Origin of the sequence: Acrocarpospora catenulata, assembly GCF_018476525.1 — a bacterium.
GTDB classification, from domain to species: Bacteria; Actinomycetota; Actinomycetes; order Streptosporangiales; family Streptosporangiaceae; genus Acrocarpospora; species Acrocarpospora catenulata.
Map to the genome: position 1 here is coordinate 114,370 of NZ_JAHCST010000012.1, position 55,246 is coordinate 169,615.

The 55,246-nt window shown below is 71.2% G+C and carries 57 protein-coding genes and 2 riboswitches (2 of these 59 running past the window's edge); of the genes, 23 read left to right on the top strand and 34 right to left on the bottom strand.

Going from position 1 to position 55,246, the window contains the following annotated elements; genetic code table 11:
• On the bottom strand, positions 1-412 hold the start of the coding sequence (locus KIP79_RS15080) for an alpha/beta hydrolase fold domain-containing protein (protein WP_214105419.1). The gene continues 554 nt to the left of window position 1, outside the view; the window shows 412 of its 966 coding nt (coding positions 1-412); it begins with the start codon at positions 410-412; the stop codon falls past the left edge of the window.
• Positions 413-550: 138 nt separating this feature from the next.
• Positions 551-1,147, bottom strand: a complete 597-nt coding sequence (locus KIP79_RS15085) for a helix-turn-helix domain-containing protein (RefSeq protein WP_214105420.1) — start codon at positions 1,145-1,147, stop codon at positions 551-553.
• A 79-nt stretch (positions 1,148-1,226) separates the two neighbouring features.
• Between KIP79_RS15085 and KIP79_RS15090 the strand changes: the two genes are divergently transcribed.
• Positions 1,227-2,201 carry an NAD(P)/FAD-dependent oxidoreductase gene (locus KIP79_RS15090; RefSeq protein WP_214105421.1) on the top strand — a complete coding sequence of 325 codons (975 nt, stop codon included), beginning with the start codon at positions 1,227-1,229 and terminating at the stop codon, positions 2,199-2,201.
• Positions 2,202-2,227: 26 nt separating this feature from the next.
• Here KIP79_RS15090 and KIP79_RS15095 read toward each other — a convergent pair whose 3' ends face one another.
• Positions 2,228-2,728 carry a MarR family winged helix-turn-helix transcriptional regulator gene (locus KIP79_RS15095; RefSeq protein ID WP_214105422.1) on the bottom strand — a complete coding sequence of 167 codons (501 nt, stop codon included), beginning with the start codon at positions 2,726-2,728 and terminating at the stop codon, positions 2,228-2,230.
• Positions 2,729-2,788: 60 nt separating this feature from the next.
• Between KIP79_RS15095 and KIP79_RS49440 the strand changes: the two genes are divergently transcribed.
• Positions 2,789-3,997 carry an FAD-dependent oxidoreductase gene (locus KIP79_RS49440; protein WP_214105423.1) on the top strand — a complete coding sequence of 403 codons (1,209 nt, stop codon included), beginning with the start codon at positions 2,789-2,791 and terminating at the stop codon, positions 3,995-3,997.
• A gap of 94 nt (positions 3,998-4,091) precedes the next feature.
• Here the strand turns inward: KIP79_RS49440 and crcB are convergent, their stop codons facing one another.
• The 6 genes from crcB to KIP79_RS15130 all read right to left on the bottom strand — a co-directional run bounded on the left by crcB (position 4,092) and on the right by KIP79_RS15130 (position 11,164).
• On the bottom strand, positions 4,092-4,478 hold the full coding sequence (crcB, locus tag KIP79_RS15105; protein ID WP_372453580.1) for a fluoride efflux transporter CrcB: 387 nt from the start codon (positions 4,476-4,478) through the stop codon (positions 4,092-4,094).
• Complete coding sequence (locus KIP79_RS15110; protein ID WP_214105424.1) at positions 4,475-4,828, bottom strand: DUF190 domain-containing protein; 354 nt, start codon at positions 4,826-4,828, stop codon at positions 4,475-4,477. The genes crcB and KIP79_RS15110 overlap by 4 nt, the downstream gene beginning before the upstream one ends.
• Entirely contained in the window at positions 4,825-5,301 is a 477-nt protein-coding gene (locus KIP79_RS15115) for a fluoride efflux transporter FluC (protein ID WP_308169732.1), read from the bottom strand. Before KIP79_RS15115 ends, KIP79_RS15110 begins: the two co-directional genes overlap by 4 nt.
• Before the next feature lie 154 nt (positions 5,302-5,455).
• A complete protein-coding gene (locus KIP79_RS15120; RefSeq protein WP_214105425.1) occupies positions 5,456-8,170 on the bottom strand; it encodes an RNA repair domain-containing protein in 2,715 nt (904 codons plus the stop codon).
• A 1-nt stretch (position 8,171) separates the two neighbouring features.
• Positions 8,172-9,848 (bottom strand): RNA ligase family protein, encoded by a 1,677-nt coding sequence (locus KIP79_RS15125; RefSeq protein ID WP_214105426.1) that lies wholly within the window; start codon positions 9,846-9,848, stop codon positions 8,172-8,174.
• Between the two features lie 200 nt (positions 9,849-10,048).
• Entirely contained in the window at positions 10,049-11,164 is a 1,116-nt protein-coding gene (locus tag KIP79_RS15130) for an LLM class flavin-dependent oxidoreductase (RefSeq protein WP_214105427.1), read from the bottom strand.
• Between the two features lie 227 nt (positions 11,165-11,391).
• Between KIP79_RS15130 and KIP79_RS15135 the strand changes: the two genes are divergently transcribed.
• A complete protein-coding gene (locus tag KIP79_RS15135) occupies positions 11,392-12,177 on the top strand; it encodes a hemerythrin domain-containing protein (protein ID WP_214105428.1) in 786 nt (261 codons plus the stop codon).
• A gap of 144 nt (positions 12,178-12,321) precedes the next feature.
• A complete protein-coding gene (locus tag KIP79_RS15140) occupies positions 12,322-12,696 on the top strand; it encodes a DUF2255 family protein (RefSeq protein WP_214105429.1) in 375 nt (124 codons plus the stop codon).
• 36 nt (positions 12,697-12,732) lie between these two features.
• Here KIP79_RS15140 and KIP79_RS15145 read toward each other — a convergent pair whose 3' ends face one another.
• The 4 genes from KIP79_RS15145 to KIP79_RS15160 all read right to left on the bottom strand — a co-directional run bounded on the left by KIP79_RS15145 (position 12,733) and on the right by KIP79_RS15160 (position 15,954).
• On the bottom strand, positions 12,733-13,518 hold the full coding sequence (locus KIP79_RS15145; RefSeq protein WP_214105430.1) for an ABC transporter permease: 786 nt from the start codon (positions 13,516-13,518) through the stop codon (positions 12,733-12,735).
• Positions 13,515-14,474 (bottom strand): ATP-binding cassette domain-containing protein, encoded by a 960-nt coding sequence (locus KIP79_RS15150; RefSeq protein WP_214105529.1) that lies wholly within the window; start codon positions 14,472-14,474, stop codon positions 13,515-13,517. Before KIP79_RS15150 ends, KIP79_RS15145 begins: the two co-directional genes overlap by 4 nt.
• A 2-nt stretch (positions 14,475-14,476) precedes the next feature.
• Positions 14,477-15,385, bottom strand: coding sequence for a DUF4097 family beta strand repeat-containing protein (locus tag KIP79_RS15155; protein WP_214105431.1), 909 nt, complete (start codon positions 15,383-15,385; stop codon positions 14,477-14,479).
• A 77-nt stretch (positions 15,386-15,462) separates the two neighbouring features.
• On the bottom strand, positions 15,463-15,954 hold the full coding sequence (locus KIP79_RS15160; protein ID WP_214105432.1) for a hypothetical protein: 492 nt from the start codon (positions 15,952-15,954) through the stop codon (positions 15,463-15,465).
• 277 nt (positions 15,955-16,231) lie between these two features.
• On the opposite strand from KIP79_RS15160, the gene KIP79_RS15165 reads away from it, so the two are divergent.
• Positions 16,232-17,122 (top strand): universal stress protein, encoded by an 891-nt coding sequence (locus tag KIP79_RS15165; protein WP_250213255.1) that lies wholly within the window; start codon positions 16,232-16,234, stop codon positions 17,120-17,122.
• Positions 17,119-17,274, top strand: a complete 156-nt coding sequence (locus tag KIP79_RS15170) for a hypothetical protein (RefSeq protein WP_214105433.1) — start codon at positions 17,119-17,121, stop codon at positions 17,272-17,274. The genes KIP79_RS15165 and KIP79_RS15170 overlap by 4 nt, the downstream gene beginning before the upstream one ends.
• A 243-nt stretch (positions 17,275-17,517) precedes the next feature.
• Here the strand turns inward: KIP79_RS15170 and KIP79_RS15175 are convergent, their stop codons facing one another.
• The 4 genes from KIP79_RS15175 to KIP79_RS48365 all read right to left on the bottom strand — a co-directional run bounded on the left by KIP79_RS15175 (position 17,518) and on the right by KIP79_RS48365 (position 21,643).
• Positions 17,518-19,914: an ATP-binding cassette domain-containing protein gene (locus KIP79_RS15175; protein ID WP_214105434.1), complete on the bottom strand. Its 2,397-nt coding sequence runs from the start codon at positions 19,912-19,914 to the stop codon at positions 17,518-17,520.
• A 295-nt stretch (positions 19,915-20,209) separates the two neighbouring features.
• On the bottom strand, positions 20,210-20,620 hold the full coding sequence (locus tag KIP79_RS15180) for a VOC family protein (RefSeq protein ID WP_214105435.1): 411 nt from the start codon (positions 20,618-20,620) through the stop codon (positions 20,210-20,212).
• A gap of 5 nt (positions 20,621-20,625) precedes the next feature.
• Entirely contained in the window at positions 20,626-21,081 is a 456-nt protein-coding gene (locus KIP79_RS15185) for a helix-turn-helix transcriptional regulator (RefSeq protein WP_372453584.1), read from the bottom strand.
• A gap of 70 nt (positions 21,082-21,151) precedes the next feature.
• On the bottom strand, positions 21,152-21,643 hold the full coding sequence (locus KIP79_RS48365; RefSeq protein ID WP_214105437.1) for a MarR family winged helix-turn-helix transcriptional regulator: 492 nt from the start codon (positions 21,641-21,643) through the stop codon (positions 21,152-21,154).
• A gap of 76 nt (positions 21,644-21,719) precedes the next feature.
• Between KIP79_RS48365 and KIP79_RS15195 the strand changes: the two genes are divergently transcribed.
• Positions 21,720-22,172 (top strand): nitroreductase/quinone reductase family protein, encoded by a 453-nt coding sequence (locus KIP79_RS15195; protein ID WP_214105438.1) that lies wholly within the window; start codon positions 21,720-21,722, stop codon positions 22,170-22,172.
• Positions 22,173-22,248: 76 nt separating this feature from the next.
• Positions 22,249-22,674 carry a YkvA family protein gene (locus KIP79_RS15200; protein WP_214105439.1) on the top strand — a complete coding sequence of 142 codons (426 nt, stop codon included), beginning with the start codon at positions 22,249-22,251 and terminating at the stop codon, positions 22,672-22,674.
• Between the two features lie 15 nt (positions 22,675-22,689).
• Here the strand turns inward: KIP79_RS15200 and KIP79_RS15205 are convergent, their stop codons facing one another.
• The 3 genes from KIP79_RS15205 to KIP79_RS15215 all read right to left on the bottom strand — a co-directional run bounded on the left by KIP79_RS15205 (position 22,690) and on the right by KIP79_RS15215 (position 25,206).
• Positions 22,690-23,433, bottom strand: coding sequence for an SRPBCC family protein (locus KIP79_RS15205; protein ID WP_214105440.1), 744 nt, complete (start codon positions 23,431-23,433; stop codon positions 22,690-22,692).
• Positions 23,434-23,506: 73 nt separating this feature from the next.
• Complete coding sequence (locus tag KIP79_RS15210) at positions 23,507-24,286, bottom strand: ABC transporter permease (RefSeq protein WP_214105441.1); 780 nt, start codon at positions 24,284-24,286, stop codon at positions 23,507-23,509.
• A complete protein-coding gene (locus KIP79_RS15215) occupies positions 24,283-25,206 on the bottom strand; it encodes an ATP-binding cassette domain-containing protein (protein ID WP_214105442.1) in 924 nt (307 codons plus the stop codon). The genes KIP79_RS15210 and KIP79_RS15215 overlap by 4 nt, the downstream gene beginning before the upstream one ends.
• Positions 25,207-25,262: 56 nt before the next feature.
• Between KIP79_RS15215 and KIP79_RS15220 the strand changes: the two genes are divergently transcribed.
• From KIP79_RS15220 to KIP79_RS15245, 6 genes are all read left to right on the top strand, one after another.
• Complete coding sequence (locus tag KIP79_RS15220) at positions 25,263-26,021, top strand: TetR/AcrR family transcriptional regulator (RefSeq protein WP_214105443.1); 759 nt, start codon at positions 25,263-25,265, stop codon at positions 26,019-26,021.
• A gap of 104 nt (positions 26,022-26,125) precedes the next feature.
• Positions 26,126-26,515 carry a VOC family protein gene (locus KIP79_RS15225; RefSeq protein ID WP_250213256.1) on the top strand — a complete coding sequence of 130 codons (390 nt, stop codon included), beginning with the start codon at positions 26,126-26,128 and terminating at the stop codon, positions 26,513-26,515.
• Positions 26,516-26,595: 80 nt separating this feature from the next.
• Positions 26,596-27,951, top strand: coding sequence for a hypothetical protein (locus tag KIP79_RS15230; RefSeq protein WP_214105444.1), 1,356 nt, complete (start codon positions 26,596-26,598; stop codon positions 27,949-27,951).
• A 169-nt stretch (positions 27,952-28,120) separates the two neighbouring features.
• On the top strand, positions 28,121-29,326 hold the full coding sequence (locus KIP79_RS15235) for an NAD(P)/FAD-dependent oxidoreductase (RefSeq protein WP_214105445.1): 1,206 nt from the start codon (positions 28,121-28,123) through the stop codon (positions 29,324-29,326).
• An 80-nt stretch (positions 29,327-29,406) separates the two neighbouring features.
• Positions 29,407-30,303, top strand: coding sequence for an RNA polymerase sigma-70 factor (locus KIP79_RS15240; RefSeq protein ID WP_214105532.1), 897 nt, complete (start codon positions 29,407-29,409; stop codon positions 30,301-30,303).
• Between the two features lie 139 nt (positions 30,304-30,442).
• Positions 30,443-30,604, top strand: a complete 162-nt coding sequence (locus KIP79_RS15245) for a hypothetical protein (protein ID WP_214105446.1) — start codon at positions 30,443-30,445, stop codon at positions 30,602-30,604.
• A 67-nt stretch (positions 30,605-30,671) separates the two neighbouring features.
• On the opposite strand, the gene KIP79_RS15250 is transcribed toward KIP79_RS15245, so the two are convergent.
• The 6 genes from KIP79_RS15250 to KIP79_RS15275 form a co-directional block, all read right to left on the bottom strand.
• Positions 30,672-30,866, bottom strand: a complete 195-nt coding sequence (locus KIP79_RS15250; protein WP_214105447.1) for a hypothetical protein — start codon at positions 30,864-30,866, stop codon at positions 30,672-30,674.
• A gap of 221 nt (positions 30,867-31,087) precedes the next feature.
• Positions 31,088-31,259: riboswitch (M-box (ykoK) riboswitch) on the bottom strand.
• Positions 31,260-31,403: 144 nt separating this feature from the next.
• Positions 31,404-32,219: a CHAP domain-containing protein gene (locus tag KIP79_RS15255; RefSeq protein WP_214105448.1), complete on the bottom strand. Its 816-nt coding sequence runs from the start codon at positions 32,217-32,219 to the stop codon at positions 31,404-31,406.
• A 13-nt stretch (positions 32,220-32,232) separates the two neighbouring features.
• Positions 32,233-32,412, bottom strand: a riboswitch (cyclic di-AMP (ydaO/yuaA leader).
• 136 nt (positions 32,413-32,548) lie between these two features.
• Positions 32,549-33,256 carry a CTP synthase C-terminal region-related (seleno)protein gene (locus KIP79_RS15260; protein WP_214105449.1) on the bottom strand — a complete coding sequence of 236 codons (708 nt, stop codon included), beginning with the start codon at positions 33,254-33,256 and terminating at the stop codon, positions 32,549-32,551.
• A 61-nt stretch (positions 33,257-33,317) separates the two neighbouring features.
• A complete protein-coding gene (locus KIP79_RS15265; protein WP_214105450.1) occupies positions 33,318-33,785 on the bottom strand; it encodes a hypothetical protein in 468 nt (155 codons plus the stop codon).
• Between the two features lie 80 nt (positions 33,786-33,865).
• Positions 33,866-35,245, bottom strand: a complete 1,380-nt coding sequence (locus KIP79_RS15270) for a serine hydrolase domain-containing protein (protein WP_214105451.1) — start codon at positions 35,243-35,245, stop codon at positions 33,866-33,868.
• A gap of 19 nt (positions 35,246-35,264) precedes the next feature.
• The gene (locus tag KIP79_RS15275; protein WP_214105452.1) at positions 35,265-36,830 is read right to left on the bottom strand and encodes a hypothetical protein; all 1,566 of its coding nucleotides are present in this window, start codon (positions 36,828-36,830) and stop codon (positions 35,265-35,267) included.
• A 114-nt stretch (positions 36,831-36,944) separates the two neighbouring features.
• Here KIP79_RS15275 and recD2 point away from each other — a divergent pair, with 114 nt between their 5' ends.
• Together recD2 and KIP79_RS15285 are read left to right on the top strand one after the other, a co-directional pair.
• Positions 36,945-39,140 carry an SF1B family DNA helicase RecD2 gene (gene recD2 / locus KIP79_RS15280; protein ID WP_308169733.1) on the top strand — a complete coding sequence of 732 codons (2,196 nt, stop codon included), beginning with the start codon at positions 36,945-36,947 and terminating at the stop codon, positions 39,138-39,140.
• A 204-nt stretch (positions 39,141-39,344) separates the two neighbouring features.
• Positions 39,345-40,550, top strand: a complete 1,206-nt coding sequence (locus KIP79_RS15285; protein WP_308169734.1) for a L,D-transpeptidase — start codon at positions 39,345-39,347, stop codon at positions 40,548-40,550.
• 49 nt (positions 40,551-40,599) lie between these two features.
• Here the strand turns inward: KIP79_RS15285 and KIP79_RS15290 are convergent, their stop codons facing one another.
• A complete protein-coding gene (locus tag KIP79_RS15290; protein WP_214105454.1) occupies positions 40,600-40,779 on the bottom strand; it encodes a hypothetical protein in 180 nt (59 codons plus the stop codon).
• A gap of 296 nt (positions 40,780-41,075) precedes the next feature.
• Here KIP79_RS15290 and KIP79_RS15295 point away from each other — a divergent pair, with 296 nt between their 5' ends.
• Together KIP79_RS15295 and KIP79_RS15300 are read left to right on the top strand one after the other, a co-directional pair.
• On the top strand, positions 41,076-41,630 hold the full coding sequence (locus KIP79_RS15295) for a DUF2243 domain-containing protein (protein ID WP_214105455.1): 555 nt from the start codon (positions 41,076-41,078) through the stop codon (positions 41,628-41,630).
• The gene (locus KIP79_RS15300; RefSeq protein ID WP_250213257.1) at positions 41,627-42,517 is read left to right on the top strand and encodes a cytochrome c oxidase assembly protein; all 891 of its coding nucleotides are present in this window, start codon (positions 41,627-41,629) and stop codon (positions 42,515-42,517) included. Before KIP79_RS15295 ends, KIP79_RS15300 begins: the two co-directional genes overlap by 4 nt.
• Positions 42,518-42,566: 49 nt before the next feature.
• Here the strand turns inward: KIP79_RS15300 and KIP79_RS15305 are convergent, their stop codons facing one another.
• Complete coding sequence (locus KIP79_RS15305) at positions 42,567-43,163, bottom strand: cadmium resistance transporter (protein ID WP_214105456.1); 597 nt, start codon at positions 43,161-43,163, stop codon at positions 42,567-42,569.
• Between the two features lie 105 nt (positions 43,164-43,268).
• The gene (locus KIP79_RS15310) at positions 43,269-44,285 is read right to left on the bottom strand and encodes a helix-turn-helix transcriptional regulator (protein ID WP_214105457.1); all 1,017 of its coding nucleotides are present in this window, start codon (positions 44,283-44,285) and stop codon (positions 43,269-43,271) included.
• 103 nt (positions 44,286-44,388) lie between these two features.
• Between KIP79_RS15310 and KIP79_RS15315 the strand changes: the two genes are divergently transcribed.
• Positions 44,389-44,814, top strand: coding sequence for a VOC family protein (locus KIP79_RS15315; RefSeq protein ID WP_214105458.1), 426 nt, complete (start codon positions 44,389-44,391; stop codon positions 44,812-44,814).
• A gap of 6 nt (positions 44,815-44,820) precedes the next feature.
• Positions 44,821-45,921 (top strand): winged helix DNA-binding domain-containing protein, encoded by a 1,101-nt coding sequence (locus KIP79_RS15320; RefSeq protein ID WP_214105459.1) that lies wholly within the window; start codon positions 44,821-44,823, stop codon positions 45,919-45,921.
• Positions 45,922-46,017: 96 nt separating this feature from the next.
• On the opposite strand, the gene KIP79_RS15325 is transcribed toward KIP79_RS15320, so the two are convergent.
• Together KIP79_RS15325 and KIP79_RS15330 are read right to left on the bottom strand one after the other, a co-directional pair.
• Positions 46,018-47,001, bottom strand: a complete 984-nt coding sequence (locus KIP79_RS15325; RefSeq protein ID WP_214105460.1) for a radical SAM protein — start codon at positions 46,999-47,001, stop codon at positions 46,018-46,020.
• A 320-nt stretch (positions 47,002-47,321) separates the two neighbouring features.
• Positions 47,322-47,492, bottom strand: a complete 171-nt coding sequence (locus KIP79_RS15330) for a hypothetical protein (RefSeq protein WP_214105461.1) — start codon at positions 47,490-47,492, stop codon at positions 47,322-47,324.
• 167 nt (positions 47,493-47,659) lie between these two features.
• On the opposite strand from KIP79_RS15330, the gene KIP79_RS15335 reads away from it, so the two are divergent.
• The gene (locus tag KIP79_RS15335) at positions 47,660-50,566 is read left to right on the top strand and encodes a hypothetical protein (RefSeq protein ID WP_214105462.1); all 2,907 of its coding nucleotides are present in this window, start codon (positions 47,660-47,662) and stop codon (positions 50,564-50,566) included.
• A 243-nt stretch (positions 50,567-50,809) separates the two neighbouring features.
• Here the strand turns inward: KIP79_RS15335 and KIP79_RS46970 are convergent, their stop codons facing one another.
• Positions 50,810-51,430 (bottom strand): hypothetical protein, encoded by a 621-nt coding sequence (locus KIP79_RS46970; RefSeq protein WP_250213258.1) that lies wholly within the window; start codon positions 51,428-51,430, stop codon positions 50,810-50,812.
• On the opposite strand from KIP79_RS46970, the gene KIP79_RS46975 reads away from it, so the two are divergent.
• Both KIP79_RS46975 and KIP79_RS15350 read left to right on the top strand, forming a co-directional pair.
• Positions 51,419-51,622: an LLM class flavin-dependent oxidoreductase gene (locus tag KIP79_RS46975; protein WP_250213259.1), complete on the top strand. Its 204-nt coding sequence runs from the start codon at positions 51,419-51,421 to the stop codon at positions 51,620-51,622. The two genes, KIP79_RS46970 and KIP79_RS46975, sit on opposite strands and share 12 nt — an antisense overlap.
• Before the next feature lie 202 nt (positions 51,623-51,824).
• Positions 51,825-53,180: a DNRLRE domain-containing protein gene (locus KIP79_RS15350; RefSeq protein WP_214105464.1), complete on the top strand. Its 1,356-nt coding sequence runs from the start codon at positions 51,825-51,827 to the stop codon at positions 53,178-53,180.
• Positions 53,181-53,714: 534 nt separating this feature from the next.
• Here the strand turns inward: KIP79_RS15350 and KIP79_RS15355 are convergent.
• Together KIP79_RS15355 and KIP79_RS15360 are read right to left on the bottom strand one after the other, a co-directional pair.
• Positions 53,715-54,758, bottom strand: a complete 1,044-nt coding sequence (locus tag KIP79_RS15355) for a tyrosine-type recombinase/integrase (protein ID WP_214105465.1) — start codon at positions 54,756-54,758, stop codon at positions 53,715-53,717.
• 133 nt (positions 54,759-54,891) lie between these two features.
• On the bottom strand, positions 54,892-55,246 hold the final stretch of the coding sequence (locus tag KIP79_RS15360) for an alpha/beta fold hydrolase (RefSeq protein WP_214105466.1). 464 nt of this gene lie beyond the right edge of the window; the window shows 355 of its 819 coding nt (coding positions 465-819); the start codon falls outside the window, past its right edge; it ends in the stop codon at positions 54,892-54,894.

Genomic DNA, 55,246 nt, shown 5'->3' on the forward strand with positions numbered 1-55,246 from the left:
TGTCCTCGACGGGCGCCGGGTGCGGATGGTCGGGCGCGAGCCGGTACTCCACCGAGACGATCGCGAGCTTCAGTTCCACGATCATGTCGACCAGCTCGGCGGGGATCATCCGGGCGTCGCCCATGATCATGCCGCCGCCGTGGATGTGGTACAGCGCGGGGACCGGGCCCGGCTCGCCCGCCGGGCGCAGGACGAGCAGGCTGATGTCCGGCTCGCCCGCCGGGCCGGGGACGGTCAGCTCCCTCAGTTCGACCGCGCCGTCGCGGCTGAGGTCCACCTCCGGCAGGCTGATCGGCGTCTCGCGCAGCGCGGGCAGCATCTCCAGCGTCAGGGACGGCGGGATGAACCCCGCCATCGCGGACAGCGCCGCGGCCAGTTCCGGGTCGAATGGGGGCGGGGCGGGTACGGCCATGATGGCTCCTGGATGTCGACAGTGTTACGCGCGGCTGACATCACCGGCTACCAGCATCGTGATCCCGGCCCGCCGCCCCGATCGAGCGCCACACGGCGGGAACCCCCCGCCAAATGGCGGGGGCCGTCCCTGAACAGGTCAGCCGGGTTGTTCCCGTGGCTTGGGGCGGGCGCGCAGGTGGGCGCGTTCGCCCTGTCGGCCGAACAGGCTGAGGAACTCGACCGGCTCGGGCCGGGCGGGGCCGAACCAGTGGGGCACACGGGTGTCGAACTCGGCCGCCTCGCCGGGGACCAGCACCAGGTCCTGCTCACCGAGGATCACGCGCAGGTGCCCGTTGAGAACGTACAGCCACTCGTACCCTTCGTGGGTCTTCGGCTCCGGCTCCCCGGTGCGGCTCCCCGCCGGGATCACCAGTTTGTACGCCTGGATGCCGCCGGCCCGGCGGGTCAGGGGCAGCATGGTCATGCCGTTGTAGGTGAACGGGCGCAGGTGGATGCGCGGATCGCCGGTGGGCGGGGCGTCCACGAGTTCGTCCAGCGTCACCCCGTGGGCCTTGGCCAGGGGGAGCAGGAGTTCGAGGGTCGGGCGGCGGGCGCCGGACTCCAGCCGGGACAGGGTGCTCACCGAGATGCCGGTCGCCGCGGACAGGTCGGCCAGCGTGGTCTCACGCCGTCGGCGCAGCGCGCGCAGCCGGGGGCCGACCGCGTCCAGGGCCCGGCCGAGGTCGTCGTCCATGCCCACCAGTTTGCCACCTTGGCAAGAAGGTTTGCCAGCCGGGCCGGTGGCTCGCAGGCTGGTCGCGGAGGTGGTCGAGATGACCGAACAGCTGCGAAGCGGCTATGACGTGGTGGTGGTCGGCGGCGGCGCCGCCGGGTTGAACGGGGCGCTGATGCTGACGCGGGCACGCCGGTCGGTGGTGGTGATCGACGCGGGCGCACCCCGCAACGCCCCGGCGGAAGGCGTGCACGGGCTGCTGGCCCGGGACGGCATGCCCCCGGCCGAGCTGCTGGAACGCGGCCGGGAGGAGGTTCTCCGCTACGGCGGCCAGGTGGTGTCCGGCGAGGTGGACGCCGCGGCACGCGAGGAGGACGGGTTCGCGGTGACGCTGGCCGACGGCCGGACGGTTCGCGCCCGCCGGTTGCTGGTGGCCACCGGCCTGGTCGACGAGCTGCCGGACCTTCCGGGGCTGCGGGAGCGGTGGGGGCGGGATGTCGTGCACTGCCCGTACTGCCACGGGTGGGAGGTCCGCGACCGGGCCATCGGCGTGCTGTCCAGTGGGCCGATGTCGGTGCACCAGGCGTTGATGTTCCGGCAGTTGAGCGCCGACGTCATCTTCTTCTCCCACACCGCGGCCCCGGCCGGGGAGCAGGCCGAGCAGCTGGCCGCCCGGGGCATCCGGGTGGTGGACGGCGAGGTGGCGGCCGTGGAGATCGCCCAGGACCGCATCACCGGGCTCCGGTTGCGTGACGGTACGGTGGTCGGCCGCGAGGTGGTGGCGGTCGCGTCCCGGCTGGTGGCACGCGCCGACTTCCTGGCGGGCCTCGGGCTGCGGGCGGTCGAGCACGCGAGCGGGACCGGTGAGCACGTCCCGTGCGACGCGACCGGTCGTACCGAGGTGCCGGGGGTGTGGGTCGCGGGCAACGCCACCGACCTGTTCGCCCAGGTCGGCGCGGCGTCGGCGGCGGGTGCCGCCGCCGGTGCCCATATCAACGCCGACCTGGTCGCCGAGGAGACCCGCGAAGCCGTCGCCGCCTACCGGGAGGCGATGCCGGCCGCGGCGGGGGCGTGAGCCGTACTCTCCCGATGCGACGACGATCAGCTGTCCGCGGCGGGGTCGGTGCGGAGGTTGGTGAGCATCCGCTGCAGCATCGCCGTCAGCTGGCCGACCTCGTCGGCGGTGAAGCCGGTCAGTAGCCGGCCGGTCACCCGCCCGAAGATCGGGGGCAGGACGGGGACGAGTGCGCTGCCCTGTTCGGTGAGTTCGATGATGACGGCGCGGCGGTCCTGCGGGTGGCGGCGGCGCTGAAGGAGGCCTTTGTCCTCCAGGCGGTCCAGCAGCTTGGTCATGCCGGCCGTGTCGGTGCCCAGCAGGGCCATCAGCTGGCTCGGGCCGCTGGCCTGCCGGCCCGCGTGCAGCAGCAGGGCCGCCTGCTGGGCCGTGATGCCGTGGGGGGCGAGCTGGCGTTCCAGCGCGGTTCCCAGTTCGCGGCCGACCTGATGGAGGAGTGATCCTCCGCCCAGGACCAACCCGATGGGGAGGCCCTGGGGGTGTCGCGGCTGCTCCGCCTGTCCGTCTGCGTTCACCTGTGCCGTCATCCGCCGATATTACCAGTCACGACCTTTACTGTCGCGACAGTTAACTGCTAGCGTGCGACCGTGACCGACCCCTCAACAGGAAGATCGAATTCGAATGCGTTCCACGTCCTCATCATCGGCGCCGGAATCGGCGGTCTCTGCCTGGCACAGGGCCTGACCCGATCCGGGATCAGCGTCGCGGTGTACGAACGTGACACCTCCGCCGAATTCCGCGACCAGGGCTACCGCATCGGCCTGAAGGAGGCCGGCGCCCAGGCCCTGCACCACTGCCTGCCGCCGCACCTGTTCGACCTCTGCGTGGCCACCTCCATCCGCCAGGCCACCCGGATGGTGTTCACCGACGAGCAACTGACCCCCAAGTTCGCCAAGCCCGTTCCGCCCGTCGAGCCCGGCCAGGCGGGATTCGGCGTCAACCGGCTCACCCTGCGCGAGATCCTGCTGGCGGGCCTGGACGGTGTGGTGCACTTCGGGAAGACCTTCCGCCACTACGAGCAGCTGGCCGACGGCCGGGTCCTCGCCCACTTCGCCGACGGCACGTCGGCCACCGCCGACCTGCTGGTGGGCGCCGACGGCACCAACTCCGCCGTCCGCCGCCAGCTCGTGCCGGACGCGGTCGTCGACGAGCTGCACTGGGCCGTCTACGGCCGGACCCCGATCGCCGACGGCACCCTCGACTGGGTCCCCGACGTGCTGGTCGACACCTTCAACCGGGTCATCGGACCGGCAGGGGCCGCGTTCGCCGTCGCGACCTGCCGCCCACGCGAACCGGTCGCCGCCGCGGCGGCCAGGCTCGCGCCGGGGCTGCGCCTGACCGACCAGCCGGGCTACTTCTCCTGGACGATGCCGCTGCTCGACGACAGCCTGCGCACGGCCGACGCCGCCACGCTGCACCAGGCGGCCCGCGCCATGGTCGACGGGTGGCATCCGGCGGTGCGGCGCCTGATCGCCGAGGCCGACGTCGCCGCGACCTTCCCGGTGTGCATCACCTCGGCACGCCCGGTACCGCCTTGGGACAGCGCGAACACGACGCTGCTGGGCGACGCGATCCACACCATGTCACCCGGCCGCGGCGAGGGCGCCAACATCGCGCTCAAAGACGCCCGCCTCCTGCGGGACGCCCTGACCGAAGTCGCGGCAGGCCGGGTTCCGCTCAGCCAAGCCAAGCAACACTACGAGGCCGAGATGCTCCGCTACGGCTTCGAGGCCGTCGCGGCCTCGCTCCACCAGCCCTTCGCGCCGGCCGCCCGGGGAGGTGCCAAACCGGCCTGACCCGTCCTGGCAGGGCCTCGCCCAGGGTGTCGCGGCCAGGCCATGTACCCCCAGCAGGTTCACCGGGACCGGCGCGTTCTCCGCGAATGTGGTCTTATCCGGTCAATGCGCGGGCCAGGACGAATCCGCATGCGCCCGCGCCCAGGCCGCCGGCCAGGCTGGCCAGCTGGTTGGCGACGGCGGCGAAACGGGCGCCGTCCTGTAGCAGCCGCAGCGTCTCGTAGCTGAAGGTGGAGTACGTGGTCAGCGCGCCGCAGAAGCCGATTCCGGCACCGGCCATCGCCACCTCGCCGGCCGGCAGCGCGGCCAGGAAGCCCAGGAGCGCCGATCCGCCCATGTTCACCGTGAAGGTTCCCCAGGGGAACAAGGTGTCGTGGCGGGCCTGGATGATCCGGTCGGCCAGGTAGCGCAACGGAGCGCCGATGGCGGCGCCGGCGGCCACCAGCGCCACGGTCAGCGGCCCGCTGAGCGTGCCGCTCATTGGGAGCTCCCAGTGGTGCCGCGGCCGACGTAGCGGATCACCTCGACCTCGTCCAGGATCACCATGCCTTCGCTGATCAGCTCATCCAGTTCGGGCAGGAACGCCCGGATCCGATGCGCGGTGTCGACGATGACGATCGCCATCGGCAGGTCCTCCGACAGCGACAGGATGCGCGTGGTGTGGATGTGGCTGGAGGCGCCATAGCCCTCCACGCCGCGGAACACGCTCGCCCCGGCCAGGCCCGCCGCGTGCGCGCGGTGCACGATCTCGTGATACAGCGGCTTGTGGTGCCAGACATCGGTCTCGCCGACGAACACGGTCAGCCGCAGCGCGGCCCCTTCCAGCTTCAAAGCCTGCTCCTTTCGCCACGGCGGCCCGACAGCGCCCGGGTCGCCGCGCTGCCGGCCCAGACGGCGGCCAGCGCCAGGATCGGAGTCGCGGCCAGGTACGCCAGCGCGGCACGGGCCTGCCCGCCGATCACCATCTGGCCGATGTCCACCACGTAGGTGGAGAAGGTGGTGAAACCGCCCAGCACGCCCACGCCCAGCAGCGGCCGTACCCACCCCGGAACCGACCAGACTTCGGTGATGGCCGTCATGAGCACCCCGATCAGCAGGCACCCGCTGAGGTTGACGGCCAGCGTGACCCATGGGAACCCCGCGGGCGGGTGCGGGAAGGCCAGACCCAGCCCGTAGCGGGCCAGCGCCCCCGCCATGCCACCCAGCGCGACCATCGCCAGGGTCGACCACGGCGCGCGACGCAACTCAGCCCGCTGGGCCGGCACTCGCAGATCGATATCGGGGTCGACAGGAGGCTCAGACACCTCGATCCTTCCTACCAGCAGCGCAACATCATCTCTGGTAGGGACCGTTGGCGGCCGGACGCCGCGGTTACCCGCCGCCGCCCGGCGGCGAGGCGGTGGGCCCCACCACCGCACACCTGCCGCCCACTATATCGATCGGAAAATCCGCGGGCGGTCAGCGCAGGGTGGGGATGTCGCCGCCGTCGGCCCAGGTGACGGTGACGCCGTGCAGGCCGTCCAGCCAGGGGGCGGTGAGCTCGGCGAGCTCGCTCCGGCCGGGCGGGGTACGGCCCAAGCCGATCGCGTAGCGGGATGTTTCCGGAGTGGACTGGTACGGGCGGGGCCAGGCGTGACAGTCGGCGACGCCCGCGTCCTCCAGGGCGGTGAGCAGGGCCCGCACGCGCCCCCGGAACCGGCCGGGGTCGCCGGTCACCTCGACCACGGCCCAGGCCCGGTGGCGCCGGTGCATCGGCGGAGGCGCGAGCAACCGGTCGAGGTCGCCGGATTCGGCGATCTCCCAGGCCGTATACAGCTCCTGGGTCAGCAGGTCCCGTCCTCCGGCGCCGACCTGTTCGGTGCAGAGCCGTACCGGCGCGCTCGGTGTGAGGATCGCGACCGGCGCCTCGAACCTCTCCCGCACCGTCCCGTGAAGATCGACCGGCGTGCGCCAGTCCCAGGCGGCCCAGTCGCCGAAGAAGCGCCCGGTCAGCTCCTCGGGGGAAACATCGCCCGCCTCCCGGACGGTCAGGGCCGCCAGCACGGTCCAGGCCAGCCCGGGCAGCCCCCCGAACGGGGCGGAGTCCAGACCGCGCGCCCGCGCCCAGCCCTTGACCTGCCGGGCCAGCCGGGTGAAGGCCGCCGGCCGGTCGGCCACCGCCGCCAGTACGGCGTCCGCGTCGCTGACCGCGCTCAACGCCACCGCCGCAGCCTCCCCCAACCGGGTACGGCAGGCCACCGCCTCCCCGGGATCGAGGTCGCCGGAACCCACCACGACCAGATCCACCGGCAGGCCTCCGGCCCGCAACCGCAGCCCGGGCACCCGTGCGCCGACCACCTGCCGCACCCCTGCCACCCCGGGCAGGGCGGCCACCCGGGAGGCGACCTCGGCCGGGTCCGGGCTTCCGGGCAGCACCAGCACCAGATCCAGGTCGGCCCCGGGTGGCGCGCACTCCATCCGCCGGGACCCGGCCACGTGCACCACCCCTTCGGGGACGGCCGCGCGTAGTTGTCCGGCGATGTCCGGCGCGGGGTCGGGGCGCGGCGGGGCGGGCGGGTCGTCGTGCCAGGTCAGTTCGCCGGTGCCGAGGGTGATCGTGGCGCGGGGTCGCATGGGTTCCCCGCCCCGGCGGGAGAGCAGGGTCAGTTCGCCGACGTGCGCGGACATGCCGGGCAGGCGGGGGGAAAGGTCGGCGATGAGCCGGTCGGGGGTGCGGGTCTTGGCCACGGTGAGGTGCGGGAGGCCGGCCCGGCAGCGGGGGAAGGCGCGCTGGAGGGTGTCGCGGAGCCGGGTCCAGGGTTCGGGGTCGCCGGCGGCGGGGTCGAGCCAGACGGTGGAGGTGTCGCGGTGGCGGAAGGCGTACAGGCCCTGGAGGGTGGCGGGGAACGGCGGGAGGGTCGCGGCGGCGGACAGCAGCGGGGCCGCCTGTTCGAAGGCGGCTTCGGGGACGAAGCCGAAGAGCAGGTTGACGTGCGGGGGCCAGCGGTCGAAGGACGGGTCGTGCCGGTGGCGGATCTCCTGGAGGGCGGGCCAGAGGCCGGCCGGGGGGATCCAGGCCAGGGCGGTCCGGGCGGTGGGGTGGAGGTCGAGCACCGGCCCGAGGCTGGCTTGTCCGGAAATTTCGACGCATAGGCCGTAGTGGTCGGAGAGGAAGAGGCCGTCCGGGGTGGCCGGGACGGTTCCCAGGAGGGTGGCGGTGGCCGGGTGGCGGCCGCGCAGGAGCACCCGGTCCAGGCGGCTCGGGCGGCCGGTCAGGGAGGCGAGGGCGGCCAGCGGGTTGGCCCGCGGATCGAAGGTGGGGGTCTGGTCGCCGGGGCCGTGCACCTCGCTCCAGGCGTCGCGCAGCCCGAGCGTCAGGGCGGGCGTGCCGGTGCCGTCGTTGAAGTCGCCGGCCAGGACCACCGGAACGTCGAGGTCGGCCAGCGCCTGGGCGAGCGCGGCGAGCTCGGTCTCCCGCCGGGCGGCGCCGTTGTCGGTGTGGTCGCTGGTGAGATGGGTGGCGGCGATCACCACCTGCCCTTCCGCGGTCTCGGCGGTGATCGCGGTGACGGCCTTGTGCGGGCCGAGGACCAGGGTGCCCACCTCGCGTACGGGCAGGCGGCTGAGGATCAGCAGGCCGAACTCGGTGGCGTCCAGGGTGGTGACGGAGTAGCGGGCGCGCACCCAGGGGGCGGCCAGGAGCATCGCGAGCAGCTCGTTCTCGACCTCCTGGAGGGCGATGACGTCGGCGTCGGCTACTTCCAGGGCGGTCAGCAGCAGCGGCCTGCGGCGGGCGGTGTGGACGCGGTCGGCGTCGTACCGGTCCCAGAGGGTGTTCCAGGTGAGCACGCGCAGGGTCCCAGCCTGCCCGGTCGTGCCCGGCCGCCAGCCTCCGGCGGGGTCCCAGGCGTACGGGGTGCCCGGCGTGAAGTGCGGGGCGCGCAGCAGGCGCGGGTCGCGGGCGAGACCGGCGTCGGCGACCGCGTCGAGGCCGGTGGCCCGGTCCCACACCAGCTCGCCGTCGGCCTCGACGAACATGATGCGATGCCAGGGAATGTCCCCGCCCGGCACGAACGCCGGCAACGGCACCCGCTTGGGCGCGGCCCCGCGCACGTTGATCCCCAGCACGAACCTGGACGGGTCGAAACGCGGATCCCAGCGGATCCAGTGGTAGACCTCCTCGCTGGTGCGCACCTCAGCCCCCGTCCCGGTCCTGCACGGCGCCGTCGTCGCCGAGGTACCAGGTGCGATGCCCCTCGCCCGGATAGGGCGGGTCGAACCGGCGCAGCTGCGCGTCCAGCACCCCGGCCGGCACCGGATCGGCGCGTACGGCGTTGCGCCTGGCCAGGGTCTCCTCCGGCACCAAAGCGACCGCGTGGGTGATCAGCGCGTCCCGGCCGCGGGCCACCGCCTGTACCAGGGAGCGCTGGTGCCGGTTGAGCGCGGTGGCGTCCCAGACGACCGTGCCGCCCTCGGCCAGCAGGGCGTCCAGCCGGCGCAGTCCCTCGTTGAGCACGGCCGGGTTGTCCCGCTGGTTGGCGCGCGAGCCCCGCTCGCCGCGCAGGTCGTCCAGGGAGACCACCCGGGGGAAGCGCCGGGCGAATGTGCTCTTGCCGCTGCCCGACGGCCCGACCGTGATGATCACCTGCGGGAAGTCGCCCGACCGCCAGCGCCAGGTCAGCGCGATCGCCTCCGCGGCACTGAAGACCTTCCCCCGCGCGTACGCCTCCCGCGCCTCGCCCCAGCACCGGTCGGCGGCCTCGGGTGAGCCCGGCCCGGCCGAAAGCAGGCCGGTGCGCAGCTCGTGCAACGGCCTCTCCCCGAGCAGCCCTTCCTCCTCGGCGTGCAGTTGCGCCCATTCGACCGGCTCGCGGGGGCCGGGCCCGGCCAGCGCCACCGCGTGCAGCACCCCGAGGTCGGCCGCCGCGCAGTACCGGATGAGCGTGCCGCGGATGCTCTCCTCCGGGAGTGGCCTGGCCAGCGTCGGGGCGAGCCCGACCAGGTCGGCGACCCGGCGGGCCAGCGCCATCCCGAGCGGCGCGACCAGTTGGGGGCCCAGCCGGGATCGGTGCCGGTCGGCCAGCAGGACGGCGAGCACTCCCGCCAGGCGGGCGTCTCCGGTCCGGCCGATCTGGTCCAGACGTGCGGCGACCTCCGCGACCCGGCTTTCCGCGGATTCGCCGGTCAGGCCGATGGCCTTTTCCAGGGCGGGGATGTCGGGGGTGGCGCCGGAGCGGGTGTCCCAGAGGGCGGCGGCCGGGCTGAGGCCGTTCTCGACGACGGGGCCGAGCATCCAGTGCCGGTCGGTCCGCACGTGGCGGGGGCGCACCCATTTGGCGACCAGGGCGGGGAACTCGGCGCGGGTGAAGGCTGCGGCCGGGCGCACGACGTACCCTTCCTGGCGGCCGACATCCAGCCGCAGGGCCCGGATGGCGCGTTCGTCGAAGACGCCCCGCCAGAGCACCGGCGGCACCGGCAGGCCCAGCCGCCGGGTGAAGTCCACGGTGGCGTCCCAGTCCAGGCAGAGGTCGCCGTTCCAGACGGAGAAGGCGGAGAACCAGCTGTCCAGCGACGGGTAGGCGATGGAGTGGCGGGCGTAGAGGTTCTCGCCGCAGATCCGCCAGCCGTCGGGGATGAACCGGGCGATCCTGCCGTGCAGCGCCTTCAGCCAGGCCCGGGATGGGTGGTGGCCCGAATCCAGGGAACGGGCGTGCAGGCCGTCGCCGTACAGGGTGGTGTTCTCGCCGTCGAGTTTCTCGGTGACCACAACCTCGCGCCCGGCCAGCCCGGCGACCCCCTCAGCCCGTACGTCATCCGCCGACAGGCCCGGTGACCAGGGCAGATGCGGGGTACGGGGGTAGTGGACGCGCATGATCCCCCCTTGATCGACCTTGCGGCGAATCTAACGGGCAGGCCGACAGGGTTCCACCGAAATATCCTGCGGCGACCTGCCGCGGGGCGGCCCCTACGCCCCGTGCTCGACCGGCTGGAACGCGACGGCCGGCTGATCTCCGGAATGCCGCTCCGGAGCCACCCCGCGGGCGGGTAGCTCCCCGCCCGCGCCACGATCTCCTACGCGGCCCGGCGGAGCACCCCCCGCCGCCGCAGCTCGGGCAGCACGCCCTCGCCGAACCAGTACGCCTCCTCCAGGTGCGGGTACCCCGACAGCACGAACTCCTCGATGCCGAGCGCGGCGTACTCCTCGATCAGGTCGGCCACCTCGGCGTGGCTGCCGACCAGCGCAGTCCCGGCCCCGCCGCGGACCAGGCCGACCCCCGCCCACAGGCCGGGGTGCACCTCCAGGTCGCGGGCCTTGCCGGTGGTGAACCCGGCGTGCAGGGCGAGCATGCGCTGCTGGCCGACCGAGGAGCTCTGCGCCAGCAGTTTGCGGGCCAGGGCGATGTCCTGCGGCGGGATGCGCTCCAGCAGGCGGCCGGCCTCGTCCCAGGCGTCGGCCGAGCGGTCGCGGGTGATCACGTGCAGGCGGATGCCGAAGCGGAGCCTGCGGCCCTGCTCGGCGGCCAGGGCGCGGACCCAGGCCAGCTTCTCGGCCACCTGGGCGGGCGGCTCCCCCCAGGTCAGGTAGACGTCGGCGTGCTTGGCCGCGACCGGCCCGGCCGCCGCCGAGCTGCCGCCGAAGTACAGCTCGGGGACGGGGTCGGGCGCCTCGGCGACCCGGGCGTCCTCCACCTCGAAGTAGTTGCCGGTGAAGTCGAAGGAGCCCCGCCAGGCACCGCGGACGATGGTCAGGAACTCGCCGGTGCGCAGGTAGCGCTCGTCCTTGCCGAGGTGGTCGCCGAAGCGGCGCTGCTCGGCCTCCTCGCCGCCGGTGACCACGTTGAGCAGCAGCCGCCCGCCGGAGACGCGCTGGTAGGTGGCGGCCATCTGGGCGGCCAGGGTGGGGGAGAGCAGGCCGGGCCGGAAGGCCACCAGGAACTTCAGCCGGGTGGTCACCTGGGTGAGGGCGGCGGTGACCAGCCAGGCGTCCTCGCAGTAGGTGCCGGTCGGGGTGAGCACCGCCTCGAAGCCGAGCTGTTCGGCGGCGCGGGCGATCTGCCCGAGGTAGTCCACGCTCGGCGGCCGGTAGACGGCCTCGCCGTGGCTGCGGCCGAGGCCGTGGCCGCCGCCGACGATGGAGCGGCCGTCGCCGGTGGTGGGCAGGAACCAGTGGAACCGGAGCGCGCTCACCGGCCACGCCCTCCTCGCACTGGAGGGAGATCGCGATCGCGGCCGGGAGGAGGATCGACAACGGACATAGGCGTACCTCGCTGGAGCAGGGCGGCTTTACTCCGAAGATTACCCATATTTCCTACCAAGTCAATGGGTAATCTCAGGTATTACCCGTTCCATCGGGTCTGATCACCTGAACTCGGGCATACCGATGTCCTGACCACGGGGGATGCGGGGAGCTCGGAATGCGGCCGACGGGATGGCGGGCGGAAGCGGCGGACGACGGACGGGAAGCGCCGCTGGTGCGCCGCCGCGCGCTACTGGGCTGGCCGGCCGCGCTGGCCTGCGGACCGGCGCTGACCGGGTGCGGCGCGCCCGACTTCGTCACCGTCGGCGCCACCTCACCGGCACCTGACCCGTCACCTTCGGCCGAGGAGATCGAGCCGGTCACCCCGCCGGAGGACCTCATGCGCGAGCACGGCGTGCTCAAGCGCATCCTGCTCATCTACCGGGAGGGGATCCGGCGGATCGAGGGCGGCCAACCGGTCCCGGCACAGGCGCTGCACGCCGGGGCGTACCTGATCCGCACCTTCATCGAGGAGTACCACGAGCACCTGGAAGAGAAGTACGTCTTCCCGGCCCTGGTCAAGGCCGGCAAGCTCACCGGCACCGTCCAGATCCTGATCCAGCAGCACGACCGCGGACGCACGCTGACCGCCCGCATCCTGAACGCCACCGGCACCACCCCGGCGCCGACGCCCTCCGCCCGGGCCCGCGGCGCCCTGGTCGCCGACATGGCCGCCTTCATCCGGATGTACGAACCGCACGAGGCGCGCGAGGACACCGTCGTCTTCCCCGCCCTGCGCGAGGTCGTCACGCTCAGACAGTTCGCCGAGATGGGCGAGATCTTCGAGGACGAGGAACACCGCCGCTTCGGCACCGCCGGCTTCACCGGCATCGTCAACCAGGTGGCCGACATCGAGAAGAGCCTGGGCATCTACGACCTGGCCCAGTTCACACCCCGGACATGACCGGGCCACGGCCGGGCGCGCGCGGCAACCGTTCGGTCAGCGCCGCGTCACACCTTCCCCGGCGCGGCCACCGGGCCGCGTCCGGTGGGTATGTCCGTTTCGCCTAGTTGTTGTGCGACGAATGTACGACGAAGGAGGCGGACCATGGCCGGATGGACGGGCGCCGAACTCACCGCGATCGGAGACGCCGACGAGGTGCAGATCGAGTCGCTGCGCCGCGACGACATGCTGACCAAACCGGTGACCATCTGGGTCGTCCGCCTGGAGGACGACCTGTACGTCCGCTGCATGAACGGCCCCGACGGCGCCTGGTACCGCGCCACCCGCTCCCGCGGCCAGGGCCGCATCCACACCGCCGGCGTCGGCAGGGACGTCGCCTTCGCCGACGCCGACCCCGCCCTGGGAGACCGGATCGACGGCGCCTACCGCGACAAGTACGCCCGCTACGGCCCCCAGTACGTCGACCCCGTCACCAGCCCGCAGGCCCGGCAGGCCACCATCCGGCTCCTGCCACGCTGACCCTCACCAAAGGTTCGCGGGGCCGCCCAAGGGGGGTCAGCGGACGACGGGCCCCCGCTGGAATCTCGAGCGCGCCCACAGGTAGCCCGCCAGGCCGAGCCCGGCGCACCAGGCCAGGGCCAGGACGGGGCTGTTGCCGTACGGGGTGCCCATGAGCAGGCCGCGCAGGGTCTCGATGATCGGGGTGAAGGGCTGGTACTCGGCGAACCACCGCAGCCCGCCCGGCATCGACTCCGGCGGGACGATGGCGCTGCCGAGGAAGGGCAGGAACTGGAACGGCAGCGGGATGTTGCTGGCCGACTCGGGGTTCCTGGCGATCAGCCCCACCCCGGCGGCCAGCCAGGTCAGCGCGAAGGTAAGCAGGGTCAGCAGGCCGAAGGCGGCCAGCCACTCCAGCGCGGTGGCGTCGGGCCGGAAGCCCATCGCCAGCGCGACCGCCACCACCAGCACCACGCTGGTCATGGTCTGGATCACCCCGCCGACCACGTGGCCGGTCAGGAAGGAGGCCCGGGAGATCGCCATGGTGCGGAACCGGTTGACGATGCCCTCGGTCAGGTCGGAGCTGACCCCGACCGCGGTGCCCACGCCGCCGGAGGCGACCGACATCAGGATGATGCCGGGCGCGATGTAGTCGATGTACTTGACGGAGCCGTCGCCGATGCCGGCGCCGAGCGCGCCGCCGAAGGCGTAGTTGAACAGCAGCAGGATGATGACGGGCATCACCAGGGTGGAGAAGGTCATCGCCGGGTAGCGCCGCGCGTGCAGCAGGTTGCGGCGCAGCATGGTCGCCGAGTCGCTGACGGCGTAGGACAGGCTGGTCATCGGAGGCCTTCTTTCTCAAGAGCGCCGCTGTGGGGTCGTCCGGTCAGGGTGAGGAACACCTCGTCCAGGTCGGGGGAGTGCACGGTGAGCTCCTCGGCCTGCACGGCGGCCCGGTCCAGCACGTCCAGGACCGCGCGCAGGGCGGGGACGCCGCCGTTGCCGGGGATGCGCAGGGTGAGCGTCTCGGCGTCGGTGGCGGCCTGGTCGAACAGGGCGGCGGCCGAGGCCAGCCGGTCGGCGTCGGCGAAGGACAGCCGGATGTGGTGGCCGGGGATGCGCCGCTTGAGCTCCTGCGGGGTGCCCTCGGCGACCAGCTTCCCGTGGTCCAGCACGGCGACGCGGTCGGCCAGCTGGTCGGCCTCCTCCAGATACTGGGTGGTCAGGAAGATGGTCACCCCCCGGCCGGTGACCAGGTCGCGGATGATCTCCCACATGACGCGGCGGCTGCGCGGGTCCAGACCGGTGGTGGGCTCGTCCAGGAAGATCACCCGCGGGTCGCCGATCAGGGTCATCGCCAGGTCGAGCTTGCGCCGCATGCCGCCGGAGAGGGTGAGCGCGGTCCCGCCGGCCGCCTCGGCCAGGTCGAAGCGGCGCAGCAGTTCGGCGGCGCGGCGGCGGCCCTCCCGGCGCGGCAGGTGGTTCAGGTCCGCCATCAGCAGCAGGTTCTCTTCGGCGGTGAGCAGGTTGTCCACCGCGGCGAACTGGCCGGTGACGCCGATCGCCTCCCGTACGGCCTCGCCGTCGTGGGCCACGTCGTGCCCGGCCACCGCGGCCCGGCCGCCGTCGGCGGGGATGAGGGTGGACAGGATCTGCACGGTGGTGGTCTTCCCGGCGCCGTTGGGGCCGAGCAGAGCGAAGATGCTGCCCTGGGGGATGGCCAGGTCCAGGCCGTCGAGCACGACCTTGTCCCCGTACGATTTCGTCAGGCCGGTGGCGGTGATCGCCATGGTTGCCATGGTCATGGCGGTGTCCCTTCGGTGGGGCGGCGGATGATGATGTCGCCGACGGCGCTGCGGGCGTGCACCTGGACGGTCTCGGCCTCGGGGCCGGGGTCGCCGGTGGCGGTGAGGAAGTTGCGCAGGGCGCCGTAGCGGGAGTGCACGTCCAGCCAGGCGGCGGCCGGTGGGCGGACGCCGACGTCGATGTCGCCGGTGGTGGTCTCCAGCACCAGGCGGCCGCGGGCGGCCTCGGCGACGCGGATGCCGCCGTTGGCGGTCTTGGCCTCCACCCCGGCGTGGGCGGCGCCGATGTGGATGTGGCCGTTGGCGGAGCGGGCGTCGACCGGGCCGCGGGCCAGGTCGACGGTGATGCGGCCGTTGGAGGAGTTGGCGCGCAGCCCGGCTGCGGCCTCGCCGACGGCGGTGTCGCCGTTGAGGTTCTTGATGACGGCCAGGCCGCCGACGGCGGTGAGGGTGATCTGCCCGGCGGCGGTGAGCTCGGCGGGCCCGCTCACCCGGGTGACGCGGATGTCGCCGTGGCCGGTGCGCAGTTCGGCGGTCTCGGCCTGGCCGAGCTGGATGTCGCCGAGCGAGGCCTTGATCCGGCATTCGCCGTACTGGCCCTGGCAGCGGAAGTCGCCCATGGGGGCCTCGGCTCGGATATGTGATCCGGCGGGCAGTTCGACGCTGATGTCCAGGGCACCGACGCGGCCGAACAGGCCGCGCTTGCGGGGGCCTTTGACCAGCAGGCGGCCGTCGGCGTAGCTGACCTTGGTCTGCTGGACGGCCTGCACGTCGAGGTCCTTGGCGCCGTCGGCGGGCAGCACCTCGACGGTGGCGGCGGCGCGGTCGCCGGTGGTGATGTGGGCGGCGCCGACGTCGAACTCCAGGGTGAGGGTGATCGGGCCGGGGGTGTCGAATGTGGGCATGGCGGTGCCGTCCTCAGGGCTGTGTCATGGCTGTGCCGAAGTGATGCCGGGATGGTGCCCATATGGCACCGCATGGGTCAGCTGACCCAGCCGGTGAAGCCGTGGCCGCGGCGGCCGCCGGTGGGGCGCTCGCGGGGTTCCAGGGCGGTGGCCACGGCCCGAACCAGCCAGGCGTTGACCGACAGGCCCTCCTGCCCGGCGGCCTCCTCGACCCGGGCCTTGAGGTGGGCGGGCAGCCGGAAGTTGATCCGCGCCGCCCCGCCGTCCCCGTCCTCGGCGGGCGCCGGAGCGGGGGGACGACTCTCGCCGTACGGTTCCGGGGCCGGCGGCGGGTTGTTCACCACGAACTCGGGGTCGACGCCGCGCAGCCGTACGTCGACGGAGCCGGGCGCCAGGTCGCGGGTCACCTCGTCCATGGCGGCCGACAGCGCGCCCAGCAGGGTCAGCCGGACGGCCGACTCCAGGGGCGCGGTCAGCCGCTCGGCCAGGGCACGGGCCTGCTCGCCGCCCGCCTCCGCGGCGAGCGCGAGTTCGTGCCGGAGGTTGTCGACATACGGCGTGAGATCCATGGCACCACTATGGCACATCCATGGCATCATGAATAGCCACTATTGGCACCACTGGCACATGGCACGCGAGCCTTCCCACAACCGAACACTCCCGGCGCAAAAGGTCGAGGGTCGGTAAAACGACAGCTCATCTGCCTTGACCGGGGGTACATCGAGTGGGTGCGGGACATCCGGGCAGGGGCCAAGGATGCTGGGCGGGTGGACCTTGGACCCTGGGATCGGTGGCCGGTGTTGTCGATCCTCAAGGTGACGGGTCCGGACAAGGGGAGACGATGACATGGCCGATGATGTGACCGAATCGATCGTTGTCGGCGTGGACGGTTCGCCCGGTGCGACCGAGGCGGTGTTGTGGGCCGCCGACGAGGCCGCGCGCAGGCACCTGCCGCTGCGCATCGTCCACGTGCTCGAATTCTGGCCGTACGACATCTCCAAGTTCCCCCCAGAGGTCCCCGAGGCGGTGGCCGAGGCCGCCGAGCGGATCCTCGCGGAGGCCGAGACCGTCGCGCGTGAGCACCGGCCGGAAATCCGGACGAGCACCGAAGTGCTGAAGGGAGTGCCGGCCAAGGTCCTGCGCGAGCAGGTGACGCCCCGCTCCGAACTGGTGCTCGGCTGCCGTGGCCTGGGCGGTTTCGCCGGGACCCTGCTGGGGTCGGTGAGCACGCACGTGGCCGGGCAGGCGCACGGCCCCGTCGTCGTGGTGCGCCCGGACGGGGAAGCGCGGACGGACGGCAACCATGGCGACGTCGTGGTGGGCGTCGACGACTCCGAGGAGTGCGAGCCGGCGCTCGCCTACGCCTTCGAGCAGGCCCGCCTGCGCGGCGCCCGGATCCGGGCCGTGTACGCCTGGCAACTGCTCGCCGGCCCGTACGGCGCGGCCATGGCCTACGCGCCGTCCTCGGTCTGGGACATGGCAGAGGTCAGGCGCGACCGGGAGGAGACGGCCGCGGCCAAGCTCGCGCCGTGGCGGAGGAAGTTCCCCGAGGTCGAGGTGTCGCTGGAGGTGCCGTGCGCGCACCCGGTGGACGCTCTCACCGAGGCGTCCACCGGGGCTGCGCTGCTCGTGGTCGGTTCCCACGGCCGAGGCGCGATCGGCTCGGTCGTGCTCGGCTCGGTCAGCCGCGCCGTGCTGCATCACGCTCACTGCCCGGTGGCGGTGATCCGATCATGAAAGCCGGTGGCACGCTGGTCGGCCTGATCACAGTGATCGATCTGCTCACCGCGCTCGCCGGACGCCATCCCGGCCGGAGGACGGCGGGCCGCGGTGCCGGTCCCGCACTGTTCCGGCTCCAGCCGGTCCTCCCTCCGGAAGATCAGCCCTGACTCACCTGCTCCCCACTGACCTTGGGTCTCGCGTGGAGTTCATCGGGCACCCGCCGAAGATCTCACGATCGTCAGGGCGGCGAGATCGGCGACGGCCCTCCTCGACGCGGAGCTCGAACACAGGCTCGAACACAGGCTCGCTCACTATTCCCTGCCGCTGGCCACCTACCTGCGTGTTTCCCCGAATTGACGATTTGCTGCCTTTGTCGTCAACAGCCGGGACTTACCTGACCGGAGCCTCGGTCACCGCGACGCTTCCGAACCCACGTAGGCCGCCAGGTGCTCGCCGGTGAGGGTGGCGCGGGCGGCGACGAGGTCGGCCGGGGTGCCCTCGAAGACGATCCGGCCGCCGTCGTGGCCGGCGCCGGGGCCGAGGTCGATGATCCAGTCGGCGTGCGCCATGACCGCCTGGTGGTGCTCGATGACGATGACCGACTTGCCGGAGTCGACGAGCCGGTCGAGCAGGCCGAGCAACTGCTCGACGTCGGCAAGGTGCAGACCGGTGGTCGGCTCGTCCAGGACGTAGACGCCGCCCTTGTCGGCCATGTGGGTGGCCAGCTTGAGCCGCTGCCGCTCGCCGCCGGACAGCGTGGTGAGCGGCTGGCCGAGGCTGAGGTAGCCGAGCCCGACGTCGGCGAGCCGGTCGAGGATGGCGTGCGCGGCCGGCGTACGCGCCTCACCGGCGCCGAAGAACTCCCTGGCCTCGATCACCGACATCGCCAGCACCTCGCTGATGTCACGCCCGCCGAGGTGGTACTCCAGCACCGACGCATCGAACCGCTTGCCCTCGCACTCCTCGCAGGTGGTGGCGACGCCGGCCATCATCGCCAGGTCGGTGTAGATGACGCCGGCGCCGTTGCAGTTGGGGCAGGCGCCCTCGGAGTTGGCGCTGAACAGCGCCGGCTTCACGCCGTTGGCCTTCGCGAACGCCTTGCGGATCGGCTCGAGCAGCCCGGTGTAGGTCGCCGGGTTGCTCCGCCGCGAGCCGCGGATCGCGCTCTGGTCGACCGACACCACACCCTCCCGGGCGGGGATCGACCCGTGCACGAGCGAGCTCTTGCCGGAACCGGCGACGCCGGTGACGACGACGAGCACCCCGAGGGGGATGTCGACGTCGACGTTGTTCAGGTTGTGCCTGGTCGCGCCGCGGATCTCCAGCCGGCCGGCCGGCGTCCGCACCGTCTCCTTGAGGGAGGCGCGGTCGTCCAGGTGGCGGCCGGTGATGGTGCCGCTGGCCCGCAGCCCCTCGACGGTGCCCTGGAAGCAGACGGTGCCGCCCGCCGTACCGGCGCCGGGGCCGAGGTCGACGACGTGGTCGGCGATCGCGATCGCCTCCGGCTTGTGCTCCACGACCAGCACCGTGTTGCCCTTGTCCCGCAGCCGCAGCAGCAGGTCGTTCATCCGCTGGATGTCATGGGGGTGCAGGCCGATGGTGGGCTCGTCGAAGACGTAGGTGACGTCGGTGAGCGAGGAGCCGAGGTGGCGGATCATCTTGACCCGCTGCGCCTCGCCGCCCGACAGCGTGCCCGCCGGCCGCTCCAGCGACAGGTAGCCCAGACCGATCTCCACGAACGACTCCAGGGTGTGCCGCAGTCCGGCCAGCAGCGGCGCCACCGACGGCTCGTCGAGGCCGCGGACCCATTCGGCCAGGTCGCTGATCTGCATCGCGCAGGCGTCGGCGATGCTGATCCCCTTGATCTTGGAGGACCTGGCCGCCTCGCTGAGCCGGGTGCCGCCGCACTCGGGGCACGCGGTGAAGGTGACCGCCCGCTCCACGAACGCCCGGATGTGCGGCTGCATCGCCTCCTTGTCCTTGGACAGCATCGACTTCTGGATCTTGGGGACCAGCCCCTCGTAGGTGAGGTTCACGCCCTCGACCTTCACCTTGGTCGGCTCCTTGTAGAGGAAGTCGTGCATCTCCTGCTTGGTGTACTCGCGGATCGGCTTCTTCGGGTCGAGGAAGCCCGACTCGGCGTAGATCCGCACGGTCCAGAAGTTGTCGGTCCGGTAGCCGGGGACGGTGATCGCGCCCTCGGCGATCGACTTGTCGTCGTCGAACAGCTGGGTGAGGTCGATGTCGGAGACCCTGCCGCGGCCTTCGCAGCGCGTACACATGCCGCCCATGCGGGTGAAGGTCTGCTTGACGGCCTTGGCGGCGCCGCGTTCGACCGTGATCGCGCCGCTCGCCCTGACCGTGGGGACGTTGAAGGAGAAGGCGTTGGGCGAGCCGATGTGCGGCTGCCCGAGCCGGCTGAACAGGATGCGCAGCATCGCGTTGGTGTCGGTGGCGGTCCCGACGGTGGAGCGGGGGTCGGCGCCCATCCGCTGCTGGTCGACGATGATCGCGGTCGTCAGCCCGTCGAGCACGTCGACCTCGGGCCGCGCCAGCGTCGGCATGAAGCCCTGCACGAAGGCGCTGTAGGTCTCGTTGATCAGCCGCTGCGACTCCGCGGCGATCGTGCTGAACACCAGAGAGCTCTTGCCCGAGCCCGAGACACCGGTGAACACCGTCAGCCTGCGCTTGGGGAGCTCGATGCTGACGTCCTTGAGGTTGTTCTCGCGTGCGCCGTGCACGCGGATCAGATCGTGGTTGTCGGCAACGTGCGGCGCGGGCGACTGCGTGTCCGTGCTCGTGGCCATGCTCATCATGTCTCCATCTGTCGGGCGGGATCAGTTGGGCGGGCCCGCCTTCGCGGTCTCCGTCGGCGTCGCTTGATCCAACCAGCTTCGAGCAGTACGTCTGGTTTCTTTCGTCGCCGCGGTCGCGGCAACAGCCCACTGTCTACCCGATCGGGGGTGTTCGCGGTGGGGGAGCAGCTCGGGGACCTCGCCCCAGGGGTTTGGACGCCGGTGGCCGCCCGGCGGCCACCGGCGTCGTGTCCGGACTCCTGCACGGTGCCGTCTGTGCAGGTCGTGCCTGTGATCGCTGGACGGTTCAGCGCAGCTGCTGGATACGGATCATGTTGCCCGCGGGGTCGCGGACGGCGCAGTCGCGGATCCCGTACGGCTGCTCGGTCGGCTCCTGGACGACGTCGGCGTCGCCGGCCTGCAGCCGCTCGAAGGTGCCGTCGAGGTCCTTGGTGGCCAGGATGATGCCGCCGTAGGTGCCCTTGGCCATCATCTCGACGATGATGCGGCGCTCGTCGTCGGTGATGCCGGGGTCGACGCCCGGCGGGTGCAGCACGATGGAGGTGCCGGGCTGGTCGGCGGGGCCGACCGTGATCCAGCGCATCCCGCCGTATCCGACGTCGTTGCGGACCTCGAAGCCGAGGGTGTCGCGGTAGAAGGCCAGGGCGGCGTCCGGGTCGTCCTGCGGGAGGAAACTCGCGTGAATGGTGATGTCCATGCAGGTCAGGCTAATTGCGGCTCGGCGACCCGCGCTTCTCGATTCCTGACCGGTCTGGTCACCTGCTTAGCCACGCACGACGGCATGCCCGCCGTCGCGCTCGCCGCCTGGCGCCGGTAGGTGCTGGGCGGCATGCCGACCAACTCGGTGAAGCGGGTGCTGAAGGTGCCGAGCGAGGAGCAGCCGACGGCGAAACAGACCTCGGTGACGCTGAGGTCGCCACGACGCAGCAGCGCCATCGCGCGCTCGATGCGCCGCGTCATCAGGTAGCCGTACGGCGACTCACCGTAGGCGAGGCGGAACTGGCGGCTGAGGTGCCCGGCCGACATGTGCACGCCGCGGGCGAGCGCCTCGACGTCCAGCGGCTGCGCGTACTCCCGGTCGATCCGGTCACGAACGCTGCGTAGCCGCGCGAGGTCGCGCAGGTGCGCAGCGGCATCTCTGCTGGTCACCTGCGAAATCGTGCCATATCCCACCGAAGATGCCCAGCGCCGCCCCCGGGGATCGCGGGAGGTTGCGACCCGGGGAAGGTCAGGGACGATCCGCGGTCCCGCACCGTGTGATGATCTCCATCATCGTCCTGCCGAAGTGCTCGCGGTCCTCGGGTGCCAGCGCCGAGAGGAGGCGGCCGAGCTCCGCGCTCACCTCGGCGTGGAAGGTGGTCGCCGCCTGGTGGCCGGCGTCGGTCAGGGTCGCCTGCAGAGCGCGGCGGTCGCCCGGCACGGGGGAGCGCCTGGCCAGGCCCCGCCGTTCGGCCCGGTCCATCAGACCGGTGAGGGCGGCCTTCTCCACGCCAAAGAAGTTCGCGAGATCGGCCATGCCCCTGGGTCCGCCCAGCAGCACGCACAGGAGCTTCGCCTGGACGGGGGTCAGGTCGTGGCGTTCGGAGACACGTGCGTAGATCCCCTGCACCAGCCCGGTGAGCTGGACCAGCCCGGTGGCGACATCCGCGTCCGCGCCCGCTCCGCATCCGGCCACTGCCGCCGGATTCGCGTCCGCGATCGGTTGCCCCGTTGTGGTCACCCCACTACGGTACATGATGCATATAGTTAATGCCGCATACAGTACGCTCCATTAACGAACTCTAAAGGAGGGTCACATGAGCTTCGACACACGTGCAGGAACCCGCGGCAGCCGCCAGCCCGCCGGGTGGGCGTTCCGCTGGATGAACAAGATGATGGCCAGGCGGATCCGCCGCGGCGGCACCTTCATGGGCTTCAACGCCCTGATCCTGACCACCGTCGGCCGCAAGAGCGGAGCCGAGCGGACCACCCCGGTCGGCTGGTTCCCCGGCCCGGACGGCACCTACCTGATCGTGGCCTCGGCGGCCGGAGCCGCAGCGAACCCGGCCTGGTACTACAACCTCGCCGCCCACCCCGATCGCGTCCGGATCGAGGTCGAGGGCCGCACGATCGCCGTGACCCCCGACCAACTCCACGGCACCGAACGCGACCAGGCCTGGCACCGGATCACCACCGCCGCCCCCCGCTTCGCCCAGTACCAGCAGAAGACCGACCGCGAACTCCCGATCATCCGCCTGACACCCCAGTGACGCAGGTGGTAGATTCGGGCGCCCCCTGCAGGGCGCCCGGCGCTATGGTGGTAAGCCCCGGCGGCGGCGAGGACACATGACCGGATCATGGGGCTGGGACCTGCTGATCGGGATCACCGCCACCCTGCTGATCACCTGGCTGGCCCTGATCGGCGCACTGGCGATCCTGCGCCCCCGTGGCGGCCTGCTACGCGAGGCGCTGCGGCTGCTGCCCGACGTGCTGCGCCTGGTGCGCCGCCTGGCCGCCGACCCCGCCCTGCCGCGCGGCGTCCGCGTCCGGCTCGCGCTGCTGCTGGCCTACCTGGCCTTCCCCATCGACCTGGTGCCCGACTTCATCCCGATCCTCGGCTACGCCGACGACGCCATCATCGTCACCGCCGTACTGCGCTCGGTCGTCCGCCGCGCCGGACTGGCGGCCGTGCGCAGGAACTGGCCCGGCACCGACGACGGCTTCGCCGCCCTGGCCACGCTCACCGGGCTCGGCAAGCCGCCCGACCAGTAACCATCGCCCGAACCGTCAGGCGAAGCGGGTGGACAGCCACTCCTGCCAGGCCGCCGCGGCCTCGGCCTTCTCCGGGTGGCCGGAGAAGGAGTGGTGCTGGACGACCACGGCGTCGTGCAGGCCGTGGATCAGCATGTAGAGGGTGTCGTCGGTGGCGGCGCCCAGGAAACCGGCGGTGGCGAACAGCACCTGCCCGGCGGCGGGCGGCAGGCCGTCCACCGACACGCGCATCGGCGCGCCCGCCACCGGCGGGCCGGACAGGCCGAAGGCCGCCTGGAAGGCGGCCCCGACCGCGGCGGCCGGGGCCTGGGGGCCGACGGCGAAGATGTCGTAGGCGGAGGTGCGGCCGGGGAAACGGGACAGGTAGGCGGCGAGTTTACGCAGGTAGACGCCGTCGCCGACGCTGAGCGCCTCGTACTCGGCCTCCCAGTCGTCGCCCAGGAAGCCGTTGTGGACCAGGCGGAGCACGGTGGTGCCGTCCTCGCGGCCCTGGATCAGGTACTCGAAGGCCATGAACGCGCCGTCGGGACCCTCCGGCGTGCGGTGGGCGTAGCGGAGGCCGGGCTCCCAGGCGGTGACGGTGGACTCGGTGGTGACGCCCATGATGGTCTGCCGGGCGGTGCCGCCCTCCCGGGGCTCGATCTCGTTGCGTCCCATGAACCAGGAGTCGACCCCGGGGCCGGTGGCGATCGCCGCCCAGACCTCGTCGGGGGTGGCCGCCAGGGTGAGCTCCTCGCGTACCTCGAATTCGTGCGCCATGTTCCCCGTCGATCTCTTGTGTTCCACCGGCTGGCCACGGTGCCACCGGCGATCGCCGGGTGTCAATCCGGGGTCAGCGGTTCAGCCGCCGGAACGCCCGTACCGACAGGGGGAAGAAGACCGCCGTCAGCAGGGCGGGCCAGGCGACGGCCAGGGCCGGCCCGTACTCGGCGGCCACCGAGCCGCTCTCCCAGCCGGGGTTGCCGAACAGCTCGCGGGCCGCGGCGGCGGTGGCCGACAGCGGGTTCCACTCGGCGAGCGCGCCCAGCCAGCCGGGCATGGTGGCGGGGGAGACCAGCACGCCGGACAGGAAGGCCACCGGCCAGACCAGGATCTGCACCGTGGCCACCGCCTCCGGGCCGGTCGCGCGCAACCCCAGGTAGATGCCCAGCCACAGCAGGGAGAAGCGCAGCCACAGCAGCAGGCCCACCGCCGCCGGCGCCGCGCCAGGACCGGCCTCGGGCCGCCAGCCGACGGCCAGGCCGCAGGCCATCAGCACGGCCAGGGTCAGCGCGGAGGCCAGCAGGTCGGCGGCGGCCCGGCCGGACACCACCGCCGAGGACGCCATCGGCAGCGACCGGAACCGGTCGGTGATGCCGCGCCGGGCGTCGGCGGCCACCGCCGCGAACGTGGTCTCCAGGCCGAACAGCATGGTCATGGTGAACATGCCGGGCATCAGATAGGAGCGGTAGTCCCCGCCGGGCACGTTCAGGCCGCCGCCGAACAGGTAGCCGAACATGAGCGTGATCAGCACGGGGAACAGCAGGGTGACCGCGAACTGCCCGGGCCTGGCGCCCCAGTGCGCCAGGTCGCGGCGGGTGATCGTCCAGCCGTCGGCCAGAGCCCATCTCATCGGGAAACCTCCATCTTCTCGGTCAGGCGCAGGAACACCTCGTCCAGGGTCGGCCGCCGCACGCCCAGGTCGGCGATGTCGATCCCGGCCTCGGCCAAGGCCTGTACGGCATGCGTGAGCGCCCCCACCCGGTCCGCCGCCGGCGCGCTGACCCGCAGCTCGTCGGCCTCGACGCGGGCCTGCGGCCCGAGCAGGGCGGCCACGGCGGGCAGGTCGCCGGCGTGCCGGGCGACCACCTCGATCCGGTCGCCGACGACGGCCTTCAGCTCGGCGGGGGTGCCGGCGGCCACCACCTTCCCGGCGTCGATGATCGAGACCTGCCCGGCCAGCTGGTCGGCCTCCTCCAGGTACTGGGTGGTCAGCAGCACGGTGGTGCCCTGGCCGGCCAGCTCGCGTACCGCCGACCAGACCTCGGCGCGGCCGCGCGGGTCGAGGCCGGTGGTGGGCTCGTCCAGGAACAGCACAGGCGGGGAGAGGATGAGCCCGGCGGCCAGGTCCAGACGGCGGCGCATGCCGCCGGAGTAGCCGTTGACCGGCCGGGCGGCCGCCTCGGTGAGGCCGAAGCGTTCCAGCAGGTCGGCGGCGCGGCCGGTGGCGGCTCGGGCGCCCAGGTGGGACAGGCGGCCGAACATCTCCAGGTTCTGGCGGCCGGTGAGGATCTCGTCGACGGCGGCGTGCTGGCCGACCAGGCCGATGCGGCGGCGCACCCGCGCGGCCTCGGTGCGCACGTCCAGACCGGCCACCCGGGCCTGGCCGGTGTCGGGGCGCAGCAGCGTGGTGAGGATGCGGACGAGGGTGGTCTTGCCTGCTCCGTTGGGGCCGAGCAGGCCGTGCACGGTGCCCTCCGGCACCTCCAGGTGGAGGCCGTCCAGGGCGGGGGTGGCGCCGTAGCGCTTGCCCAGATCTTGAACACTGATCATCCGTACACTGTACCGTACAGCATACGGTTCATGGTGCGGGTAGCCTGAGCGGCACCATGGGCGTCGAGTACAGCGGCACCGGGGACCCCGCGCGCAGCCTGGCGCTGCTGTGGCGGACACCCGGGCAGGAGCGGGCCCCCCGCAAGGGGCTGAGCGTGGAGCGCATCGTGCGGGCCGCCATCGAGGTGGGCGACGCCGAGGGCCTGGCCGCGCTGTCGATGCGGAAAGTGGCCGAGGCCCTGGGCGTGGGCGTCATGTCGCTGTACACCTACGTGCCGGGCAAGGCCGAACTGATCGACGTCATGATCGACACCGTCTACGGCGAACTGCCCCGCCCCGAGACCCCCGGCGGCTGGCGGGCCCGGCTGGAACTGATCGCCCGCGAGCAGTGGGCCCTCTACCGGCGCCACCCGTGGCTCCTCCAGGTGGCCGCCGGCCGCCCCCCGCTGGGGCCCAACGCCATCGCCAAGTACGAATACGAACTGTCGGCCGTGGAGGGCATCGGCCTGACCGACCTGGAGATGGACGCGGTGGTCACCCTGGTCTCCGGGTTCGTGCACGGCGCGGCCCGCGGCGCGCTGGAGTCCTCGGCCGCCTCCGGGGCGACCGGGATGACCGACGAACAGTGGTGGGAGGCGCACGCCCCGGTGCTGGGCGCGCTGGTCGACCCCCGGCGCTTCCCGATCGCCTCCCGGGTCGGCACCGCCGCCGGGCAGGAGCACCAGGCCGCCTACGATCCGCTCCACGCCTTCGAGTTCGGGCTGGCCCGGGTGCTGGACGGCATCGCCGTGCTGGTCAGCGGCCGCAGCGGCTGAGCCTGCCGCCGACCTCCTCGACTGTCTCCAAGGAGAGCACGACGGCGGGCAGCGGCCGGGGCCGCCGGAGGGTTAGCGTGGTCCAAGCGGTCTCCTGGGTACCAATGATCTCCGGAGGGAACATCATGTTCGAGAACACCAAAGCTTTCAGCGGGTTCTCGGTCGACGACATCGGCCCGGCCCGCAAGTTCTACGCCGAGACCCTCGGCCTGCGGGTGAGCGAGCGCAACGGCCTGCTCTTCCTGCACCTGGCCGGCGACCGCGACACCCTCGTCTACCCCAAGGGCGACCAGCACGTCCCCGCCACCTACACCACGCTCAACTTCCCCGTCCCCGACATCGACAAGGCCGTGGCGGAACTGAAGTCGCGCGGGGTGGTCTTCGAACACTATGAGGGCGTGGACGATCAGGGCATCTTCCGGCTGGGCGGCCCCCTGATCGCCTGGTTCAAGGACCCGGCCGGAAACATCCTGTCCGTCCTACAGGAGGACTGACCACGGCCCGACCGGTCGTGACGGCCTGAACCGGCCGACGAAGCCGGATATGTCGGTCGGGCCCGCTACGGTGGCTCCTCGTGTCGTGGAGATCGCGTACGTGGTGGGCCGCCGCCCTGCTCGTCTCGACCGCGCAGGCGGTCCACCTGCTCACCGGCTCCGAAACCAGCTTCGGCATGTTCGGCTTCGGCCCGTGCCCGGGGCAGGAGATCTACTTCGAGCTCATGGCGTGGATGTGGCCGATCTACGCCTGGCTGCCGCTGGTCTGGTACGGCGGGGCCCCGGCCGTGGTCATCGCGTTCCTGGCGTACTGGTGGGCGGTGAGGCGGGGCCGGGACAAGGCCGGCCGGGTGATCGCCCGCGTACTGGCGGGGCTGCTGCTGACACTGAACAGCATCGGGCCGCTGGCGTTCGCGGCGGACCTCGCCATCGAACGCGGGTGCGTCGAATCCTGGGGCGGCCTGCAGGGGGTGTGGTTCTTCCTCGGCGCGGACATCGCCCCTCTGGTGGCGGCGTTCTGCGTGCTGGCGGCCGTCCGGGTGCCCAAGCACCGGATCGTGAGGGTGCTGCGGGCCAGCTGGTTCCGGCGCGGCGCGGCCGGTCTGGCGGTCCTGGGCCTGCTGGCGTTCCTGCCGGCCGCCGACCTGATCTCGGGCGGGATCACCAAGGGCGACTGCGAACCCGACTACAGCTACCCGCCGAAGGTCCGCACCGGGGAGAGGGCCTTCCTCTGCCAGGCGCGATCAGGCGACGCCTTCGCCCGCGTCTCCGACCGGGACCTGCTCGCCTACGGCCGGGCGATGTGCGACGCCTACCCCGGCAAGGGCGCCGAACCGTGGCTGATCGCGCCCATCTGCCCCGCGGCGGCGCGCTACGTCCAGGCCCAACTGGACTCCGAAGAGGCCGCCTACCAGGCACAGGACGTCGCGGCCCAGAAGACCTGCGACATGTCCCCGCACCGGCCGCCGGCCAAGCCGGTCGAGGTGACCCGCCGGCTCATGTGGACCGACTACGGCGTCCTGGAATCCTACGAGTACACCGAGGGCCAGCCGGACCCGTACGAGGACGGGCTTCTGGAGGCCGCCCAGCGCGACGGCCTGGTCGCCGCCCTCCCCGGCCATCTGATGATCCTCAGCCACTCCGACTACGACATCTGCGTCACCGCCGAGACCTACCGGAAGCGGCCACCCCTTGAGGTGAAGACGTGGGACCACGTGGTGGAGGTCGGCTACCGCAGCCCCACCGGGCAGATCGAACTTAGGGACCCCATGGGGGGAGATCCGCTGCCGAACCTGGCCTTCCGCGGCAAAGGCCACTACCGCATCCGCGTGCACTACCGGGAGCCGGACTGGGAGGCGTTCACCCCCCAGCACATCCTGATCATGATCTATCCGGGTAGCGGCCAGAAGACCGTCGTCCACCGCCCGACCTCGTGACGCGACCAGCTACACGGCCACTGACCATGGCAGACGAAGCCGGTTCCGGCTGTTCCGTTGTCCCTCAACCCGCCGAGCCCGCGCCGGTGGAGTGATCTGCATCACGTGCTGTCACAACGATCAATCATGCGGTGTCTTGAGGCCGAACCCTTGAAAAGAAGGAGGCACCATGACCGAGAACACCGAGGTGGTCGTGATCGGCGGCGGATACGCCGGCGTCATGGCGGCCAATCGCCTGACCCAGCGCGACGACGTGACAGTGACGCTGATCAACCCGCGCCCGGACTTCGTCGAGCGGATCCGCCTTCACCAGCTGGTGGGCGGGTCCCACGACGCCGTCGTCGGCTACAAGGAAGTCCTGGCCGGCGGCGTCCGGCTGGTGGTCGACACCGTCACCCGGATCGACGCGGCCAACCGCGGCGTGACGCTGGCCGGCGGTGGCACGGTCGGCTACGACTATCTGGTTTACGCCGTGGGCAGCGGCAGCGCCGACCCGAGCGTGCCCGGAGCGGCCGAGTTCGCCTACCCGATCGCCACCCTGGAGGAGGCGCAGCGGCTGCGGCCGGTCATCGAGGCCATGCCCGCAACGGCCGCGGTGACCGTGGTCGGAGCCGGTCCGACCGGTATCGAGACCGCCGCCGAACTGGCCGAGGCCGGCCGCACGGTGACCCTGGTGTGCGGCGGTGTGCTCGGCCCGTACCTGCACCCGCGGGGGCGGCGCTCGGTCGCCAGGCGGCTGGCCGAACTCGGGGTGAGCGTGCTCGACGGCCCCGGCGCGAAGGTGACGGCCGTGACCCGCGACGCCGTACGGCTCGGCGACGGCCGCGAACTGCCGGGCGAGGTCACCATCTGGACCGCCGGATTCGGCGTGCCTGACCTGGCCGGCCGCAGTGGGCTGAGCACCGACGCCCTGGGCCGCCTGCTCACCGACGAGACGTTGACCAGCGTGGACGACGTGCGCATCGTCGCGGCCGGGGATTCGGCGGCACCGTCGGACCTGCCGTTCCGGATGAGCTGCCAGGCCGCGGTCCAGCTGGGCCCGCACGCCGCCGACACGGTGCTCAGCCGGATCGCGGGCGAGCCCCCCGCGCCGCTCGCCCTGGCGATGGTCGCCCAGTGCATCAGCCTGGGACGCCGGGCCGGTATCTTGCAGCTCGCCCACAGGAACGACGCCGCGATGCGGCTCCACATCGGCGGCCGCCCCGGCGCGAAGATCAAGGAGTTCATCTGCCGGAACATCCGCTGGCAGCTGGCGCACCAGGCACGCAAGCCCGGTTCGCTCGACTTCCCGGCCTGGGCCAAGGACGGCAAGCGCCGGCAGTCGCTGCGGGCCAGGCGCGGCCAGGTGCCGGCCACCGCCGAACGGGCAGCCTAGCCCGGGCGGCGGAACAGGACCTCGCTGTGGACGCATCCGCCGGCGACCAGGGGCCGTACGCGAAGGAGACGGGCACAGACATGAGCGACCACGCCACCAACGCGGCGACCGAGACTTTCCTCGCCTACCGCAACCTGCTGTTCACCGTCGCCTACGAGATGCTCGGATCGGCGGCCGACGCCGAGGACGTCCTCCAGGAGACCTGGCTGCGGTGGGTCAAAGTCGACGCGGACCAGGTACGCGACCAGCGCGCCTACCTGGTCCGGATCACCACCCGTCAGGCGCTCAACCGGCTGCGCACCATGAAGCGCCGCAAGGAGGCGTATGTCGGCCCCTGGCTGCCGGAGCCGCTGCTGACCGCCCCGGACGTGGCCGAGGACGTCGAACTCGCCGAGAGCGTGTCGATGGCGCTGATGATCGTACTGGAGAGGCTCTCGCCGACCGAGCGCGCCGTCTTCGTGCTGCGCGAGGCCTTCGACGTCGGCTACGACGAGATCGCGGCCGCCCTCGGCAAGAGCCCGGCGGCCGTCCGCCAGATCGCGCACCGCGCCCGCCGGCACGTCGATGCCAGCCGCCCTCGCGAGGTGGTCTCCCCGGGCGAGGCCCGGACGGTTCTGGAGTCGTGCCGGCGCGCGCTCGAAACCAGGGACCTGCAGGGCCTGCTTGAGGTGCTCGCCCCGGATGTCGTCTATGTCGCCGACGGCGGCGGCGTCAAGCAGGCCGCGTTGCGGCCGGTCGTCGGCGCCGAGAAGGTGGTCCGCATGATCTTCGGTGCGGTCGGCAAGTACCCGGGTGTGGTCACCGTCGGCCCCGCCGTGGTCAACGGCAGCCCGGCGCTCGTCGTCCGCCTGGACGGCGAGATCGACGGCGTCCTGGCGATCCGGGTCGAGGACGCCCGCATCTCCGGCCTCTACTACGTCCGCAACCCGGAGAAGCTGACCCGCGTCGAATCCGAGACCCCGCTCACCCTGCGATGAGCGGCGGAACGGCCTTCCCCCTGGCCGGCCGCCGCCCCACGGGCCGGTCGACCCGGATGTCTGCGCCGCCTCGAGCTGATCACGATCGAGTGGTACCGGCTCCGCCCCGGCCGGTCCCGGCTCGTAGAGTGGAAGGGCGGTGTTCGTCCTGCAGCTGGTTCTTTCCGCCGCGACCGGCCGGCCGATGCCGGCGGCGGCCGCAGCTCTGCCGCACTATGCCCCCGACGCCCCGCTCATCGGCGTCATCGTCCTGCTGGGCGTGGTGATCCTCATCGTCATCGCGATCTCACGACGCGGTTGACGCGGTTGACGCGCAGCCCGCCCCCGGAAGCCGGGTGGGCGGGCTGCTGGGTCTGTGCCGGTCGCCGTCACACCTGCGGGGCGCCTACGGCCTGATCGGTCACCTGGACGGCGACCTCAAGCAGGACGCAGATGAGCACGGAGGCGCCTGCGGCCTCGGCCAGGACCGGGATCGCGACGACGGCCAGCGGCCACAGCGCGCGCAGGGTCCGGACCAGGCCTACGGGGGCGGCCAGACGGGGCAGGTTGATCGTGATGGTCATGGCGGACCTCCTCCACGTGTGCTGGGGACGTCCCGCAGGACCATCACACCAGGACGTGGTCAGCCACGCGCTGACGCCGATGACGGATGCGGGGTGTCCCGGACTGGGAACCTCTGACTAGGGCAATCGCCGTCCATCGACACACCTCCTCATCTTTCGCCATCCAGTGGGCGCACCTGCGCCCGGCGCCATGCCGTTCGAACGGGCGGGAATCGGTCGGAACCGCACCCCTCATGTAAGAGCTTTGGCACTGCGCGGCGTGATCCCGTAGCCGGGAAGCCACCTGGGGTCACCCCTTAAGCCGGGGAAACCTGTCCTGACCCTGGGCGTCTCTCGATGTCGTGGGGTCAGTGGCCTGTATCCGCGCAGACGCCTCACCGAACGAGGTGCCTGTCTTCCAGGTCACCTCCTGGCGGCCGTCCCCGTCAAGTCTCCCGGCCGAAGATCTCCCTGGTCAGAGCAAGATTCGGGGCGAAGAAGCACATTCCGGGGCCGGCCGGGCCCGCCTGCCGTGCCGCAAGGCGGGCCGGAAACGGGTCAGGCGGTGTAGACCGGGTAGCCGTAGCCGACCACCTGGGAGGTCGGGCGGGTGCGGATCTCGACCTTGCCGCCGCCGGTGTTGCCCTCCACGGTCTTGATGGTGCCGTCGCCGTTGTCCTTGATGACGAAGCCCACGTGCTCGATGCTGTGCAGGTCCTTGCCGCCCTTCCAGTTGAAGAAGACGACCGCGCCGGGGCTGGGCTGCTCGCCCCACCGGTTGTTGTCCTTGAACCAGGAGGCGTGCTGGACGGTGTAGGCGTCCCAGCCCATGACCTGGTGGATGCCCAGCTCGGCGCCGACCCAGGAGACGAACATGTCGCACCAGGCGGCGTTGCGGTAGGCGCCGACGCTGCCGCCGTCGCGGGCGACGGTCTCCTGGGCGCGGACAGTGCTCATGTACCAGTCGTGGAACTTGGTGCCGCCGCCCTGGGCGTTCTCGCTCACCCCGACCTGGCTTTCCGCCAGTTGCAGCGCCTGGGAGGCGCTGACCTTGGGCAGGGTGGCGGCGATCCTGAACAGCGGGCTGGCGGGCGCGTGCACGCCGGTCAGGGCCTCGGCCGTGACGGATGCCGAGGAGGCCTCGGACGCCGAGGACGCGGTGGTCTTGGCCGTGGTCTTGGCCGTGGTCTTGGCCGCGGTCTTGGCGACGGTCTCGGCGGAGGCCTTGGCCGCGGCGGCCAGGACGGCCGGGTGGTGCGCGGCGGGTGTGGTGTCGGCCTGGGAGGTGGCGGCGCCGGTGGCGCCGGCCACCGCGGAGGCGGCGATCAGGCCGGACAGGATGGAGACGCGCAGTTTGGCAGTGGGGGCTCGCATGTGGGTGGTGCTCCCTTGCTTCCATGCCGCCTACCGGGTTAGCTGACGGATTCGGGCGTGGAAGTCGCCCTACGGCCTGCTTGAGGCCGATTCACCCCATGAGGGTCGGGAGGAACTGCTGGCTTGGCTATGGGCTCCCGGACCCTCGGCGGTTCCCCGGCTCCGCGTGGTGCGGACTCGGCGGTCGGGCCGTCCGGATCGGGGGACGGCCGGTCGGTTGTTGGCAGGGCACGTTTGCCCAGGTAAAAGGCAACGTGCCAGGAACTCCAACCGAAGCTAGACGAAACACCCAAATCGGTCAAATAGGTACAAGTCGTGACATCGCTTGGTCATGCGGTTGGGGGTGTGGTCCCGGCTTTGGTCATGGCCGCCTCGGCGAAGGCGCGGATGAGCGGATGCGGCTGCCGATCGGCCAGTTCCGGCCGGAAGAGCCTCACCAGGAAGAACGGGTGGCCGGCCAGTTCGGCGACCCGGATCGCACCCTCGTCGTCGTGACCGGTGAAGCGCATCCCGTGCCGCTCCAGCACCGCCCGATGGGCGGGATTGACCCCGTAGGAGCAGTTGTAGCGGACCGTCGACGCCCCCACACCCATGATCGACGCCGCCCGCGAGCCCGCCGCCAGGTGCACCCGGCCCTCCTGCCCGGCCAGCGAGCACGCCAGCGGCTGGATGACCACCTCCGCCGCCTCCGGCAAAAGCTCCGCGTGCCCGGCCGCCAGCCCGCACACGTTCCGCGCGAACTCCCACACCGCGTGCTGGAACCCGCCACATGTCCCCAGCAGCGGAATCCCCGCCGTCCGCGCGCCCCGCGCCGCCGCCAGCGCCCCCTCCGCATCCCGGTACGGACTACCCGGCAACATCCAGACCCCGTCAAACCCCTCCAGCCCGTACGCCTCAGGGGTCGCAACCCAGCGCGCGTCCAAACCGATACCGTGCTCCTCGCGCAGCGCCGCCAGAATGCCGGGAATCTTTACATGCGAGGCGACCCCCGGCGAACGGTCACCAACAAGCGCAATCCGCGGCGAAATCTCACTCATTCCACGAATTCTGTCCCGCCAGGCGGGTGACGGGACAGATAACCACACTTCTACCGCTCAACTACTTCCGGATGTGATCGAGAATCTCCTGCAGCATCCTGTTGGCCGCGACCTGGTTACCTTCGACCCGGTCCAGTCGGCCGTCGATCCCGTCCAGCCGCGTTCCATGCTCCTGCTGCGTCTGCTCGATCCTTTCCAGCCGGCCGTCGATCCCGTCGAGCCGGGCCCCGTGCTCCTGCTGAGTTCGCTCCATGCGCCCGAGGCGATGCGTGTGGTCCTCCTGTTGCCGTGTGATGTCGCGGAGCAGCACGCCGTGGTGTCTCGCCGTCTCGGTGAGGCCGTGGATGGCCGCCTGCGTTTCGGCGCGGAACTCCTTGACCTCGCCGAAAAGCCCACTGATCGACACATGGGCGTTTTGGGCGCTGCTGCGCGCCACCTGGTCACCCATCGCGGTCCTGTTCTCCTCCCTGGCGCGGAACCCGCGGAATTCGATTTCGAGGCCCAGCACGCGCTGTTCCAGAGTCTCCACAGAATCCTCCTGTGACTAGGGGGGTTGGTGTGCTCTGAACCTAGCGGTGTCGCGCTGTGATCACGAACGAATACAAACAGTCATCGCCACCCATCGCCGTCCACACCACCGGGAATCGGGGCAGATCGATCGTAGGGTTCCCGGGTGAAGACGAAGGTGTTGAGGGAAATATGCACACCCCCGGGATGAGAAATCACCCGCAGGGGTTCACCGGCGTAATACCCGTCCAGGCCCAGCCAGCTCCCGTCCGCCTGCGGCACGAACCGGGAGGCCCGCCCCTGCCCGCCCACCGGCGCCAGCGACAGCCCCCGCCCCGGCAGCACCCGCAGCAGATAGGCCGCGGGCCCCCAGTACCAGGGCCCGGTCAACGCCAGCAGATCCTCATCGACGGGGGAGGGCGCCCACTCGGCCGGCAGCGGCGGCTCATGCCGCGCCAGAATGTCCAGCAGGTCGGTCACCAGCGTGCCCCGCACCCCCGAAGTGGTGTTGGCCAGGAACAACGCCCCCACCCCGTCCGCCGCGTCGGTCCACACCGTGGCCAAAAACCCCGGCATCGACCCGGTGTGCCCGGCCAGCATGCGCCCCTCGTGCCGCAGCAACTGCAACCCCAGGCCGTACCCGCGCACCCACGCCGGCCCGTCCTCCACCGCGGCCGGCTCACGCATCTCGGCCAGCGTGGCCGCCCGCAGCACCCCGTCCCCGCCGGACCGTGAACCGTTCCCGGACAGTGACCCGGACAGTTGCCCGGACAGGAAGGCCGCCCAGCGGGCCAGGTCGGCGGCCCCGCACCACAGCTGCCCGGCCGGGGCCATGCTCGCGGCGTCGTGCTCGGGCTCGGGCAGCACCACGTCGGCCCACGGATGCACCGCATACCCCCGCGCGTACGGCTCGGCGGCCCGCGCGGTGGTGGCGCCCATGCCCAGCGGCTCCAGGATCTCCTCCCGCACCGCCCGCTCCCAGGAGACCCCGCGCTTACGCGCCACCACCTCGCCCAGCAGCCCGAACCCGAGATTGGAGTAGTGGAAGCGCCGCCCCGGCCGATGCCGGGCGATCTCCGGCCCCAGGTCGCCCAGCAGCCCGGCGACCGGCGCGCCGGGCACCCGCTCCCACCACTGGCCGGGCGGCTCGGCGGTCAGCCCGCCGGTGTGCGAGAGCAGCTGGGCGATGCTCACCTCGCCCACCGGCGTGCCCGGCAGGTGCTTGTCCAGCGGGTCGAGCAGATCGAGCAGCCCCTCGTCGCGCAGCCGCATCACCAGCACCGCCACCATGCTCTTGGTGATCGACCCGATCCGGTAACGGGTGGCCGCCGTCGGCGCCCCCTCCCCGGCCCGGCCGCGCGCCCCGAACCAGACCAGCTCGCCGCCCCGGACCAGGGCCGCCACCAGTGACGGAACGCGCGCCTCCGCCTGCTCTACGGCCAGGCGGTGCAATAGTGCACGCGCGGTGCTTTCCAGAACCATGGCGTCACACTAGCCCCCTTCACCCCTCCTCCACCGGGATCAGGTCCGGACCCACGATGTGTCCCTGGTGCGGCTCGGGCGCGGCCTGGTCGTGCAGGAAGTGCCCGGCGTACCAGACCACGATGTTGGCGCCGTAGATGTTCTCGTCGTTCAGGAACTTGTTGAGGTGGGCGCGGGAGTCGGCGGGCCGGCCCATGCGGCCGCCGTCGTGCAGCTCGCCGGGATGGTGGCGCAGGAACCAGGCGTCGGCCACGCCGTGGGCGTCGGCGCTGTCGTCGTGCTCGCCGGGCCAGATCTGGTAGCCGCGCCGGGTGTGCTTGTCCAGCACCTGCCAGCCCTTGACGTTGCCGCGCCGCCGCCGCGAGGTCTCCCGGGTGATCGGCACGGTCTCGGTCACGATGCCGCCGCCGTCCTGCAGCTGCTCGACGGTGTCGGCGGCGGCGCCGTCGATGTCGAAGTCCAGCCGCCAGTACGCGTGGTGGCGGTGCCGGTTGCAGGTCATCGGGTCCTTGGTGCCGGCGAACCCGAACCGGGGCCGGATGGTGCCGTCGTCGCCGAGCCGCCAGTCCGACATGTACCGGTACCAGCCGGCCTGCAGCTCGCTGACGATGCGCAGCTCCTGGCCGTCGTGGTGGAGGGCCACGCCCTGGAAGTTGCCGCGGTCGTCGTCGGGGCGCTCCAGGATGGTCTGCGGCGGGGCCGTGCACAGCCGCCACCCCCAGCCGACCGGGTCGGTGCCGGTGGCCCGGAACACCGTCTCCTCGTTGGCCCAGTCCCGGAAGTTGGTCTGGCCGTCGGCGTACAGGACGTTGAGGACCGGCATGTGGGCCTGGCGCAGCACCAGCCGCCCCCGGTAGCGCACCTGCAGCAGTTCCACCCCCGCCCCGTCCGGGCGCGGCTGGGAGGCGCGCGGCCGGACCACGATCAGGTTCCACAGCTCCACCCCGTCCCGGACCACCCGCACCCGCACCTGGTCGGGCCCGCCCCGGTCGGTCAGCGCCCCCACGCCCACCGGCAGGTGCTTCTCGCAGTCGTCGTCGGTCGGATCGGCCACCCCGCCCGGGTGCCAGTCCACCTCGTGCGCGGCCAGGTCGACGGCCACGATGCGGTGGCGCGGCCCGCCCGCCGGGTCGTAGATGCCCAGCGTGGGGCGGCGCACCCGGCTGCCGTCGGGGCGTTCCAGGTCGGCCAGCGGCGGCATCGGCTGGTAGACCACCACCTCCGGGCCGGCCGGGAAGCCCGGGTCGGCGCGCAGGATGTCGGCGGCCGCGGCCAGCTCGTGCGGCTCCGGGCGTGGCCGCAGCCCGCTGGGCCGCACCTGGACCTCCTCCTGGGGCCTCTCCAGCGAGCCGTCCAGGGTGCCGCGCAGCTCCACGGCGCGGTTGCCGCGCGGGTCGAACACGTGCGCCACGAACGGCGCCCCCGGCCCCGGCTCGTGGCCCAGCGCGACCGCGTCGTGGACGATCAGCTCCTCGGTCTGCTCCAGATGCGCCGCCACCGCCGGGTGCGCGCGGGCCACCTCCCGTACCGCCTCGGCCTTCAGCCCCGGCCGTGCCACCGGTTCCAGAATCACCCGTAACGCCATGATCGGCCCTCCCGTATGCCGTCGCCTTTTTCACGCCAAAGGACTCGTACACCAAAGCCCTCCGGTACGGCTATGGCCTCAGCCCGCCGGTGGTCTAGTCTCACCCGCGGGGAGGTGAGCGAGCGTGTGAACGGCGCGACGTTAGAGGCAGTTCTGGAGCGCGTGACCTTCGCCAACGAGGAGACCGGCTACACCATCGCCCGGGTGGCCGTCGAACGCTCCGGCGGCGAACTGCTCACCGTGGTCGGCCCGCTGCTGGGCGCCCAGCCGGGGGAGTCTCTGCGCCTGACCGGCCGCTGGACCTCCCACCCCAGGTACGGCCGCCAGTTCGAGGTCTGGTCCTACACCACCGTGCTGCCGGCCACCGTCCAGGGCATCCAGCGCTACCTCGGCTCCGGCCTGATCAAGGGCATCGGCCCGAAGATGGCCGAGCGCATCGTCGGCCACTTCGGCGCCGACACCCTGCGCGTCATCGAGGAGGAACCCGCCCGCCTCACCGAGGTGCCCGGCCTGGGCCCCAAACGCACCAAGATGATCGGCGCCGCCTGGGAGGAACAGAAGATCATCAAAGAGGTGATGATCTTCCTGCAGGGCGTGGGCGTGTCCACCTCCATCGCCGTGCGCATCTTCAAGCAGTACGGCGAGGACTCCATCACCGTGGTGCGCGGCGAACCCTACCGGCTGGCCGACGAGGTGTGGGGGATCGGCTTCAAGACCGCCGACACCATCGCCCAGGCCGTCGGCATCGCCCCCGACAGCCCCCAGCGCGTCAAGGCCGGCCTGCGCTACACCCTCTCCCAGGCCGCCGACGACGGCCACTGCTACCTGCCCGCCCCCAACCTGGTCGGCGACGCCGTCAAGATCCTGGAGGTGCCCGCCGAACTGGTGGCCGCCTGCCTGGAGGAGCTCGCCGAAGCCGAGGGCGTGATCCGCGAGCAGGTCCCGGCCGGCGACTCCAGCGTCCCGGCGATCTACCTGGTGCCCTTCCACCGCGCCGAGCTGTCGCTGTCGGGCACGCTGCGCGGCCTGCTGGCCGCCCCCGGCGACCGGCTGCGCGCCTTCGCCGACGTCGACTGGGCGGCGGCCCGCACCTGGCTGGCCGCCCGCACCGGCGCCGACCTGGCCCCCGAGCAGGACCAGGCGGTACGGCTGGCGCTCACCGAGAAGGTCGCCGTGCTCACCGGCGGCCCCGGCTGCGGCAAGAGCTTCACCGTGCGCTCCATCGTGGAACTGGCCCGCGCCAAACGCGCCAAGGTCATCCTGGCCGCCCCCACCGGCCGGGCCGCCAAGCGCCTGGCCGAGCTGACCGGCCACCCGGCGGCCACCGTGCACCGGCTGCTGCAGCTGCGCCCCGGCGGGGAGGCCACCTTCGACCGCGACAACCCGCTGGACGCCGACCTGGTCGTGGTCGACGAGGCCTCCATGCTGGACCTGCTGCTGGCCAACAAGCTGGTCAAGGCGGTGGCCCCCGGCGCCCACCTGCTGCTGGTGGGCGACGTCGACCAGCTGCCCTCGGTCGGCGCCGGGGAGGTGCTGCGCGACCTTTTGGCCGCCCCCGCCATCCCCCGGGTGCGGCTGACCCAGATCTTCCGGCAGGCCGCCAAGTCCGGCGTCGTGGTCAACGCCCACCGCGTCAACTCCGGCCAGTCCCCGCTGGTGCGCGACTTCCCCGACTTCTTCCTGTTCCCCTGCGAGGAGCCCGAGCAGATCGCCGCCCTGACCGTGGACGTGGCCGCCCGCCGCATCCCCGCCCGCTTCGGGCTGGACGCGCGCCGCGACGTACAGGTGCTGGCCCCCATGCACCGCGGCGCCGCCGGGGCCGGGGCGCTGAACGCCGCCCTGCAGGAGGCGCTCACCCCCGGCCGGGAGGACCTGCCGGAACGCCGCCAGGGCGGCCGGGTCTTCCGGATCGGCGACAAGGTCACCCAGCTGCGCAACAACTACGACAAGGGCGCCGCCGGGGTGTTCAACGGCACCGTCGGGGTGATCACCGGCCTGGCCCCCGAGGAGTCCCGGCTGACCGTGCGCACAGACGAGGACGAGAGCGTCGACTACGCCTTCGACGAGCTGGACGAGCTGGCCCACGCCTACGCGGTCTCCATCCACCGCTCCCAGGGCAGCGAGTACCCGGCCGTGGTGATCCCGCTGTCCACCGGCGCCTGGATGATGCTCCAGCGCAACCTGCTCTACACCGCCATCACCCGCGCGCGGAAACTGGTGGTTCTGGTGGGCTCGCGGCGGGCCCTGGCCCAGGCGGTGCGCACCCGCGGCGCCGGCCGCCGCCACACCGGCCTCACCCACCGCCTCTAACTGCCCCTTTTGCCACCTTTTGCCGGATTTTTCCCGACTTTGCACGTGGAATAAAAAATGCTGACCCGGACCTTACACTTCACAGGACCGGTTTGACCCATTTTCGCTACCAAAATGTGAGCTATCTCTCCAGAAAGATGCGGACACATCCGGCCGACCCTAATAGTGTCTTTGGACGGACTTTGCCACCGTGGGGGAGAGGTTGTGCTGAACCGCAAGACGGGCGTCGCCCTGCCGGCCGTCGCCATCGCCGTGACCATGACCATCCTGGTCTCCGCCTGCTCGGGCGGCAGCGGGCAGCAACCACGCACCCCGCTCGGCGGCACCGCGGCAGCCGAGCAGCCCATCCCGGCCCCCACCATCAAGATCGCCCCCGCTGAGGGCACCCGCCGCGTCCGCCCCGACCGCAACGTCGTCGTGGTCGCCGACGGCGGCGCCCTGGACGAGGTCGTCGTCGAATCCGCCGGCGAACCCGTCGACGGCGACTTCGACCCCACCCGCACCCGCTGGACCTCCAAGCGGCCCCTCAAGCCCTCCAGCACCTACACCGTCTCGGCCAAGGCCACCGGCGAAGGCGGCCCCACCACCGCCACCAGCGAGTTCACCACCCTCAAGCCCAAGTACGAACTCGCCGTCGCCGACGTCACCCCCGGCATCAAGGGCGAAACCGTCGGCGTCGGCATGCCGATCATGGTCACCTTCAACCAGGCCGTCACCAACAAGGCCGCCGTCGAGGCCGTACTCAAGGTCGAAGCGGAAAAGCCCGTCGACGGCGCCTGGCGCTGGATCAGCGACCGCCTGGTCATCTACCGGCCCGCCAAATTCTGGCCCGCCCACCAGAAGGTCACCCTCACCGCCGACCTGGCCGGCGTCCGCGGCGGCGCCGACATGTACGGGATCGAACCCTTCACCCACACCATCAAAATCGGCGCCCGCATGGTCAGCCAGGTGAACACCCGCACCCACATGATGATCGTCAAGAAGGACGGCAAAGTCGTCCAGAGCATGAAGATCAGCGCCGGCAAGGCCACCACCCGCGAATACACCACCACCAGCGGCGTCCACCTGACCATGTCCCGGCACAACCCCGAGATCATGATCTCCCCCGGCAAGAAGGAAGGCGACCCCGGCTACTACAAGGAAGTCGTCAACCACGCCGTCCGCATCTCCAACAGCGGCGAGTACGTCCACAGCGCACCCTGGTCGGTCGGCTCCCAGGGCCGCGCCAACGTCAGCCACGGCTGCATCAACGCCCACCCCACCCAGGCCAAATGGTTCTACGACAACTTCCAGCGCGGCGACGTCGTCACCATCACCGGCACCGACCGGCCCCTGGAATGGAACAACGGCTGGGGCTTCTGGCAGATGTCCTTCAGCAAGTGGAAGAGCGGCAGCGCCCTGGAATCCTGAACCGGGATCCTGAACCACCCCGGCGCCCCGGACACGCCGGGGCGCCCGCTCAGTGAATCCCCAGGCGCATCAGCAGGAACGCACCCACGAACTTCACCAGCACCAAGCCGACCACGACCACGAACACGATCAACGCGGGCTTGTGCTCGAAATGCTTGCCCTCCTTGAGCGGCGGCCGCTTGGCCACCCGCTCGGCAATCCGCTCCTCAATGGGCTTGCGTCTCAACATGCCACCAACGGTACCCCCCGCAAAGATCGCCCCCTCACCCGGTGCGCCCGCACCACAATGGTGATGAAACGTCCACCGCCACCCCCGGGCCGGGACGAGCCCGGCACCTGCCCGCACCTCGGACGTTTCATCGCGACGCCTAACCGTCCGGTCACCACCCCGTAAACACTGACCATGGCGCCCACGCGCCCGCCCGGTGCCGCCGCCACGCCCCTCCTATGCTCGCGACCGTACGCGCCAGGGGGCCGCGACAGGGGTGAGACGGGAAGGAACGGCCGCGTAACGCGGAAACAGCAATGGAACCAGAACACTCCGCGGCCGAACCGGCCCGCTGGATCACACTGCCCGGCGTCATCCTGGGCGTCGGGCTGGGCGGGTTCGTCGACGGCATCATGCTCCACCAGGTCCTGCAGTGGCACCACATGCTCTCCAGCACCGACCACGACAACATCGGCGTGAAGTACTACCCGGTCGACACCGTCCCCGGCCTCCAGATGAACACGCTCTGGGACGGCCTCTTCCACGTCTTCACCTGGCTGGCGGTGCTGGTGGGCCTGGCCCTGCTGTACTCGCGCTTCACCACCTCACGCGGCCGGATCTGGAGATCACGGGCACTGTGGGGCGCCGTCCTGGCCGGCTGGGGCCTGTTCAACCTCGTCGAAGGCGTCATCGACCACCACCTCCTGGCCATCCACCACGTACGGACCGGCCCCGGCCAGCTCTGGTGGGACATCGGCTTCCTGATCCTGGGCGCGGTCCTGCTCGTCGGCGGCTGGCTCATCCACCGCAGCGCACCCGCCCTGGACCTGTGCCGCGACCACCTGCCCCGCCACCGCCGGACCACCCGATGACCGGCCCCTTCCTGACCGGCCCCTTCCTGACCGGCCCCATCCTCGCCGGTCACGATCCGATGATCGGCCACGACCACCACCAGCAGGCCGGCGCGGAACACGACTGGGCGCCCCTCGCCGTCCTGGCCATACTCGCCTGCGCCTACCTGTGGCTGGCCGCACGCCGGCGGGCCGAACCCCGGGGCTGGAACACCTGGCGCACGGCGAGCTTCACCGGCGGCCTGGCGCTGCTGGCCACCGCACTGACCGGCCCCGTCTCCACACTGGCCACCACCGACTTCCGCGGCCACATGCTCCAGCACCTGCTGACCGGCATGCTCGCCCCGCTCGCCCTGGTCCTCGGCACACCCCTCACCCTGCTGCTGCGTTCACTGCCCGCCACCCACGCCCGCCGCCTCACCCGGCTGCTGCGCAGCCGCGCCTGCCACCTGGCGGCCAACCCGTGGACCGCCCTGACCCTCAGCGTCGGCGGCATGGCCGCCCTCTACTGCACCCCCCTGTACCGGTACACCTCCGCCATCCCCGCCACCCACCACCTGGTACACGCGCACTTCCTGCTGTCCGGATACCTGTTCGCATGGGCGATCGCCGGCGCCGACCCCGCCCCGCGCCGCCCCTCCGTCCCGGCCCGGCTGACCGTCCTCGGCGTGGCGATCGCCGCACACGCCACCCTCGCCCAGCTCATGTACGCCGGACTCGCCGTGGACGTACCCGCCCCCGCCGACCAGCTCCGCGGCGCCGCCGAACTCATGTACTACGGCGGAGACATCGCCGAACTCCTCCTCGCCCTCGCCCTGATCACCACCTGGCGCCCCGCCCACCGGCGGGATCACCACGCTGGGCAAAGGACTCTGGGGTCTGTGAACGACGAGCCCCGACCGCCGTGACGTTGAGCGGTGGCAATGATCGACGCCACCGCTCGGACGCCGCGAACCGTTAGAGCCCGAACGTTCCTCCCTCGATGAGGATGAGCAGGCCGATGCCGATCAGGACGACGGGCAGCAGGATGTGTCCCCATCGGCTGAGCGCCTTGGCGATGGCGGGGCGGGTGGCGAAGTACCGGCCGGCGGCGATCCATACCGCGAGCAGGACCAAAAACACGATCACGTAGATGCTCATGCCGGCCGTCCCGGCGGTGGCGAAGACGGGCACGTAGACGCCGATGTTGTCGCCGCCGTTGGCGAAGGTGACCGCGGCGACTTCAAGGATCCTCGGGCCGCCCTGCGTGGCCCGCCTCTCTTCCTCCGGGTCGTTGCGGTGCCTCCACGCCTGGACGGCGGCTTTGACACCAAGAGCGAAGGGCAGGAGGCCGAGGTAGGGGATGGCCTCCTCGGGCAGGAAGGTGGCACCGAAAGCGGCGGCTCCCGCGACGGCCAGGATGGCCGCGAATCCGAGGTACTGGCCGATGGCGATGCGGCGGGTGGTGCCCTCGTGCCCGGCTCCCTGAGCGAAGAACAGAGCCAGCACGAGGATGTCGTCGATGTTGGTGACGGCGAACAGGCCCGCCGCCTGGCCGATGATGCCGAGGTTCATGACCGCACCGCCGTGGCGGGGTCGCGGTGGCGGGCGTGGGGGGACATGTGCATGATCAACCTTCGGGTGCTTGAACGATCAGGGAGCGTGTGCGGGCCGTCTTACCTACTGGACCGGGGGCGGCGGGGCGGGTGTGTCGGTCGCGGCGTTGGCGTAGCGGCGGGCCAGGTGGGCGAAGGCGTGTTTGAGCTCGGGCGGGCCGATGACCTCGATGTCGGCGTCGAACCTGCCGATGGTGGCGGCCAGGCCGGGCCAGGACCACGAGCCCAGGATGAGCCGGCAGCGGTCCGGGCCGAGTTCCTCGACGACGCCGTCGCGGGTGTAGCGGGACACGGCGGCGGCCGGGAGGTCGAGGATCACCTCGCCACGGCAGGGCCAGCCGCCAGAGCCGTCCGAGCCGTCGAAGCCGCGGAACCTGGCGGCCACGAAAGCGGCCACCTCACCTCCGGGCAACTCGCGCGGGGTGAAGCGGGGCCCGGTAGGCGTACGCGGGGTGATCCGATCGGCGCGGAAGGTGCGCCAGTCCTCCCGGTCGAGATCCCAGGCGACCAGATACCAGCGCCCACCCCAGGTGACCAGGTGATGGGGCTGTACCCGGCGCGGCGGGACCGGCACCCCGTTCTCCGGCGGGGACGCGGGAGAGTAGTCGAAACGCAGCACCTCGCGGGCGTGGACGGCGGCGCCGAGCGCCGTGAGCACGCCGCTGTCCACCTGTGCGACCGGTCCGATCGCGGGCCGCTCCACGGCGGTGACCTGGATGGTGTCGATCCGCCGACGCAACCGGGCCGGCATCACCTGCCGGACGGTGTTCAACGCGCGCGCCGCGGCCTCCTCGATACCGGCACCCGAGGTGGCGGCGATCTGCAACGCGATGGCCAGAGCCACCGCCTGCTCGTCGTCGAACAGCAGCGGAGGCAGCTGCGCGCCGGCATCGAGCCGGTACCCGCCATCGGGGCCCTTGATCGCCACGACCGGGTAGCCGAGCTCGCGCAGGCGGTCGACATCACGGCGCACGGTGCGCGGACTGATGCCCAGCCGCTCGGCCAGCAGCGCCCCCGGCCAGTCCCGGCGCGCCTGCAGCAGCGAGAGCAACGACAGCAACCGCGCTGAAGTCTTCTGCACGAACCCATTATCGGCCGAGAAGCGGACATAACCTGGCCGCTTCCCCTGCGACTGTGGTCACCGAGCAAGCCCAAACGATCAATCGGCGAACAAGGAACCCATCATGTCCGTGAACACGGTGACCCACCTGAACTTCCGCGGCGACGCCCACGCGGCGCTCACCTTCTACCAGTCCGTGTTCGGCGGCCACATGGCCACGGTCACCTACAAGGACGCCGGCAACGTCCAGGAGCCGTCCGAAGCCGACCAGGTCATGTGGGGCCAGGTCGCCGCAAGCAGCGGCTTCCGCGTGATGGCCTACGACGTGCCCGCACGCCTGCCGTGGAACCAGGGCGAGAACGCCTTCTTCGTCTCCCTGCGCGGCGAAACGGCCGAGGAGATCACCGCGTACTGGGAGAAGCTCTCCGACGGCGCGACCATCCTGCAGCCGCTGGGCCCCGCGCAGTGGGCACCCCTGTACGGGATGCTGAAAGACCAGTTCGGCGTCACCTGGGTCATCGACGTCGTCAGCGAATACGCCCCGTCCTAACCCCCGATGACCGTTCTCGACACCAGGGCGCTCAACCGCGCCACCCTCGCCCGGCAACTGCTGCTCGAACACGCCGACATGCCGGTCCTGGACGCCGTCGCCCACCTGTGCGGCCTGCAGGCGCAGGAACCGCAGGAACCGTTCGTCGGGCTCTGGTCACGGCTGCACGCGTTCGACCCGGCGACGCTCTCGGATCTGCTGATTCGGCGGAGCGTGGTGCGTACCCATCTCATGCGCCGCACCGTCCACCTGCTCACCGCCGACGACACCCTGGCCTGGCGAGCCCGCCACGACACCATGCTCCGCCAACGCGTACTCGGGACCTACCGCCACGAACTCGCCGGGATAGACCTCGACGAGCTCGCGGCGGCAGGCCGGGCGCTCATGGCCGACGACCAGCCCCGCTCGATGACCGAACTCGCACGGGCAATGGCCGAACGCTGGCCGGCCCCGCAACCGCGGGCACTGGGCGAAATGCTGGTCGCCGCCCTCCTCCCGATGGTGCAGCTCCCCCCACGCGGGCTGTGGCGCACCAAAGCGGGAGTACGCAACCTCCTGCTCACCACCTGGCTGGGACGCCAGATCGACCCACCCGCCCCCAACGGCACCGATCCGGTCGGCGAAACCCTCCTGCGCCGCTACCTGGCCGCGTTCGGCCCCGCCGCCACGGCCGACCTGCGCGCCTGGAGCGGCCTCGCCGGACTCCCGGCCGCCGTGACCGCGATACGCGAACAGCTCATCACCTTCCGCGACGAACGAGGCCGCGAACTACTGGACCTCCCCGACGCGCCCCGACCCGACCCCGACACACCCGCCCCCGTACGCTTCCTACCGGCCTTCGACAACGCCCTCCTCGGCTACCACGACCGGACCAGGATCATCGACGACGCCCACCGCGGCCTGTCAGTCGCCGGCGCCCGCGTCGCCCTGGTCGACGGCCGCGTCGCCGCGACCTGGACCGTCAAAGCCGACACCGTGATCGTCACCCCGCTGCGCGGCTTCTCCCGAACCGAACGCACCGCCGTAGCCGAACAGGGGCAGGCGCTGGCCGCCTTCCTCTCCGACAACGACAGCCACCGCGTACAGATCGCCGCCTCTCCCCACTGAGCGACGACCCACCCGCGAACCGCTCGTCGTCTCGGCGGCCTTCAGCCGGGTTCCTCTCCGCGCTACACCCGAACTGGACGCCGTCCCCCTGACCGCCTACACGAGCGACAGCTGGCGGGCGGGGGAGCGGCGCCGCTTCCACCGCCGGGACGAGCGCCCGATCCCGTACGTCTCCGACAAGGTGGCCACCTGGTCGGTGATCCGGGCGCGATACTCCGGCGGGGTCACCGGCGACTTCCCGTACAGGTCGGCATAGCGGGGGATTAGCCCCGGATGCTCCCGCTCCAGCCACGACAGATACAGCTCACGCGCCCCCGGCGGCAGGCGCAGCACGATCGGGGTCAGGCTCACCGCGCCCGCCTCGGCCGCCCGCCGCACCGTCGACCGCAGATGATCGGCCGAATCGGTGATCAACGGCAGGATCGGCGCCATCAGCACCCCGCACGGCACGCCCTCGTCGTTCAGCGCCGCACACAACTCCAGCCGTCGCTGCAGACTCGCCGCCCCCGGCTCGATCCCGCGCCGGATCCGCTCGTCCACAAACCCCACCGACACCATCACCCCGACCTGCGTGACCTTCGCCGCCTCCCGCAGCAACGCGGCATCACGCAGCACCAGCGGACTCTTGGTCAGCACCGTGAACGGATTCCCCGCATCCGCCAACGCCCGGATGATCTGCGGCATCAACCGGTAGGTCTCCTCGGCCGGCTGATAACAGTCCCCGGTCAGGCCCAGCGCCACCGGCTCCCCGCCCCACCGCGCCGACCCCAGCTCCCGCCGCAACCGGTCGGCCAGATTGGTCTTCACCACCACCCGCGTGTCGAAATCCCCGGCCGCGTCCAGCCCCAGATACCGGTGCCCCCGCCGCGCCGCGCAATACCGGCACCCGGCCGCACACCCCCGATACGGGCTGGCCGCCCACGCGAACGGCAACTCCGCCGCCTCGGCCACCTTCTCCAGCCCCACCCGGGCCGCCACCTCATAGCAGGTCAGCCCATCGAACTCGCGCACCTGCGCCTGCCGTTCGATCCGGGGGCGCCGCGGACCACCGTCCAGAAGAGGGAGTACGTCCCAAGGCATAACGATCAGTAGAACACGCATTCGACCCCCTCCGCCACTCGTTCCACTGCACGACAGGTCACAAAACCGAAGCCGATCCAGTCAGCATTGAACCCGGCGACCTCGGGCAGACGACCCGACAGCTGTCTGGCGCACCTCTACCTGTCAGTACGAACACGTACTTGTCAGTGAAGTGTCAGTCGAGGGCCACCTAGTTGGCAGTAGCCCTCCTTCACGGCCCTGACCAGGGGTGATTCCGGTCTGATGGCGGCCTCATTGCCGAGGTCCGGAGCGGCGTGAACGTTGTTCGCCGCGGCGCGGCCTGAGCCCAGTACGGAGCGTCACGAGGGCCTTCGCCGTCGGCTGCGGGCCAGAGCCGTGCGCAGTTCGGTGAGGGCGGCGATGACAGGGAGGAAGGCGCGCAGGAGTTCGGCCAGGGCGGCCGGAAGTCGGGTGGCGGTGTGGAGGATGAGGGTGAGGGCGCCGACGGCGGCCAGGATCGTGGAGGTCATGCCCTCAACCTTCGGCCGGTGATTGCGTTCGGTGCATCCGGTGTGACGATGTCGGGCGAATCGGCCGGTCATGGGGCATGTCTGCGGCTAAGATCCGGTCGGAAACCGAATGGAAGCGAACGCCGTCCAGACCTCCCCTAGGTGCGGGTGGATGCCGTGGAGGAGTGATGGCCGACCCTCGGGCGATCAGGACTCGCGCCGATCTGAGCGCGGCGCTGGAGCGGATGTTCCGTAGTGACGGCCGTTCCTATCTGGTGCTGGCCACCGTCGCCGGTGTCGGCAATTCGACCCTGCATGACATGGTCAACGGGCAGAGCTTTCCCCGGTGGGAGACGCTGCGCGCTGTTTTGGCCGCATGCGGCGTCCGCGACGGTCAGCTGGATGCGTGGAAGCAGGCGCACGCCCGGGCCCGCGCCGATCAGAGCGGCTCACGCGAGCTCGGTGATCGGCTCGGCCGGCCGCTGGAGGGGATGACCGACCCGTTCGAGCAGCAGCTGGAGATCCACCGAGCTGTCCAGGTCACCACCGGAACGGCGGCGGCGGATCTTGCACCGCTCCCGGCGTATGTGCCGCGCGCGCACGATCGGGAGCTGGAGGCGGTGGTGGCCCGGGCCGTCGCTGGGAGGAGCCAGGTCGTGGTGCTGGTGGGTGGGTCATCCACCGGCAAGACGCGGGCCTGCTGGGAGGCGCTGCATCTGCTGCGCGGCCAGCCGCGCGGGTGGCGGTTGTGGCATCCGATCGACCCCAGCCGCCCCGAGGCAGTCCTGGCCGGTCTGCCCAGGATCGAGCCGCGCACGGTGCTGTGGCTGAACGAAGCTCAGTTCTACCTCGCCGACCCCGTCTTGGGCGAACGCGTCGCGGCCGGGCTTCGGGAACTGCTCCGCGATCCGTCCCGAGGGCCGGTGCTGGTGCTCGCCACGCTATGGTCGGCCGACTGGGACACCCTGATCACCCGGACCGAGCCGGATCGCCACGCCCAGGCCCGCGAGCTGCTGGCCGGGCGGGACATCCCGGTACCGGACACCTTCACCGGTCCCGACCTGATCGAGCTGCGCCGCCAGGCGGGCGGCGATCCCCGCCTCGCGGAAGCCGCAGAACACGCCACCGACGGTCAGATCACCCAGTACCTGGCCGGAGGGCCGATGCTCCTGGGGCGATACCGGCATGCCCCGCCTGCAGCCAAGGCGTTGGTCGAGGCGGCAATGGACGCCCGCCGGCTCGGCTGCGGGCCGTACCTGCCATTGGACTTGCTCGCCGGCGCCGCCCGGGGCTATCTGAGCCGAGCTCAGCGAGAGCAGGCGGGACACGACTGGCTGCGGCAGGCCCTGAGCTACGCGACCACCCGGTGCAACGGCATCCCCGGCATCCTCATCCCCTACACACCCAGCGTCGCCCACAACTGGCAGGTCAGTCCCGTTGGCCAGCAGTTCCAGCCACCTGGCCCGTTCGGGCCGTTGTTCCGGCTGGCCGACTACCTCGACCAGTACGGCCGCCGTCGGCGTGCTGACCTCATCCCGCCCAACCATTTTTGGACCGCGGCCACCGCCCATGCCTTCCCTTTCGATTGGACCAGTCTTGGCTTCGCCGCCTGGCACCGCGGCTTATACCGGCATGCGATCCAGCTGCACAAGAACGCCGCCGCCTGCGGTGACCCCTATGCCGCCATCGGGCTCGTCCGGCATGGCGACAAACTGTCCTTCGGCGACAGGCGTCCCGCTCAATGGGCAGCCATGCACACCTCCCTCGAAGACCCCGGCGCCGTGGCCGAACTGCTGGAAGCGCTGCAAGAGGCGTCGGCACCCGGTCAGATCGTTGTGGTGCTGGCCCGTAATCCCGCCGCCCATGTTCGCCTGGACGATCCGTGGGACGTAGGCCTACTGCTGTCGGTGCTACGGAGGATGGGGGCAGGCGGACAGGTCCGGCTACTACTGGCCCGCGATCCCGCCGCCCACGTCCGTCTCGGGCACCCGATGGGCATGACTCTCTTACTGGACGTGCTGCGAGACGTCGGAGCCGGCGGGCAGGTCCGGAAGTTGATGGCGCGTAAAGCCGCCGCCCGCGCCACTGTCGACCCGCGCCAGGTTCATGCCCTGCTGAACGAGCTGAAGGAGGCCGGGGTAGACGAGCAATTGACCGAGTTGATCGTCAAGATCACCGGCCTGGCATCCCTTGACGACCCCGCCAACATGGCCATGCTGCTGGAGGCCCTACGGGCCCAAGCCGCAGGCGACTACCTTGAAATGCCCGACCCCACCTTCGACAACCTGCAGCCGTCCGCCATCGCCGCATCGCTGAAAGAGCAGATATTCGCGGCGGAGGCCGACAAGCTGATAATAGGAGTGGACGAAACGGGCGTCGACGACTACCTGAGGGCCTTGCGACGCCAGGATCCGGCCACCCGCATTCCCTTTGATGACCCAGAAGGCTTAGCCGACCTGCTCGGGGCCCTCGACTACGTATACGAGTACGACTTGACGCAGGCACTGCTAGACCGTGACCCGGCGGCTCACATCCCCCTCACCGACCCCGAGGCGGTGGCCTGCCTGCTCAGAACCTTCAAGGATATGAGAGCCAATAAGCAGGCCAGGGAACTGGCCACGCGCGCCGCCCGCCACATCGCTCTCGATGATCCCGACGCAGTAGCACACCTCATAGCCGGGCTCGCGAGGATCAAAGCACACGAACAACTGAAGATGCTGCTGACCCGTGATCCGGCCACCCATGCCTGTCTCGATGACCCTCGCGCTGTGGCTCATCTGCTGGAATCCCTGCAGGATGTGGGGGTGAATGATCGGTTGCGGATGTCACTGGCCCGTGATCAGCTCCAGGTGTTACTGGCCCGTAATCCAGCTGCGCATGTCCGCCTGAATGAGGTTTCCGCCGTGGAACCCCTGCTGGCCGCGTTAACCGGAGTGGGGGCGGCCGATCAGGTCACAACTCTGGTCGACCGGCTTCCTGCGGCAGGGAAATTCGAGCAATTCATCGAGATCGGCGACAACTGGGAGCGGTTCGAGTTCGGCCGGGAACCCGATGGAAGCCCCGCCGCCCCCTGGAGATTGACCGACCTTCGATGAACCGCGAGACAACCGTCTAAGGGCGCAACTGTCGCGGGCCGGTAGCGCGGTGAGCCGGTCGTCTACTTCGAAAGCGCCAGGCCCTGATTCACCTGGGAGAGAAGCTGCGCGATTGTTCGCAGACGGCCGGATGATCAGCCGAGGGATCAGTTCAGGTTTTCCCACGACCAGGGCGCGGCAGCGTTTCCATCGGGCTCCCGCCCGAACGCGAACCGCTCCTGGTGGTCACCGATTCGGAGGAACTCATCGAATTTCCGCGCAGCGGGTAGTCGTCCGGCCAGCGCGGTGAGTTGGTCGTGCGCGCCGACCCCGTGCAGCGTCTTCACCAGGCTGGCCACCTCGGACGGGTGGTTCAGGGGGAAATGGGCGGCAGCCCAGCAAGCGGGGCCGTGGTCGCCCGGGGTGCAGGCTGAGCATGCGGCCGAGGAGGACATGGGTGACGCCGGGGTCGCCGTGTGCGGCGGCGTGTTTGTGGAGCTGGGCTGCGTCGCGGTACAAGCCGCGGTCCCAGGCGGCGTCCCCGAGTGCTGTCAGGTCGGCGGGGTGGGCGTGGGTGGCGGCGGAGGTCCAGAAGTCGATGGGCGGGATGTGGTCGGCGCGGTGGTGGCGGCCGTGCTGGTCGAGGTAGTCGGCCAGCCGGTATTGGGGTCCCGCCGCCCGGGTCTGGGGATCGGTGGCGGTGGTGGTCGCGGTGGCTGGTCGGGTGCGCTGGTTGCGGGGTGTGCCGGTTTTGACGGCGGTCAGGATGCCGGGGATGCCGTTGCAGGGGGTGGTCACATACTCCAGCGCCCGCTCCAGCCAGTCCTGCTCGGTCTGGTCCCATTGGGTGTCGGTCAGGTAGCCGGGGGCCGCTTGGGCCAGCACGTCTGGGAGTCGCTGGAGCTGCTGACCTGGGCGGCCGCGCACACGCGGCGGATCCGCCTGCTCACCGGCGTCCTGAACACGATCTTCCACTCGCCTGTCGTGCCGGCCCGCAGGCTGGCCACACTCGACCGGCTGTCCGGGGGGCGGCTGGACGTCGGCATCGGGCAGGGCGGCGCCCGGCAGCCGCCGTAGGTAACGGGAGGGCAGGCCTCAAGTCGCCCGACCGGTTGCCGGTGACCGGTCGCATGATTAATAGACGGCCTTTGTCGGCAATAGGGGTATTTTGTCGGCCATTTCAAATTGCATTCGAAAATGTCAATATTTCGATTTGTCGGATTATTTGTTAACGTCCCTGTGTGATGTCAATGATCATCCCCGCGCCTCAAGGAACCCGATGATGTCTGTGCCATTCCTCCTGCGGAGGAGGGCCCTGTCCCTGCTGACCGCCGTCGTGACGGCGGCTGGGCTGGCAACCGTCCCGTCCACCGCCTCGGCCGACGTGCCGACGCTCGTCGTCGTGCGGGATCTCCTGCTGAGGGACAACATCCACGTCACCTCCACCCACGACGAGGATTCCCCCGCGTCGTGGCTCGACGAGATTCTCCTGTCGGGCACCAAGGGCGGCCTGACGGCCCGGAGCTATCTGAAGTTCGACATGTCCTATCTGCCCGAAGGCGTCATCCGGGCGGCCACGCTGCGGCTCACCGGGCTCGGCGCGCCGGCCTGCGGGCCCGTGGCCGGGGAGGGGGTCCAGGTGCGCCGCGTCACCGAACCCTGGTCCGGCGACTTCCTGCACTGGGGCAACAAGCCCGATTCGACCGACGAGGACGCCCAGATCGCCACCAAGGGGGTCACCACGCAGTGCGCGGTCTACCCCGACCAGGTGGAGTGGCCGATCACGGACATCGTCAACGCCTGGGCCGGCGGCGCGGACAACTACGGTCTGGCGCTCCAGTCCCCGGACGAGAGCACCGACGACGGTCTGTGGGCCTTCTCCTCGTGGGTGAACCCGGCTGGCGCCATACCCGTTCTCACGGTCACCATGGACGTGCCCTCCGCTCCGTACACCAGAGCGTCGTCCATCGCGAGTCATGAGGACGGCGCCGGCACCTGGGTGGCCGGGCTGACGCCCCGCATCCAATCGCAGGTGGTCGACCCCGCCGGTGGCAGCCTGACCGCCGAGTTCGAGGTCGAGCACGATCCCGCCGCCCCCGGTCAGGGCAGCGGGCAGATCTGGACCGCCACCTCCGCCCCGGCCTCCAGCTTCGGCAGGCCGTCAGTGCTCGTGCCCGCGGGGCTTCTGGAGGACGGCTGGCGTATCCGCTGGCGGGTCCGCGCCCACAACGTGACGGCGGGCACGGTCTCCGGCTGGTCGGCGTGGAACTTCGGCACCGTGGCCGGCAACGTCCCCCAGATCAGCGCCCGCCAGGTCGTCCCGTCGTGGGAGAGCGAGGACTCGACGGTGAGCATGAGCCTGACTCCCGAACTGCGGGCCACGGTGACGCATCCGCTCCTCGACTCGACGCGGGTGGTGTTCCAGATGGCGTACGACCCGGACGCGCCATTGCAGGGAACCGGCCTGATCTGGGAAAAGACCGTCCTGGACGTTCCCTCGGGCGGCCAGGCGGTGGTGACCGTCCCCGATGGCCTCGTCGACGGCGGCTTGCAGGTCCGCTGGCGGGTGGGCGCGTATGGCGGGCCGTTCCAGTCGGGCTGGTCGGACTGGCAGAAGCTCACCCTCGACATGTAGCGGCACCGATGAGTGGCGTATAGATGACACGAAGCTCGCGATGGGCCCTCAGCACGGTTACGGCGTGATCGCCGATGTCGACGGGGATCTCCGGCGGCCGGGTCGTGCTGAGGGCCCGGCGTCCGCCTGGTCGCCGTTGAGGAGTTCATGGCCTGGGCCACCAGACGGCCAGGGGAAACGGTGATGGCCGGCGAGCGGCAGATGATGTCACGCTCCGAGTGGGCGGTCGTTTCGGGATGAGCAGGGTGTGCCGTTCGCCGACTACGAGTTCTCGTGACCTGACACCGGACCGGCGGCAGCGGATCTCCACTCGGCTTCTCCGCAAGATCATCTGCTACTTGCCAACTTCGATGACGCGTCCGGTAAGTAGTCACGGAGAGCTATCTGACAGTGCGCAGGTCACAGCGTCGGCCACTGTCATCTTCGCTGACGACAGACAACAGCGACTCACGCTCGTCGGCGACCAGCTTCAACGCCGCTACACCGATTCCGCACGCGACAGAGACCCCGAAACACCAGACACCACCCGCGACGTCACAGGTCGGCGGCGTCCGCGTCGCCGACCCTGGCCTCCCGCATGGCCTCGCGCAGCAGGGGATGAGTGCGCATGGCCACCTCCAGTTCACCGGGGAGCTCGTCGCGGTAACGGCCCAGCGTGGTCAGATCGGAGTGGCCCAGAACGCGGCGGACGGCATCCATGTCGGTGCCGTCGGCCAGCAGGTGCGTGGCCGTGGTGTGCCGCAACCCGTGCGGAGTCACGGCACGCCGGTGCTCGGGATCGACCTTCGCCTGCACCCGATCGATCACCGCCTGCACATCACCACGGGCCAGCCGCCTGCCCCGCCACGACAGCAGCAGCGCCTTCTCCACCGTGGACGGCCGCGAAGCCAGGTACTCCACCAGCGCATCCGCCACATCACGGGGGAGCGGCACATCCCGCGTCCGCCCACCCTTACCGAAGATCCGCCAATACCGCACACCGTCGTTGGTGTAGAAATCCTCCACGTTCGCCCGCACCAGCTCCGACACCCGCGGCCCCAGCGTCGTCAGCAACAACACGATCAGCGCGTCCCGCACCTCCGTCCGCTGATCCCGCCGCCGCGACACCTCACCGGCGGCGGGGGAGCGGGCCGCACCGATCAACCCCTCCGCCTGCTCCCGGGTCAACGCCCGCCGCTGCGGCCGCAACCCACCCCGCTCCCGCGCCGTCACCGTCGCCGCCGCCATCGGATTCAACTGCACCCACCCCGCCAGCGCCGCATGCTTGAACATCGCCGACACCGACCGCCGGAACCGCGCCTGCGACGCCGCACTCTGCGTCAACGACCCGCCGGGGGAAGAGCGCCGCTCATCCGGCTTACGCGCGAAGGCCAGCAACACCGCATCCACATCCTCGCCCGACAGATCATCCAAAACCCGATCCGCCCCCGCCAGCCGCGCAAAGGTCGCCACATCCCGCGCATACACCTCACCGGTCGCCACCGACAGCCCACCCGTCACCGTCTTGGCACGCACCAGCTCCACATACCGGTCAACGGCCTCCTCCACGGTCACCCGATCAACCTCAGCCGGACGCATGACCCGAGACGATAGCGGCCCCCACCGACATTTCCCGCCCCAAGATCAGATCGGGAACGATCATAGAAGTGATCGCCAGACCCTTGGGACTGTCGACTCTGCTTGAGCACGGGCTGCGGACCTGTCGCAGCAATCAGTGACCTCGTTCCCGGCCGAGGAAGCACGACAGGAGTCGCCTGAAGTCGTGCGGGTGCTCGAGCGCCGGCACGTGCCCGCATCGGCCGAGCACGTGCAGACGGACATCGGCCAGGTGTTCGAGCAGGGGCAGGGCTGCCGTCCCGAGCGGGGTGACCCGGTCCTCGGCGCCGTGGACGAGCAGCACGGGCGCGCGGACCCCTGCCAGCGTTTGCGCCGAGAGGGTGAGCTCCTCGGCCCAACGTGCCCTAGGTGGAGGGAACAACGACGCGTATGCGGCCGCCCCCGCTCGCATCGCAGCTGCACGGGCAGCGACGGCCGACTCGGTCACGAGCGCTTGGTCGAGGACGAGG

Coding starts and splice junctions, on each gene's coding strand:
- KIP79_RS15225 (WP_250213256.1), top strand. CDS start 26,126: ATGATCTCCGGAGGGAACATCATGTTCGAGAACACCAAAGCTTTCAGC.
- KIP79_RS15195 (WP_214105438.1), top strand. CDS start 21,720: ATGAGCTTCGACACACGTGCAGGAACCCGCGGCAGCCGCCAGCCCGCC.
- KIP79_RS15335 (WP_214105462.1), top strand. CDS start 47,660: ATGGCCGACCCTCGGGCGATCAGGACTCGCGCCGATCTGAGCGCGGCG.
- KIP79_RS15295 (WP_214105455.1), top strand. CDS start 41,076: ATGGAACCAGAACACTCCGCGGCCGAACCGGCCCGCTGGATCACACTG.
- KIP79_RS15235 (WP_214105445.1), top strand. CDS start 28,121: ATGACCGAGAACACCGAGGTGGTCGTGATCGGCGGCGGATACGCCGGC.
- KIP79_RS15140 (WP_214105429.1), top strand. CDS start 12,322: ATGGCCGGATGGACGGGCGCCGAACTCACCGCGATCGGAGACGCCGAC.
- KIP79_RS15085 (WP_214105420.1), bottom strand. CDS start 1,147: ATGGACGACGACCTCGGCCGGGCCCTGGACGCGGTCGGCCCCCGGCTG.
- crcB (WP_372453580.1), bottom strand. CDS start 4,478: ATGAGCGGCACGCTCAGCGGGCCGCTGACCGTGGCGCTGGTGGCCGCC.
- KIP79_RS15090 (WP_214105421.1), top strand. CDS start 1,227: ATGACCGAACAGCTGCGAAGCGGCTATGACGTGGTGGTGGTCGGCGGC.
- KIP79_RS15135 (WP_214105428.1), top strand. CDS start 11,392: ATGCGGCCGACGGGATGGCGGGCGGAAGCGGCGGACGACGGACGGGAA.
- KIP79_RS15355 (WP_214105465.1), bottom strand. CDS start 54,758: ATGCGTCCGGCTGAGGTTGATCGGGTGACCGTGGAGGAGGCCGTTGAC.
- KIP79_RS15300 (WP_250213257.1), top strand. CDS start 41,627: ATGACCGGCCCCTTCCTGACCGGCCCCTTCCTGACCGGCCCCATCCTC.
- KIP79_RS15305 (WP_214105456.1), bottom strand. CDS start 43,163: ATGAACCTCGGCATCATCGGCCAGGCGGCGGGCCTGTTCGCCGTCACC.
- KIP79_RS15150 (WP_214105529.1), bottom strand. CDS start 14,474: ATGGCAACCATGGCGATCACCGCCACCGGCCTGACGAAATCGTACGGG.
- KIP79_RS15145 (WP_214105430.1), bottom strand. CDS start 13,518: ATGACCAGCCTGTCCTACGCCGTCAGCGACTCGGCGACCATGCTGCGC.
- KIP79_RS15160 (WP_214105432.1), bottom strand. CDS start 15,954: ATGGATCTCACGCCGTATGTCGACAACCTCCGGCACGAACTCGCGCTC.
- KIP79_RS15240 (WP_214105532.1), top strand. CDS start 29,407: ATGAGCGACCACGCCACCAACGCGGCGACCGAGACTTTCCTCGCCTAC.
- KIP79_RS15290 (WP_214105454.1), bottom strand. CDS start 40,779: ATGTTGAGACGCAAGCCCATTGAGGAGCGGATTGCCGAGCGGGTGGCC.
- KIP79_RS15125 (WP_214105426.1), bottom strand. CDS start 9,848: ATGCGCGTCCACTACCCCCGTACCCCGCATCTGCCCTGGTCACCGGGC.
- KIP79_RS15210 (WP_214105441.1), bottom strand. CDS start 24,286: ATGAGATGGGCTCTGGCCGACGGCTGGACGATCACCCGCCGCGACCTG.
- KIP79_RS15220 (WP_214105443.1), top strand. CDS start 25,263: ATGGGCGTCGAGTACAGCGGCACCGGGGACCCCGCGCGCAGCCTGGCG.
- KIP79_RS15330 (WP_214105461.1), bottom strand. CDS start 47,492: ATGACCTCCACGATCCTGGCCGCCGTCGGCGCCCTCACCCTCATCCTC.
- KIP79_RS15175 (WP_214105434.1), bottom strand. CDS start 19,914: ATGGCCACGAGCACGGACACGCAGTCGCCCGCGCCGCACGTTGCCGAC.
- KIP79_RS15095 (WP_214105422.1), bottom strand. CDS start 2,728: ATGACGGCACAGGTGAACGCAGACGGACAGGCGGAGCAGCCGCGACAC.
- KIP79_RS15350 (WP_214105464.1), top strand. CDS start 51,825: ATGATGTCTGTGCCATTCCTCCTGCGGAGGAGGGCCCTGTCCCTGCTG.
- KIP79_RS15200 (WP_214105439.1), top strand. CDS start 22,249: ATGACCGGATCATGGGGCTGGGACCTGCTGATCGGGATCACCGCCACC.
- KIP79_RS15315 (WP_214105458.1), top strand. CDS start 44,389: ATGTCCGTGAACACGGTGACCCACCTGAACTTCCGCGGCGACGCCCAC.
- KIP79_RS15255 (WP_214105448.1), bottom strand. CDS start 32,219: ATGCGAGCCCCCACTGCCAAACTGCGCGTCTCCATCCTGTCCGGCCTG.
- KIP79_RS15215 (WP_214105442.1), bottom strand. CDS start 25,206: ATGATCAGTGTTCAAGATCTGGGCAAGCGCTACGGCGCCACCCCCGCC.
- KIP79_RS15165 (WP_250213255.1), top strand. CDS start 16,232: ATGGCCGATGATGTGACCGAATCGATCGTTGTCGGCGTGGACGGTTCG.
- KIP79_RS15270 (WP_214105451.1), bottom strand. CDS start 35,245: ATGGTTCTGGAAAGCACCGCGCGTGCACTATTGCACCGCCTGGCCGTA.
- KIP79_RS15155 (WP_214105431.1), bottom strand. CDS start 15,385: ATGCCCACATTCGACACCCCCGGCCCGATCACCCTCACCCTGGAGTTC.
- KIP79_RS15320 (WP_214105459.1), top strand. CDS start 44,821: ATGACCGTTCTCGACACCAGGGCGCTCAACCGCGCCACCCTCGCCCGG.
- KIP79_RS15170 (WP_214105433.1), top strand. CDS start 17,119: ATGAAAGCCGGTGGCACGCTGGTCGGCCTGATCACAGTGATCGATCTG.
- KIP79_RS15325 (WP_214105460.1), bottom strand. CDS start 47,001: ATGCCTTGGGACGTACTCCCTCTTCTGGACGGTGGTCCGCGGCGCCCC.
- KIP79_RS15180 (WP_214105435.1), bottom strand. CDS start 20,620: ATGGACATCACCATTCACGCGAGTTTCCTCCCGCAGGACGACCCGGAC.
- KIP79_RS15260 (WP_214105449.1), bottom strand. CDS start 33,256: ATGAGTGAGATTTCGCCGCGGATTGCGCTTGTTGGTGACCGTTCGCCG.
- KIP79_RS15275 (WP_214105452.1), bottom strand. CDS start 36,830: ATGGCGTTACGGGTGATTCTGGAACCGGTGGCACGGCCGGGGCTGAAG.
- KIP79_RS15250 (WP_214105447.1), bottom strand. CDS start 30,866: ATGACCATCACGATCAACCTGCCCCGTCTGGCCGCCCCCGTAGGCCTG.
- KIP79_RS15205 (WP_214105440.1), bottom strand. CDS start 23,433: ATGGCGCACGAATTCGAGGTACGCGAGGAGCTCACCCTGGCGGCCACC.